The sequence below is a fragment of the Acinetobacter sp. GQ146 genome, from assembly GCF_059758585.1.
In genome coordinates, this window is sequence record NZ_JCAXDV010000012.1 from 1 (window position 1) to 45,276 (window position 45,276).

Annotated in this window: 45 protein-coding genes; 8 read left to right on the forward strand and 37 right to left on the reverse strand. The window is 42.9% G+C overall.

Annotation, left to right across the window (positions count from 1 at the left end; all coding sequences use genetic code 11):
* From AC6CHI_RS15445 to AC6CHI_RS15465, 5 genes are all read right to left on the reverse strand, one after another.
* Nucleotides 1-105, reverse strand: a 105-nt coding sequence (locus tag AC6CHI_RS15445; RefSeq protein ID WP_017396788.1) for a GTP-binding protein, incomplete at its 3' end; no start/stop codon positions are given.
* A gap of 94 nt (nt 106-199) precedes the next feature.
* Nucleotides 200-2,338 carry an elongation factor G gene (gene fusA, locus AC6CHI_RS15450; protein ID WP_498122349.1) on the reverse strand — a complete coding sequence of 713 codons (2,139 nt, stop codon included), beginning with the start codon at nt 2,336-2,338 and terminating at the stop codon, nt 200-202.
* Nucleotides 2,339-2,469: 131 nt separating this feature from the next.
* Entirely contained in the window at nt 2,470-2,940 is a 471-nt protein-coding gene (gene rpsG, locus AC6CHI_RS15455; RefSeq protein WP_004694929.1) for a 30S ribosomal protein S7, read from the reverse strand.
* A 166-nt stretch (nt 2,941-3,106) separates the two neighbouring features.
* Complete coding sequence (rpsL, locus tag AC6CHI_RS15460) at nt 3,107-3,481, reverse strand: 30S ribosomal protein S12 (RefSeq protein ID WP_002050319.1); 375 nt, start codon at nt 3,479-3,481, stop codon at nt 3,107-3,109.
* 154 nt (nt 3,482-3,635) lie between these two features.
* Nucleotides 3,636-5,075 carry an EcsC family protein gene (locus tag AC6CHI_RS15465; RefSeq protein WP_498122352.1) on the reverse strand — a complete coding sequence of 480 codons (1,440 nt, stop codon included), beginning with the start codon at nt 5,073-5,075 and terminating at the stop codon, nt 3,636-3,638.
* A 270-nt stretch (nt 5,076-5,345) separates the two neighbouring features.
* On the opposite strand from AC6CHI_RS15465, the gene AC6CHI_RS15470 reads away from it, so the two are divergent.
* Nucleotides 5,346-6,575: a beta-ketoacyl synthase N-terminal-like domain-containing protein gene (locus tag AC6CHI_RS15470; protein WP_100242959.1), complete on the forward strand. Its 1,230-nt coding sequence runs from the start codon at nt 5,346-5,348 to the stop codon at nt 6,573-6,575.
* 76 nt (nt 6,576-6,651) lie between these two features.
* The gene (locus tag AC6CHI_RS15475; RefSeq protein ID WP_498122353.1) at nt 6,652-7,104 is read left to right on the forward strand and encodes a CopD family protein; all 453 of its coding nucleotides are present in this window, start codon (nt 6,652-6,654) and stop codon (nt 7,102-7,104) included.
* A 312-nt stretch (nt 7,105-7,416) separates the two neighbouring features.
* Here the strand turns inward: AC6CHI_RS15475 and AC6CHI_RS15480 are convergent, their stop codons facing one another.
* The 4 genes from AC6CHI_RS15480 to AC6CHI_RS15495 form a co-directional block, all read right to left on the reverse strand.
* Nucleotides 7,417-8,859, reverse strand: a complete 1,443-nt coding sequence (locus tag AC6CHI_RS15480; protein ID WP_498122355.1) for an amino acid permease — start codon at nt 8,857-8,859, stop codon at nt 7,417-7,419.
* A gap of 176 nt (nt 8,860-9,035) precedes the next feature.
* Nucleotides 9,036-9,395, reverse strand: a complete 360-nt coding sequence (locus tag AC6CHI_RS15485) for a RidA family protein (protein WP_458893465.1) — start codon at nt 9,393-9,395, stop codon at nt 9,036-9,038.
* Between the two features lie 12 nt (nt 9,396-9,407).
* Nucleotides 9,408-10,511, reverse strand: a complete 1,104-nt coding sequence (gene alr / locus AC6CHI_RS15490; RefSeq protein ID WP_498122357.1) for an alanine racemase — start codon at nt 10,509-10,511, stop codon at nt 9,408-9,410.
* A 44-nt stretch (nt 10,512-10,555) separates the two neighbouring features.
* The gene (locus AC6CHI_RS15495) at nt 10,556-11,815 is read right to left on the reverse strand and encodes a D-amino acid dehydrogenase (protein WP_498122359.1); all 1,260 of its coding nucleotides are present in this window, start codon (nt 11,813-11,815) and stop codon (nt 10,556-10,558) included.
* 140 nt (nt 11,816-11,955) lie between these two features.
* On the opposite strand from AC6CHI_RS15495, the gene AC6CHI_RS15500 reads away from it, so the two are divergent.
* Nucleotides 11,956-12,420 (forward strand): Lrp/AsnC ligand binding domain-containing protein, encoded by a 465-nt coding sequence (locus tag AC6CHI_RS15500; RefSeq protein ID WP_100242952.1) that lies wholly within the window; start codon nt 11,956-11,958, stop codon nt 12,418-12,420.
* A gap of 85 nt (nt 12,421-12,505) precedes the next feature.
* The gene (locus AC6CHI_RS15505; protein ID WP_458893468.1) at nt 12,506-13,249 is read left to right on the forward strand and encodes a sporulation protein; all 744 of its coding nucleotides are present in this window, start codon (nt 12,506-12,508) and stop codon (nt 13,247-13,249) included.
* Nucleotides 13,250-13,308: 59 nt separating this feature from the next.
* Here the strand turns inward: AC6CHI_RS15505 and AC6CHI_RS15510 are convergent, their stop codons facing one another.
* Entirely contained in the window at nt 13,309-13,953 is a 645-nt protein-coding gene (locus AC6CHI_RS15510; RefSeq protein ID WP_498122361.1) for an HAD-IA family hydrolase, read from the reverse strand.
* An 89-nt stretch (nt 13,954-14,042) separates the two neighbouring features.
* Here AC6CHI_RS15510 and AC6CHI_RS15515 point away from each other — a divergent pair, with 89 nt between their 5' ends.
* Nucleotides 14,043-14,810 (forward strand): hydroxymethylpyrimidine/phosphomethylpyrimidine kinase, encoded by a 768-nt coding sequence (locus AC6CHI_RS15515; protein ID WP_458893470.1) that lies wholly within the window; start codon nt 14,043-14,045, stop codon nt 14,808-14,810.
* A gap of 45 nt (nt 14,811-14,855) precedes the next feature.
* Here AC6CHI_RS15515 and AC6CHI_RS15520 read toward each other — a convergent pair whose 3' ends face one another.
* The 7 genes from AC6CHI_RS15520 to rpe form a co-directional block, all read right to left on the reverse strand.
* Nucleotides 14,856-15,509: a nuclease-related domain-containing protein gene (locus tag AC6CHI_RS15520; RefSeq protein ID WP_498122362.1), complete on the reverse strand. Its 654-nt coding sequence runs from the start codon at nt 15,507-15,509 to the stop codon at nt 14,856-14,858.
* Between the two features lie 37 nt (nt 15,510-15,546).
* On the reverse strand, nt 15,547-16,029 hold the full coding sequence (locus AC6CHI_RS15525) for a methylated-DNA--[protein]-cysteine S-methyltransferase (protein WP_498122364.1): 483 nt from the start codon (nt 16,027-16,029) through the stop codon (nt 15,547-15,549).
* Nucleotides 16,030-16,068: 39 nt separating this feature from the next.
* On the reverse strand, nt 16,069-16,386 hold the full coding sequence (locus tag AC6CHI_RS15530; protein ID WP_458893473.1) for a DMT family transporter: 318 nt from the start codon (nt 16,384-16,386) through the stop codon (nt 16,069-16,071).
* Between the two features lie 261 nt (nt 16,387-16,647).
* A complete protein-coding gene (locus tag AC6CHI_RS15535) occupies nt 16,648-17,538 on the reverse strand; it encodes a copper resistance protein B (protein ID WP_498122366.1) in 891 nt (296 codons plus the stop codon).
* A complete protein-coding gene (locus AC6CHI_RS15540; RefSeq protein ID WP_498122368.1) occupies nt 17,525-19,438 on the reverse strand; it encodes a multicopper oxidase domain-containing protein in 1,914 nt (637 codons plus the stop codon). The genes AC6CHI_RS15535 and AC6CHI_RS15540 overlap by 14 nt, the downstream gene beginning before the upstream one ends.
* 49 nt (nt 19,439-19,487) lie before the next feature.
* Nucleotides 19,488-19,958 (reverse strand): hypothetical protein, encoded by a 471-nt coding sequence (locus AC6CHI_RS15545; protein ID WP_498122370.1) that lies wholly within the window; start codon nt 19,956-19,958, stop codon nt 19,488-19,490.
* Between the two features lie 381 nt (nt 19,959-20,339).
* A complete protein-coding gene (gene rpe / locus AC6CHI_RS15550; protein WP_458893477.1) occupies nt 20,340-21,026 on the reverse strand; it encodes a ribulose-phosphate 3-epimerase in 687 nt (228 codons plus the stop codon).
* Nucleotides 21,027-21,183: 157 nt separating this feature from the next.
* Between rpe and AC6CHI_RS15555 the strand changes: the two genes are divergently transcribed.
* Nucleotides 21,184-21,459 (forward strand): DUF2218 domain-containing protein, encoded by a 276-nt coding sequence (locus AC6CHI_RS15555; RefSeq protein WP_458893478.1) that lies wholly within the window; start codon nt 21,184-21,186, stop codon nt 21,457-21,459.
* Between the two features lie 21 nt (nt 21,460-21,480).
* On the opposite strand, the gene fghA is transcribed toward AC6CHI_RS15555, so the two are convergent.
* From fghA to AC6CHI_RS15590, 7 genes are all read right to left on the reverse strand, one after another.
* Entirely contained in the window at nt 21,481-22,317 is an 837-nt protein-coding gene (fghA, locus tag AC6CHI_RS15560) for an S-formylglutathione hydrolase (protein ID WP_498122373.1), read from the reverse strand.
* A gap of 14 nt (nt 22,318-22,331) precedes the next feature.
* Nucleotides 22,332-23,741 carry a C13 family peptidase gene (locus AC6CHI_RS15565; RefSeq protein WP_498122375.1) on the reverse strand — a complete coding sequence of 470 codons (1,410 nt, stop codon included), beginning with the start codon at nt 23,739-23,741 and terminating at the stop codon, nt 22,332-22,334.
* A 117-nt stretch (nt 23,742-23,858) separates the two neighbouring features.
* Nucleotides 23,859-24,683: a class I SAM-dependent methyltransferase gene (locus tag AC6CHI_RS15570; RefSeq protein ID WP_498122377.1), complete on the reverse strand. Its 825-nt coding sequence runs from the start codon at nt 24,681-24,683 to the stop codon at nt 23,859-23,861.
* Nucleotides 24,677-25,501, reverse strand: coding sequence for an undecaprenyl-diphosphate phosphatase (locus AC6CHI_RS15575; RefSeq protein ID WP_458893483.1), 825 nt, complete (start codon nt 25,499-25,501; stop codon nt 24,677-24,679). Before AC6CHI_RS15575 ends, AC6CHI_RS15570 begins: the two co-directional genes overlap by 7 nt.
* A gap of 12 nt (nt 25,502-25,513) precedes the next feature.
* The gene (tsaB, locus tag AC6CHI_RS15580; RefSeq protein ID WP_498122379.1) at nt 25,514-26,179 is read right to left on the reverse strand and encodes a tRNA (adenosine(37)-N6)-threonylcarbamoyltransferase complex dimerization subunit type 1 TsaB; all 666 of its coding nucleotides are present in this window, start codon (nt 26,177-26,179) and stop codon (nt 25,514-25,516) included.
* Between the two features lie 131 nt (nt 26,180-26,310).
* Complete coding sequence (locus AC6CHI_RS15585) at nt 26,311-26,841, reverse strand: gamma carbonic anhydrase family protein (protein ID WP_498122381.1); 531 nt, start codon at nt 26,839-26,841, stop codon at nt 26,311-26,313.
* On the reverse strand, nt 26,838-27,473 hold the full coding sequence (locus tag AC6CHI_RS15590) for an NUDIX hydrolase (RefSeq protein ID WP_498122382.1): 636 nt from the start codon (nt 27,471-27,473) through the stop codon (nt 26,838-26,840). Before AC6CHI_RS15590 ends, AC6CHI_RS15585 begins: the two co-directional genes overlap by 4 nt.
* 122 nt (nt 27,474-27,595) lie before the next feature.
* On the opposite strand from AC6CHI_RS15590, the gene AC6CHI_RS15595 reads away from it, so the two are divergent.
* The gene (locus AC6CHI_RS15595) at nt 27,596-28,144 is read left to right on the forward strand and encodes an NUDIX hydrolase (RefSeq protein ID WP_458893501.1); all 549 of its coding nucleotides are present in this window, start codon (nt 27,596-27,598) and stop codon (nt 28,142-28,144) included.
* A gap of 69 nt (nt 28,145-28,213) precedes the next feature.
* Here the strand turns inward: AC6CHI_RS15595 and filF are convergent, their stop codons facing one another.
* The 6 genes from filF to filA all read right to left on the reverse strand — a co-directional run bounded on the left by filF (nt 28,214) and on the right by filA (nt 36,387).
* Nucleotides 28,214-30,142 (reverse strand): putative pilus system protein FilF, encoded by a 1,929-nt coding sequence (gene filF, locus AC6CHI_RS15600; RefSeq protein ID WP_498122383.1) that lies wholly within the window; start codon nt 30,140-30,142, stop codon nt 28,214-28,216.
* Nucleotides 30,143-30,163: 21 nt separating this feature from the next.
* A complete protein-coding gene (gene filE, locus AC6CHI_RS15605; RefSeq protein ID WP_498122385.1) occupies nt 30,164-31,576 on the reverse strand; it encodes a putative pilus assembly protein FilE in 1,413 nt (470 codons plus the stop codon).
* A complete protein-coding gene (gene filD / locus AC6CHI_RS15610; protein ID WP_498122387.1) occupies nt 31,570-33,234 on the reverse strand; it encodes a putative pilus system OmpP1/FadL family transporter FilD in 1,665 nt (554 codons plus the stop codon). Before filD ends, filE begins: the two co-directional genes overlap by 7 nt.
* Before the next feature lie 12 nt (nt 33,235-33,246).
* Complete coding sequence (gene filC, locus AC6CHI_RS15615) at nt 33,247-34,329, reverse strand: putative pilus system protein FilC (RefSeq protein WP_498122389.1); 1,083 nt, start codon at nt 34,327-34,329, stop codon at nt 33,247-33,249.
* Between the two features lie 35 nt (nt 34,330-34,364).
* Nucleotides 34,365-35,198 (reverse strand): putative pilus system C39 family peptidase FilB, encoded by an 834-nt coding sequence (gene filB, locus AC6CHI_RS15620; RefSeq protein WP_498122391.1) that lies wholly within the window; start codon nt 35,196-35,198, stop codon nt 34,365-34,367.
* A 199-nt stretch (nt 35,199-35,397) separates the two neighbouring features.
* Nucleotides 35,398-36,387 (reverse strand): putative pilus system protein FilA, encoded by a 990-nt coding sequence (filA, locus tag AC6CHI_RS15625; protein ID WP_498122393.1) that lies wholly within the window; start codon nt 36,385-36,387, stop codon nt 35,398-35,400.
* Between the two features lie 258 nt (nt 36,388-36,645).
* Here filA and pabB point away from each other — a divergent pair, with 258 nt between their 5' ends.
* Nucleotides 36,646-37,983, forward strand: a complete 1,338-nt coding sequence (gene pabB / locus AC6CHI_RS15630) for an aminodeoxychorismate synthase component I (RefSeq protein WP_498122395.1) — start codon at nt 36,646-36,648, stop codon at nt 37,981-37,983.
* Here pabB and hisC read toward each other — a convergent pair.
* From hisC to AC6CHI_RS15665, 7 genes are all read right to left on the reverse strand, one after another.
* Entirely contained in the window at nt 37,980-39,071 is a 1,092-nt protein-coding gene (gene hisC / locus AC6CHI_RS15635; protein WP_498122397.1) for a histidinol-phosphate transaminase, read from the reverse strand. The genes pabB and hisC overlap by 4 nt on opposite strands.
* Nucleotides 39,072-39,297: 226 nt before the next feature.
* Nucleotides 39,298-40,602, reverse strand: coding sequence for a histidinol dehydrogenase (gene hisD, locus AC6CHI_RS15640; RefSeq protein WP_498122402.1), 1,305 nt, complete (start codon nt 40,600-40,602; stop codon nt 39,298-39,300).
* Between the two features lie 195 nt (nt 40,603-40,797).
* Nucleotides 40,798-41,493, reverse strand: a complete 696-nt coding sequence (gene hisG / locus AC6CHI_RS15645) for an ATP phosphoribosyltransferase (protein ID WP_458893497.1) — start codon at nt 41,491-41,493, stop codon at nt 40,798-40,800.
* Nucleotides 41,490-42,749, reverse strand: a complete 1,260-nt coding sequence (murA, locus tag AC6CHI_RS15650; RefSeq protein ID WP_458893498.1) for a UDP-N-acetylglucosamine 1-carboxyvinyltransferase — start codon at nt 42,747-42,749, stop codon at nt 41,490-41,492. The genes hisG and murA overlap by 4 nt, the downstream gene beginning before the upstream one ends.
* Nucleotides 42,750-42,755: 6 nt before the next feature.
* Entirely contained in the window at nt 42,756-43,007 is a 252-nt protein-coding gene (gene ibaG / locus AC6CHI_RS15655; protein WP_100242923.1) for a BolA family iron metabolism protein IbaG, read from the reverse strand.
* 139 nt (nt 43,008-43,146) lie between these two features.
* Complete coding sequence (gene hpf / locus AC6CHI_RS15660) at nt 43,147-43,479, reverse strand: ribosome hibernation-promoting factor, HPF/YfiA family (RefSeq protein ID WP_458893499.1); 333 nt, start codon at nt 43,477-43,479, stop codon at nt 43,147-43,149.
* A 170-nt stretch (nt 43,480-43,649) separates the two neighbouring features.
* Nucleotides 43,650-45,101, reverse strand: coding sequence for an RNA polymerase factor sigma-54 (locus AC6CHI_RS15665; RefSeq protein WP_498122400.1), 1,452 nt, complete (start codon nt 45,099-45,101; stop codon nt 43,650-43,652).
* Nucleotides 45,102-45,276: the final 175 nt, after the last annotated feature.

Below are 45,276 nucleotides of genomic sequence, written 5' to 3' on the forward strand. Positions count from 1 at the left end.
GATAGTTGCAATCGCAGCAGTTAAAGTAGTTTTACCATGGTCAACGTGACCGATTGTGCCCACGTTCACGTGTGGCTTATTACGTTCAAACTTAGCCTTAGCCATTTGATTTTCCTTTTTAAACTACTCATGCAGGATCACTGCATGAGCAACTGGTTATTAACTAAAAAATTAGTTTGGGCTTATAGTAATCGAAAGATTACTCGTCGTCACCTTTTTTACCGCCAGATTGGAATTTAGCGATAATGCCTTCAGCCACGTTACGTGGAGTTTCAGCGTATTTAGCAAATTCCATTGAGTAAGTCGCACGACCTTGAGACATAGAACGCATTTGAGTCGCGTAACCAAACATCTCAGCAAGTGGAACTTCAGCTTTAATTGCTTTAGTACCGCCAGGAAGATCGTCCATACCTTGAACCATACCACGACGACGGTTTAAGTCACCCATGATATCGCCCATGTAGTCTTCTGGAGTTTCTACTTCAACTTTCATGATAGGCTCAAGAAGAACAGGATCTGCTTTCATGAAACCGTCACGGAATGCGTAAGAACCCGCCATTTTGAACGATAATTCGTCAGAGTCGACATCGTGGTAAGAACCGTCAAATAATGTCGCTTTGATACCCACAACAGGGTAACCAGCCAAGACACCATTCTTCATACGTTCTTGAATACCTTTGTCAACCGCACCAAAGAATTCTTTAGGTACAGTACCACCTACAACTTCTTCAGCGAATTCGTATTCTTTACCAGCTTCATCAACATCCATAGGTTCTAAACGAACATATACATGACCGAATTTACCTTTACCACCAGTTTGACGAACGAATTTACCTTCTTGCTCAACAGTCTTTTTGATTGTTTCGCGGTAAGCAACCATTGGTTTACCAATGTTCGCTTCAACACCGAATTCACGCTTCATACGGTCAACGATGATGTCAAGGTGAAGCTCACCCATACCAGCAATAATCGTTTGACCAGATTCTTCATCTGTACGAACGCGGAATGATGGATCTTCCTTAGCCAAACGACCTAAAGCGATAGACATTTTTTCTTGGTCAGCTTTAGTTTTTGGTTCAACAGCCAATGAAATTACTGGCTCTGGGAATTCCATACGCTCAAGAGTAATGATGTTTTTCTCATCACAAAGTGTATCACCCGTAGTAACGTCTTTAAGACCTACACACGCTGCGATGTCACCTGCACGAATTTCTTCAAGATCTTGACGCTCGTTCGCGTGCATTTGCACGATACGACCGATACGCTCACGCTTAGACTTAACTGGGTTATAAACTGGGTCACCTTGTTTAAGAACACCAGAGTAAACACGTACGAAAGTCAAGTTACCTACGAATTTGTCGTTCATGATTTTGAACGCTAACGCAGAGAACGGAGCTTCGTCTGATGCTTCACGAGATGCTTTAGTTTCAGCTTTGTCGTCAAGAACACCTTCAATCGCTTTAACTTCTGTAGGAGAAGGTAAGAATTGAATTACTGCGTCCAACATACGTTGAACACCTTTGTTTTTGAACGCAGAACCGCAAAGCATTACTTGAATTTCAGATGCTAATGTACGAGCACGTAAACCAGCGATGATGTCTTCTTTAGAAAGATCACCTTCTTCTAGGTACTTGTCCATTAACTCTTCTGAAGCTTCAGCAGCAGCTTCAACCATGTTGGTACGCCATTCGTTAGAAGTATCAACGAGGTCAGCAGGGATTTCGCCATACTCGAATTTCATACCTTGAGACGCTTCGTCCCAGATAATCGCTTTCATTTCGATAAGGTCAACAACACCTGCGAAAGTATCTTCAGCACCGATTGGCACAACGATAGGTACAGGATTACCACCTAGACGAGTTTTAACTTGCTCAACTGCACGGAAGAAGTTTGCACCAGTACGGTCCATCTTGTTCACGAATGCTAAACGAGGCACTTTATATTTGTTCGCCTGACGCCATACAGTTTCAGACTGAGGTTGTACACCACCAACTGCACAGTAAACCATGCACGCACCGTCAAGAACACGCATAGAACGCTCAACTTCGATTGTGAAGTCAACGTGTCCCGGGGTGTCAATTACGTTAATACGGTGTTGTTCGAATTGGTTAGCCATACCAGACCAGAAACAAGTCGTAGCAGCAGAAGTAATGGTAATACCACGTTCTTGCTCTTGTTCCATCCAGTCCATTGTTGCTGCACCATCATGTACTTCACCAATTTTGTGAGATACACCTGTGTAGAACAAAATACGTTCAGTGGTAGTTGTTTTACCTGCGTCAATGTGCGCAGAGATACCAATGTTACGGTAACGAGAAATTGGGGTTTGACGAGCCATGATTTCTTGCATTCCTAAATTTTGTTGTTTAAAACAGGACGCTTTAAGCTGGCGAACAGCTTAAAGCGATTCGATGACAATTTAGCGTAAGCCAGCTTGTCACCCTCCTGAATAGGGGCTGTTTTAGTCGCTTAGAAGCGGTAGTGTGAGAATGCTTTGTTGGCTTCAGCCATACGATGCACGTCATCACGCTTTTTAACCGCTGCGCCTTTACCTTCAGCTGCATCAAGCAACTCACCAGCAAGACGTAAAGCCATAGTTTTTTCAGAACGCTTAGCAGCAGCATCTACTAACCAACGCATAGCCAAGGCAGTACGACGGGATGGGCGCACTTCCATAGGTACTTGATAAGTAGCACCACCAACACGGCGTGCTTTTACTTCGACCATAGGACGAACTTTTTCAAGAGTAGTCTCGAAAAATTCAACTGGGTCTACTTTGTTTTTTTCTTGAACGCGGTCTAAAGCACCGTAAACGATACTTTCAGCAATAGATTTTTTACCATCTTGCATTACGTGGTTCATGAATTTAGCGATTGTTTGGCTACTGAACTTCGGATCCGGAAGGATTTCACGAGCAGCAACTACGCGACGTCTTGGCATTTTAAACTACCTATATATATGACACTTCAGGTTAATCCAGCAGTAGTACAAAGTGTCATGTACTTTCGCTGGCCTTACTACACGTCGCTTGAATTTCACAATTTTAAATGCAGAAATCAGACAAGCGAGACGATAAAGGATTGCGGTTTCTTAGTGTCTTAAGAAATTATTTCTTAGGACGCTTAGTACCGTATTTAGAACGTGACTGGTTACGATCTTTAACGCCAGCACAGTCTAAAGAACCACGAACGGTATGGTAACGTACACCTGGTAAGTCTTTAACACGACCACCACGGATAAGAACAACACTGTGCTCTTGTAGGTTATGGCCTTCACCACCGATGTAGCTAGAAACTTCAAAACCAGAAGTTAAGCGAACACGGCAAACTTTACGCATTGCTGAGTTAGGTTTTTTAGGTGTAGTTGTGTAAACACGTGTACAAACACCACGACGTTGTGGACAAGCCTTCAACGCAGGAACTTTTGATTTTTCAACCAAAGTCGTACGACCCTTGCGGATCAACTGATTTGTTGTTGCCATATGGCAATTCTCCCGTTAATAAAAAGCCCCAAAAAATACTACTTTTTGAGGGCATGCAATTGTAAGTCAAGATGCAAAAATGGTCAACACAAGCAAGGCACCAATCCATCAGCCTTGCTGCTTTTCTTGCCATTTTTTGAGCACTTTTGAAGGTTTACTCTTCAGTTGGAGAGATTGGCTTTTTTGTAACCCTTTTTGTTGAGGGCTTACGAGGGCGTTTTGCTGCAACAACAGGCTTGGCCAATGGATTCTCAATTTGTTCTGTCACACCATCGACTAGGACTTCTTGCGTATTAACACTCAAAGCTGGTTGTTGTGCTTGTACCTCGCTGTGCGGTTCAACCAAATCATGCGCCAACTTTTCTAAACCTTGCTCAATGTGCTGCTGTTGCACTGTCTCATCGACTGGTGTTTTGCTGCTTTTTTTCTGCACTCGGACTTTGGCAATATTTTTATGATTTTCTGGTGTGACATCTGTGCCTTCATTGAGCGCGATCGCTTCGACTAAACTCGGTTGCACAGTTTCGGTCAATAATTTGGGCGCAGCCTGAGCCAATAAAGCCAATGAACGCTCATAGGCCGTGACCACTGAAAGCTCGACGTCTTTATGCTGCTGAATGTATTGACGCGCCTGAGCAAAAACCACTTGGGCTTTTTGATTGACATCTTCGATCAGTTTCCAATTATATACCGCACTTAAAGTGGCACCAGCTACAGGGGTGAGCTTACTCAAGAACGCATAATCGGGAACTTTATTCAGCCAGGCCCATTTAAAGTCACCTTGTTCGTTATGCAACCATTTTTTTAGCATTTCAATATCATTACTGGAACCCAGTAAATGTTGTAGCTGACCAAGATCATGCGTTTGCAACATTTGTGAAACGGCTTTCAGCGCCATTAATAGTGTCTGCTTTTCAGCAATCAGCCCCAAATCAATTTGTTTAAAAATAAACTGAACTATATCTTGCTCGGTTTCTTTGTTCAGCTCGAAACCGTAAGAACGCCCTACTTGATAAATCGTTCTTAAGGCCAGTATAAGCGACAGTGGAATATCAACACTGGCACCCAGAGTTCCAGTTGCTCCAGTCAGCATACCTTGCAAAGAGGCAATCCACTTATTCTGTTCCGCCAGCGCTTGGCTAATCCGCTTGGAACGGTCAACATCCTGAGTTAAGGTTTCTAGGTCTTTGACCCCAGCTTGATCGAGAACATAGTCAACAGAACTCAGATCTGAACTGAATGCATTCAATCGCTCAAAAAAGTAGTCGCTAATTTTATCGGTATATTGCGGTGCTAAAAAATTTGCCACATTATTCACTTTGGAATAGTGGCGACCTAAAAGTTGGCGAGAAACTTGCGGAAAGTGTTCACGTAAAATTTGTTGCGCATCTTGATATTTTTTGGTCTCGAAAGCCGATTTTGAATGTGCTTTTCCTTCAATAAAAGCTGTATTTCCCGCACCTTGCGGATAGGCAGCCACAGAGCCTGGTGCAACATGTTGCAAAACATCAATTCCTGTTTGGCTGAGCTTTTTAGCCACCCCAAAGGCGTTTGAGAGGAATCCGGTTGATTGTTTATTATTAGCTTCTGTCATTCTAGACCCTTCTTGTTCAATTCTTTCATTTCTCGCTAAATACTAGGTATAGTCTAAGTTTATCTCAACATCAAACTGTTTCTTTTAGTTAAGAACTTTGCACAAATTGAGTTTTTTCTACTGTTCCAAATACGCATCATATTTGCCATAAGAATTCAAAAATCTTTCTGCTATCATGATTGCAAATCAACATATGAAGACTTGTAGCATAAAGGCTCTCCCCTGACTGCATACGGTTAAACAAAATATCACCATATAAGGGATCTGTAGATGAAACGTGTTGTTATTACTGGTATGGGCATCAACTCATGTATCGGTAACACTTTAGAAGATGTCACTCATTCATTGCAAAACGGGATTTCTGGAACACGTTTTAACCCGACTTATGCTGAACTTAACTTCAAAAGTCACATCAGTGCCGCAGCAGAGCAAGATTTTGACCACATCGACCGTAAATTAAAACGCTTTATGGGTGTATGTGCGATGTATGCTTACAACGCTGCCGTGGCTGCTGTGGAAAATGCAGGTTTAACTGCAGAACAAATTGGCGGCAATCCACGTTACGGTATTGCGGGCGGTTCAGGTGGCGGTTCAACAGCGTCTGTCATTGAAATGAAAGAATTACTCGACACTAAAGGTGCGCGTAAAGTAGGTCCTTTCTTCGTACCACGTAACATGTCGAACACGATTACGGCTAACGTCGGTGTTGCCTTCAAAATGCAAGGTGTTGCACACACGATTACTAGCGCATGTGCGACTTCTGCTGATGCGATTGGTTATGCTTACAACCTCATCCAATTAGGTAAACAAGACTTGATGCTTGCGGGTGGTGGTGAAGAAGATCATTGGTCTCAAAGCTTATTGTTTGATGCGATGGGTGCACTTTGCTCGAAGTACAATGACACACCAGAAACAGCATCTCGCCCATATTCTGCAGACCGTGACGGTTTCGTGATCGCTGGCGGTGGCGGTTTCGTGGTACTTGAGTCACTTGAACACGCTCAAGCACGTGGTGCTAACATTTTGGCTGAAGTTGTTGCTTACGCTGCGAACAGTGACGGTGCTGACATGGTTGCGCCATCTGGTGAAGGTGCAACACGTTGTGTACTTATGGCACTTGAAGAAGCAAAACAACACGGTGTAGACAAGATTGACTATGTCAACACCCACGGTACGTCTACCCCTGCTGGTGACGTGACTGAATTGTTGGCAATGGAACGTGCGTTCGGTGAAGGTCAAGTTCCGCCACTCAGCTCAACTAAATCTATGACTGGTCATAGTTTGGGTGCTGCAGGCGTACAAGAAGCCATTTACTCTGTATTGATGATGCAAAATGACTTTATTGCACCAAACATCAACGTGACTGAACTGGATGAAGGCGCAAAACCTTTTGACATCGTACTTGAAAAACGCGATACAAAATTGAATACTGTGATGAGTAACAGTTTCGGTTTTGGCGGTGTAAATGCTTGTCTCATTTTCAAAAAATGGGAAGGCTAATTTAAGAAATCTTGATCATTCATTGCCACTGCAGTGAATGATCAACTTTCCACACTGCCCTTAAAAGGGTAAATTGATGGATGCTCCTTCAGATGCTTTCCTTTGGGTAAAAGCGTTACATATCATCGCAGTTGTATGTTGGTTCGCTGCACTCTTCTATCTTCCTCGTTTATATGTTTACCATGCCATGAGTGATGATGCCGTCAGTCATCAGCGCTTTGAAGTCATGGAACGTAAGTTGTACCGCGGCATTATGTGGCCATCCATGATCGCTACGCTGATCACGGCACATTTCTTGGTGGATTGGGGCGATGCAACCCGCCACTACCATGAAGCCTTATGGTTTTATCTCAAAGTCGGTTTAGTGGGATTATTGGTGATTTACCATTTGATTTGTGGTTACTACCGTAAAAAATTGATTGGCAATGCTCACTATAAATCGCATAAGTTCTGGCGCTTCTTTAATGAAATGCCAACTCTGATTCTGTTTGCCGTGGTAATTTTGGTGGTAGTGAAACCCCATTTTTAAGCCCGAACAAAAACCTCCGTCAGGAGGTTTTTTATTGTCGAGGCTTCATCAAGAAATCCTCAACTACATAGTTCCAGATCATTCCACTTTACACGCAATCCGCCATTTTTTTTAAGCGAGCATAGACAGCATGCATCAACATCAAATTGATGTGCTAGGTTACTCGGCGCAGTGCCAAGCATGTTTTCCTATTTGCTAACGAAAGCTTTTAGTCATCTGCTACATCTATATCCATCTGAAGCAATCATGAATTTTGAGCATAAAAAAACCCACCCGAAGGTGAGTTTTCATCAATCAATTAAACTGCTTAACTTAACCAATCACTTCATTATTGCTTTGCGCATTCAGTTTTTTCACGCGTGGTAAGTACAGTACGCGATAGGTAATGGCCAAGATGATTAACCAGAGTGGACTAATAATTAAGGCGCGCAAGGTATCAGGTTCTAAACTTAAGATGATTAAAGTAAAGAATAAGAACACCAAGACTACGTATGACATCCATACCCCACCTGGCATTTTAAACTTGGATTGGGCATGTAATTCAGGGCGTAGCTTACGGTAGCGTAAATAGCACACCATAATGAGCCCCCAAATACTGATAAACAGAATCACACACAATGAACTGGCCAAAGTGAAGGCTTCTACTGTGTTCGGTACGAAATACTGGAGTGCAGCACCCGCCATAATGAAGATACAGGAGAACAATAAACCTTTGGCTGGCACAGCACGGCTCGATAATTCAGCCAAAGCTTTCGGTGCCTGACCACCTTTCGATAAACCATACAACATACGACTGGTCGAAAACACGCCGCTGTTCATCGATGACATCACTGAAGAGAGCACCACCAAGTTCATAATGATGGCAGAAGTTGGAATACCAGCATGCAAGAATAAGCTCACAAATGGGCTTTGATCGGCAGGAATTTCATTCCATGGCGTAACCGACATTACAATAAACAAAGCCAACACATAGAACAAAATAATACGGGTTGGAATCGCATTGACAGCCTTCGGTAAGTTCTTTTCAGGGTCTTTGGCTTCAGCCGCCATCGTACCAATCAGTTCCACACCAACAAAGGCAAAGAGTGCAATCTGGAAGCCAGCCAAGAAGCCACTGGTTCCTTTCGGGAACATGCCATTGGCCCAAACATTACTAAAGCTGGCCACCGAACCTTGCGGTGCTTGGAAATGACTGAGGACCATATAGCCACCAATCACAATCAGCCCCAAAATAGCTAAAATTTTGATTAAGGCAAACCAGAACTCAATTTCACCAAACAGCTTAACCGTTAACAAGTTCAGTCCGAGTACAAACAGTACACAGCCCACACTGATTAAAGCCTGCCCTATCGGGGTAAATGCCATATCGGGCGGCAACCAGAAATTGAGATAATTAATAATGGCCGCAAGGTCAGCAATACCAACCAAGACCCAGCCGAGCCAATACGACCAGCCGATATAATAGCCAGCAGCAGGACCAATCAGGTCGTGCGCCATATCAATAAACGATTTGTAATGCAGATTTGAAAGTAGAATTTCGCCCAATGCACGCATTAGAAAGAAAAACATACCGCCAATAATCATGTAGATAATTAGAATTGAAGGTCCAGCGAGAGAGATCGTTTTCCCGGAACCCATAAATAAGCCTGTACCAATTGCTCCACCAATGGCTATCAATTGTAAATGACGATTGGAGAGCTTGCGTTGCAACTCATGGGTTGACTGTTCTGCTTGTGGCTGACGCGTCGTGGTCATAACTCAACATCCTTTTTTAATTCCTTTATATGGCTTAACTTTATCTCGCTCCTCACGAGCAATAATCGCTGAGATAAAGCCAAGCCTTCGTCCTTGTCAGTACACTCTAAACCGTCTTGGTTTATCTGATGACTGCACTGACCTTCGGTACGTTCCTCCGTCCGTAGATTAGGGTGTTACTTCTGTGCAGCAACAACTGCAATTTCAATCAACCATTTTGGATTGACCAAATCTGCTTGAATGGTGGCGCGGGCTGGTGTGGCATAGCCATCAAGCCAATCAATCCAGATTTCATTGACGACTGAAAAATCAGCTAAATCTTTTAAAAAGAGTTGGGCAGACAAAATACGGCTTTTATCGCTATTGGCTTGTGCCAACAATTCATCAATCGTATTTAAAACATCTTGAGTTTGCGCTGTGATATCCGAATCAGGATTTTTAGGAACTTGACCCGACAAATACACCACGTTGTTAAAAATGGTCACAGCACTCATTACTGGTGTCGTGTTAAAGCGCTGAATATCTTGTTGTGACATGGTTAAAATTCCTTATTCCTGAATTGAAAAATTGACACGTGCAGTAACGCCGCACATCAGTTCATATCCGACCGTTCCAGAAGTTGCAGCCACCTCATCAATTGGCAAGACAGCCCCCGAGCTAGACTGCCCCCAGAGCACCACTTCACCGCCAATTTGTGCCTCTGGAATCGGGTCAAGGTCAACTGCGAGCATGTCCATGCTGACTCGACCTAAGGTGCGAGTACGAATCGAGTTCACCAGTACTGGTGTGCCTGTCGGTGAAATCCGTTGATAGCCATCGGCATAGCCACAGGCCACAATACCTACGCGAATGGGGCGATCTGCGACAAAACTTGAGCCATAACCAATGCTGTCATCCGGATTTAACTGTTGGATGGCAATGATTTCGCTACGTAAACTCATGCTCGGTTGCAGATTCCAGTCTTGAATGCTATGGCTTGGAAAATCTGGCGAACTGCCATAGAGCATAATGCCGCTACGCGCATAGTCCGAGCGTAACTGGGTGGAATATCTTAAAATTGCAGCACTGTTGCTGATTGAGCACGGTGCTGGATATTGTTCTAGAATTTGTTGAAATACTTGATGCTGGTAATCAATCCCCGCCTGCCCCTGACGCTCGCCATCGGCATCGGAGAAATGCATCATATGCACCAGCTCATGGACTGAGCTCAAACTTTTCAGTTGTTGCCAAGCCTGCACATAACGTTCTGGGGTGAAGCCTAAACGATTCATCCCGTTATTCATTTTGAGGAACACTTTAAATTGTGCTGCGACTGGAAATTGCTGTAACCATTGAATTTGCAGTTCATTATGTACGGTAAAATTCAATTGATACTGTGCACAATCATACAAATCCTGAGGCGAAAAAATACCTTCCAGCAACAGGATTTCTCCTGTCCAGCCCAAAGCGCGAATGCGTTTTGCTTCTTCAAGATCCAACAAAGCGAAGCCGTCGGCCGATTTAAAGGCCTGATACACGCGTTCAATGCCATGCCCATAGGCATTGGCTTTGACCACGGCAAAGACTTGACTGTCTGGCATTGCGGCACGCGCAATAGCCAGATTATGTTTGAGTGCGGATTGATGAATCACCGCGGTAATTGGACGTGGCATAACCCTTCTTCCCTAAAATTCAAACAACTCCCTGAATTCAGGAATTATGCTGCGCTTAAATAACGCTCAATCGATAGACCATCAATGCTGATGTCTGGTTTATGGTTCATCACCAAGTCACTGATCAGCTTGCCTGAACCACATGCCATGGTCCAACCTAAGGTGCCATGTCCCGTATTCAAGAACAGATTTTTGAAGCGTGTCGCCCCAATAATTGGCGTACTGTCTGGTGTCATTGGGCGTAAGCCTGTCCAGAACGTTGCATTCGGTAAGTCGCCGCCCGGGAATAAATCTTTGGTGACCATTTCCAAAGTACCACGGCGGTCATCATTGAGTTTCAAGTTGAAACCACTTAACTCAGCCATACCACCCACACGGATGCGTTGGTCAAAACGGGTAATCGCAATTTTGTAGGTTTCATCCAGAACCGTAGATTGTGGTGCAAATGCTGGATCCACAATTGGCACTGTCAATGAATAACCTTTGACTGGATAAACTGGTAAATTCAACTCCAGTGGTTTTAAGAAATCACGTGAATAACTACCAAATGCCAATACATAACGGTCTGCGGTCAGCACCTTACCATTCACCACCACACCTTTAATTTCATCGCCTTCAACCACTAAACGCTCAACGTTTTGGTTGAACAGGAAGTTCACCCCATTGGCTTTAGCAATATCAGCCAGTGCATTGGTAAACTTGTAGCAATCGCCTGTTTCATCATTTGGCAAGTGTAAACCACCGACCAATTTATCTTTGGCAAAACCAAGTGCAGGTTCTACACGAGCCAAGTCATCTTTCAATAACAACTCATGCGGCACGCCACACTCTTTTAACACTTGAATATCACGTTGTACCGCTTCTAATTGCGCTTCATTACGGAATACCTGTAATGTGCCTTTAGAGCGATTTTCGTAGCTGATGCCCGTGTCTTTACGCAATTCGCGTAAACAATCACGGCTATATTCTGCTACGCGAGTCATACGTTCTTTATTGATAGAATAGCTTTGTGCATTACAGTTTTTCAGCATTTGTGCCATCCACTGTAACTGCCACATGCTGCCATCCATATTGATTGCCAAGGGTGCATGGTGCTGGAACATCCACTTCACGGCTTTAAACGGAATGCCGGGTGCAGCCCAAGGCGTCGAATAGCCTGGAGAGATTTGCCCTGCATTACCAAAACTTGTTTCTTCTGCTGGACCAGTTTGACGATCCAATACAGTGACATCTGCTCCCTGCTGCGCAAGATAATATGCACTTGCTACACCAATTACACCACTACCTAAAACGATTACGCGCATTTCCTTTCTCTCACTGCACCGCCAGTTTATTTAACTAGTATATTTCCACATCAATAGTGAATTTCACTGATTTAACAGGTATAGTTAAGATATATTCATGCCATTTTCACTAAATAAAGGCTAAAAACAGAGAAAAACTTATGCGCAAATTAGACCGTGTAGATCGCCTGATTTTGGATATTCTGCAAATGGAAGGCCGCATTGCAATTAGTGAATTGGCTTCACGGGTCAATTTATCCACCACGCCTTGCTCGGAACGGGTCAAGCGACTGGAGCGCGATGGCATCATTACCGGCTATCATGCACGGCTGAATCCTGCGCTGGTCGACCGAAATTTACTGGTATTTTTAGAGATTAAACTCTCTGCCAAATCTGGCGATGTCTTTGACCAAGTGGCGCGTGATTTGGTCGAAATTCCTGAGGTGTTAGAGTGCCATCTCATTTCTGGCGAATTCGATTATCTGGTCAAAGCTCGACTCAAAGAAATGAGTGCTTACCGCCGACTGTTGGGGGATTTATTGAAAAAACTGCCCTCATCCGCCTCTTCTCACAGCTACATTGTGATGGAAGAAATTAAAGAAACCTTATATTTAGATATGCGCTAAGACTTAAGTGTACTGCACAAGCTTTTTTAAATGCATATATTGAATCCTATTCATCTTCATTATCCGCAATTGGAATTTCTGCATCATGTTCAATAAACTCATGTCGAGCCTCGGCTTACAAGGTATTCAGGTCGATACCCGCTTACACAATCCCCAGCTACAAGCAGGTCAGGTTTTAAATGGCGAAGTGATTTTTAAAGGGGCTGCATCGAATAAAACCATCAATGGTATTTACTTAAAATTAATGACCACTGCCGAAGTCGAAGCGAATGATTCAGAATACAATACCAGTTTAAGTATTGCCGAATGGCATATTAGTGGTGCTTTTGAATTACAAGCCAACCAGTCCCACACCTTTCCTTTTTCAATTCAGCTACCTTTTGAAACCCCATTGACCGATTTGGCGTGCCAGCATAATAAAACCCGCGTCTGGCTACATACCCATTTGGATGTAGATTGGGGACTAGATGCCACCGATAAAGACTTTTTACAGATTGCCCCGACACCGACCATGCACGCCTTTATTCAAGCCATGCAAGACTGTGGTTTACACTTAGTTTCGGCAGATGTCGAAAAGGGGCAATTACGAGGTAACGGCTTTTACTCGACTCTTGGCTGCTACCAAGAATTAGAGTTTAAACCAGCACAATTTTTTAGTGGTATTAATGAAGTTGAAGTCTCTTTTGTGGCGGAACAACATCAGACTCACGTGCTGCTAGAAGTGGATCGTAAATTTAGAGGGGATGGTTTTAAAAGTCTGAGCATTCCGCATCAACATGCCAATCCCGCAGTTTTAGCCAATGAAATTCGCCGTTTGTTAGGTCTATAAACACATAGCCCCCATTTTGATTTCACAAAATGGGGGCTAATTCATCCATCACATGCCAATTAAATCAGTTGCAACAAATCAGCAAAACGCTGAATGCGTGCCTTGGGTTGCGCCTGATCCAGTTCTTCGGAAGAACCATAACCATATTCGACGGCAATCGTTTCTATGCCATTGCTGCGTGCGCCAAAAATATCATGTTCACGGTCGCCGACCATTAAACACTCTTCTGGTTTAAGCTGCTCTTTTTCTAAAATATAGGCAATCAACTCGCCTTTATTGGTGCGTTCACCGTTCAGTTCACTGCCATAAGGATAGTCAAAATATTGCAAAAGCTCAAAATGATCTAAAATTTGACGGGCATAAACTTCAGGTTTTGCTGTGGCTAAAAATAAGCGATAGCCTTTGCTTTTTAAGGTCTCTAAGGTCTGTGCCACATCATCAAATACATGGTTTTCAAACAAGCCTGTTACTGCAAAGCGTTCGCGATACCCCAATAAAGCTTGATCTGCCAAGACATCATTGCTTTCTACATTGAGCAACTTTGCTAACGATGCTTTTAACGGCGGCCCAATAATCCAGTCAATATTTTCCGACTCTGGAATAGGATGTCCGACTTTTGCCAAACCATAACGTGCAGAGGTGGTAATCCCCACTTTGGGATCTGTCAGCGTTCCATCTAAATCAATTAAAATATTCTTAATCACAACCCGACCCTAAACCCAATAAATTACGCTCGAGACTTCGCTCAAAGTTGCCTATACTATCGCAAATTTAATGTATTAAGGAAATGTACATGCGCCCTACTGTACTTTGCTTTTCGGGTTTAGACCCTTCTGGCGGTGCTGGTTTACAAGCGGATATTGAAGCGATTGGTCAAAGTGGTGCGCATGCCGCAATTGCATGTACTGCGCTAACCATTCAAAACTCACAACAAGTCTTTGGCTTTGAAGCAACCTCCAAAGAATTACTCTTGGCGCAAGCGCATGCCGTGGTTGGCGATTTACCAATTCAGTGCGTGAAGTCTGGCATGCTCGGCACCACGGACAATATTGCTGCACTGGCAGAATTTCTGCGTGAACATCCAGAATATCGCTATGTGCTTGACCCAGTTTTGGTGGCCAATAGCGGTGGCTCATTGGGCGATCAGGCCACGCTGGTCAAAGCCTTTGTTGAGTTAATTCCACTGGCCACCATTATTACCCCGAATACGGTTGAACTGCGTGCTTTAACTGGTGAGCAAGACTTAGATGCTGCCACGCAAAAACTGTTTGCCATGGGGGCAAAAGCGGTTTTGGTCAAAGGTGGACATGAAGACACGGCGGACTATATTCGCAATGCTTTATACATTGATGGTGAGTTTGTTACTGAAAGCCATTGCCCGCGTTTAGCTGGTGAATACCACGGTTCAGGTTGCTCACTTGCCAGCTTTATTGCAGGACGTCTCGCCATGGGTGATGAGCTGAAAATTGCGGTACAACATGCGGAAACATGGTTATTTGGCGTATTAAAGCAGGCTGAAACACCCGTACCGAATGGACAGAAAATCCCAAAACGTTTCTAAATCAGACAATCCCCCACTCTGGTGCAACGCCCAGTGGGGGCCTTTTTATTCACTGCGATAAGTCTTTAAATTTTCCACATGCTGTCGATTGGTTTTCCACGATTTTTCTAGCACTTCCTTTTCAATCCGCAATTGAATCCGCTTTAGTTTCATGGGTGGAATAACCGGTGCGGTAAAGCTCTTGATATAATCCGTCCATGCCGCGCCACGAAACACATTCTCAGGCATCTGCGTTTTAAATTCACAATCGGGCATAAAGACCACCACCGAATGAATCAGAGCAGGATCGACAATATCCGCTAAAACTTGTTCCAAAACTTTCTGATGCTTATAGTTTTGATGTAAGGGATTTTGAAATTTATAACTCTTTTTATAAATTTTTTGCGTCCAGATTTTTTGCCGCTCACTGCCAAAAATCCAGCCTTTATAGTTTTTGGTTTCAATCACAAAGACACCAAATGGGCTTAACAGAATATGGTCAATTTGCGTGGTCTGATTCTGCTCGTCTGGTAAGGTACAATCGTTCAGTAAAATATACTGCTCTTTGTCTAAATACAGTTTGACATGCGCACTGACAGCAAACTCACCCATTTTCCCTTTTAAAAATGGTTTAAATGCCTTAAATACAGCAACCACAATAAACAACAATAAAATCCACCCAAATGTGGACAGTAGCGGAGAGAAAATCTGTGAAATCATTTTTGAGTTAAAATTATAATGAATTAAGTTGAGTAGTTTATTGAAGTTGCTCGATTTTTAAAAGAATATCTTTATTGGCTAATCCACCTGCAAAACCGACTAATTTACCACTCGAACCAATTACGCGATGACATGGTGCAATAATGGAAATTGGATTCTTGCCATTGGCTGCGCCCACAGCACGAACTGCTTTAGGATTACCCAACTGTTCTGCAATCTGTTTATAACTGCGGGTTTCACCATAAGGAATCGCAAGCAAGGATTGCCAGACTTGCTTCTGAAAAGACGTTCCTTCAAAGTCTAAAGGCAAGTCAAACTGCTGCCGAGTTCCCGCAAAATATTCCGACAATTGCTGCTGGGCTGCAGATAAAATCGGATGATCCGGCTGTTCAACCAATTCGGCCAAGCGCACACGTTTCGGATTTTCATTCTGCCAAAGTACCGCCACCAGTGCAGTTTCATGGGCAACCAATTTAAGTTGCCCCACGGGAGTGTGCATATACACAAATGAAAGTTGCATGACACACACCTCGCTGGCTCAATCGATAAAATAAATAGATTAGTTGGATGCCACTTTCATCAGTACCAGTCCTGAAACAATCAGCACAGCGGCCAGCATACGCAGCGCAGAAGCCGGTTCACCGAGCATCAAAACACCGACCAGAAAAGAACCAACTGCCCCAATGCCTGTCCAAATGGTATAAGCCGTTCCGAGCGGTAAAGATCGCATCGCATAAGCCAACAAGACAAAACTCAGTACCATAAAAACCACGGTAATTGCGCTCGGGACTAAACGGGTAAATCCGTCGGACATTTTCATAGCATACGCCCAAACCACTTCAAAAATACCCGCCAACAGCAACATCATCCAGGCCATTTGCCTTCCTCCAATTGATTAGAGTCAGGTCGTCCTGACGAATTTTCTTGGTGCAAAACTTATTAATTTTGCCTCAAGGGAGGTCGTTCCTCCATAAACTGAACCTTATTATACGCAAATCTGCTTCAAAATAGCGCAATGACCAAGTTTTCAAAATACTCGGAGTTTCTGGCAATCAAAAATGGGCTGACCCTGAACCTGAATCAATCGGCACAGAATCAACCCAATCCAAACAATTCAAACTACATTTCTGAGCAAGGTTTAAAATTTAAACCGAATGCCCGCACCATAGAGCCACCCCTGTTCGGAATCAGTTCGCTGCTGCCAGTGTGTTTCCTGATTGCCTTTTTGATATTCATAAGACACATCAATAAACGGCATCATTTTCTTACTAATTTCGTAACGAGTTTCCAAACCGCTCGCAATACTGCTCAAACCCGTTTTCTTGGCATATTTAGAGTCATCACTCAATACCACATCCATATCCAGATAAGGTTTAACAATCAGTTTTTGGGTCAATAAAAGATCCCGCTCAGTTTCCAAGCTTAAACGCCATTGCTGATCTTGACCTACGTATAGATAGGCATCCGTTTCAAAGAAATAGGGCGCCATACCATGTAACCCGATAACGGCATCCACTTGATTTTCATCCACCTGACGGTTTGGATCATTACGGTATTGTATACCCGCCTGTGCATCCCAAAAATCAGAAATCATGCGGCTATACAAAACTTTGGCTTCGGTCTCCGCACGATGCGATTCTGCCTTATCGCTATGCAGCTTGATAAACAGTTTATTTTCATCAGTACCAATGCGGGTCTCTAGTTCGGATTTTAACGTTCCCTCACCCTCTTCATTACGCAACCAGCGACTTTCCAAGGTCGTCGATTGATAAATCTGCCCACCATGTTCTTTCAAATGTGCCGCGTGATCAGCAGCATCTGTGCCAGCCGAAGTAGCAACCATGGTCTGATGCTGCATCATAGAATGCTCATGCTCTGTCCCCATCGTGGTCATGGACATACTTTCACTTGGCATCGGCATATGCGCGTGGTGTGGTGTAGTAGCATCTTCCGTTGCAGCCCATGACATTGAACTGAGCAAGATTAACGATGAGCTGAACGCCATAAAAGAAAACTTAGTGATGTGCATGTTCAGCTCCTTGTGTTACAGGTTGCGCAGATGGCTGCTTGGTTTGCTGAGGATCAACGTTGGCCACGATCAATTTACTCATCATGCCTGAAGACATGTGATAGAGCAGATGACAGTGAATCGCCCATTCACCTAATTCATCCGCAGTCAGGAGTGCGGTGACTGTTTTGCCTGGTGGCACCACCAAAGTATGCTTATTCGGCATATTGGCAGCACTTTGTCCATTTTCCAGTTGCATAAACATGCCATGTAAATGCATAGGATGCGCCATCATGCTGTCATTAATAAATTTCAGACGAACACGTTCACCATATTTCACTTGCAAAGGCTGCATCTCAGTAAACTTTTTACCATTGATGGTCCAGATATAACGCTCCATGGTGCCACCCAAACGGATTTCTAGTTCACGTTCGGCTGGTCGAGTGTCTTTTTGTGGTTCCAAAGCCACCAAATCGGCATATTGCAAGGCTTTATGTCCCTGCGGTGTGGACGCATTCGCCCAACCCTGTACTGGTGTATGCGCTGCTGAACTTGCGGTTGTGGCCTGATGCTGAGCATGTGTTGAATGCTCCATATCCTGCTTCTCGACGTGATTCGTTTGAGCGTGATCCATGCCCTGCATCTCAGCATGATTCATTTGGGAATGATCCATGCCCTGCATCTCCGTATGGTTCATTTGGGAATGATCCATACCCTGCATCTCAGCATGGTTCATTTGGGAATGATTCATACCCTGCATCTCAGCATGATTCATTTGAGAGTGATCCATGCCTTGCATCTCAGCATGATTCATTTGGGAATGATCCATATTTGTATGCGCTGAACCATGTCCCATATCTTCCATGGTCAGTAATGCTCGTGGACGTGCAGTAGGCATACTGATAGGCGCTTTTACACTGCCTTCACGCTGTAAAGTCGCCAATGCAAAACCTGTACGGTCTATCGACTCGGCTTGAATCTGGTAGTGCGTTTGTTGCGGCTCAACCACGACATCATAGGTTTCAGCAGTGCCAATGCGGAATTCATCCACTGCAACAGGTTTCACTGGCTGTCCATCGGCACTGACCACGGTCATTTTTAAGTTGGGAATACGCACATCAAAGAATGACATGGCGGAAGCATTGATAAAACGCAAACGAACTTTTTCATTCGGCTGAAATACTCCCGTCCAATTCTGTTCTGGCGTTTTACCATTCACCAAAAAGGTATACCCTGTTACATCAGACAAATCCGTTTTTAACATGCGCATCTGGTTCCACATGGAACGGTCTTGCCATGTGCTTTTCACCCCAGCGCGCTGTGTTTGCTTGAAGACATCTGCCAGCGTTTCTCGCTGATTCTGATAATACTCTGCTGATTTTTTCAGATTCTTCATGATCTGCTCACTGCTCGATTCATGAAAGTCTGACAACATCACCACATAATCGCGTTGCGCTTGTTCGTGCTGGGCAACAGGTTGCTTGCCTTTAGGATAAATGACCAAGGCACCATATAAACCGTCTTGTTCCTGACCTTTGGAATGTGCATGATACCAATAGGTGCCGTTTTGACGAACTTTAAAGCGGTAGACAAAATCGGCATTCGGCTTAATGCCTTTAAAACCGTTAAATCCCGGTACCCCATCCATTAAACCTGGCAGCAATAAACCATGCCAGTGCAATGAAGAATCCTGATTTTTGAGCTGGTTATGCACATGAATCACTGCCTCATCACCCTCTTCAAACTCTAAAAGGGGGGCAGGAAATTGACCATTTACGGTAATACGTTTGACGGGCTTACCCGTTAAATTCAAGGTCGCTTCAGCAATGGTGAGGTGATATTCCTTAACCGCAGCAAATGCCCATGAAGAGGAGAATATGCATAGCCCAACGATGAGGCTTTGACGAAATAAAATAGACATGACTTAACCTTTATTCATGAAATTAATGAAAATTTTGTTCTGAATAAAGTTAAGCTTTGGGTGGACGGAGAATCTCTTGCCAATAACCAATCAAATGTTGTGCGTTATAACGGCTATGTAAATTGGATGCTCGATCCGATTGAAGCTGTTGCAAGTCCTCAGCTACCGCTGTGTCTAACCAAACCGTTAAGCTTTGGCAATGCAACTGCGCACAGTCTGCACATTGCTTTATCGAGGTGCTGTTTAGATCACGGTCACAGGGGCTACTTTGAACATCAGCAGCAGCCTTATGATGCTGCATGCTCGCTGCATGGCAATCCGACTGAGCGGTATGCATCTGCTTTTGGTGTTGCTGATGCTCAGTGCTAATTACTTCAGTCACTGGCTCAAGTGCAGACAATTGCTGCTGCAACATTTGGGCGTGCATCGGCATGCTAGACGCATAGACAAGACTACTCCACCCCATGACAAAAGCCATCAGGCAAACAAACCAAGACTGTTTGCGAAGTAAAGTGCTCATGCGAAAACCCATTAGCCAGAGGTAATGACACTCAATAATGAAATTACAGCATACCCAAGAATGCCGTTATACACAATTTTTTCTACATAATCGCTACTTATTTCAAATCCTGTAACGCTTCAAACATTGCTTGTTATTCATTATTTTTTAGTCTGTATTATTTTTAAGCCCAGCTGAATAAAACAGCAATTTTTTCAAGCATTAATTTGCATAAAAAAGAGCACATTCGTGCTCTTTTTATACATAATAAGTCTAATGTCTAAACGTTTGATGTGGAATCGTTTATTGTTTAAACAAGATATCCATAAGGTTATCTACATAGATATCGACAAGCTTATTCACAAAGTTATCCACAACTCGCCGCATATTTATCCATAGGACTTATACATTCACTGAACCGACTTTCGCCAGTTCTGCACGCATTTCATCAATCACGGCTTTGTAGTCTGGCTTACCAAAAATCGCTGAACCAGCGACGAACATATCTGCACCCGCTTCGGCAATTTCGCGAATATTGGCTGGACCTACACCGCCATCCACTTCCAAGCGAATGTCACGTCCTGAAGCATCAATAATCTTACGAGCCTGACGCAATTTTTCCAACGTCATCGGAATAAACTTTTGCCCACCAAAACCAGGGTTTACACTCATCAATAAAATTTGATCAACTTTATCCAGTACATAGTCCAAATAATGTAACGGGGTTGCTGGGTTAAACACCAGACCGGCTTTGGCACCGCCCGCTTTAATCAGTTGTAAAGAACGATCAATATGTTCCGTAGCTTCTGGGTGGAAAGTAATAATATCTGCACCAGCATCCAAGAAATCACCAATCATACGATCCACTGGCGAAACCATTAAATGCACATCAATTGGGGCTTTGATGCCATAGTTTTTTAATGCCTTGCAGACACCCGCACCAAAAGTCAGGTTCGGTACATAGTGGTTGTCCATCACATCAAAATGCACCACATCAGCACCTGCTTCTAATACTTTTTCAACATCTTCACCCAAACGAGCAAAGTCAGCAGATAAAATTGAAGGTGCGATTAAATAGGGCTTAGACATGGATCAACCTGAGAGTTCATGAATTTAATGCCAATATTATAGCAAACTGCGACCAAGGTCTGTGACATTTCATTTTTGCAACGGAGCGTTGCAAAGGACTACTGTTTAAGCACAGCAAATTTGTTAAGGTGAAATTCCTACATCATGGTCGAAGAAAATGAAAAGCAGCAGTCAAATTGCCACACTCGAATCTGCCCGTATCGCCAAGCGTTTATACAATCACTGGAAACACAAATTTGAAGTCAAAGAATCTGAGCAACAATTTGAAATTATCATGCCTGAAGCGCAAGTCAGCCTGATTCCACAGGCTGAATACTTAGCCGTTGAAATTACTGCAGCAGCAGAAAAGCTGGATCATTTGGAAAAAGTGGTGCTGGATCATTTAAGCCGTATGGCACAGCAAGAGTTTGCAGCAGAATGGCAGCGGAGTTAAACTCCGCCCCATCCATAGTGATTAAGATTCGAGTTGTACCGCATGAAACTGTAGGTGATCATCCATAAAACTTTGAATAAAGTAATAACCATGATCATAACCTTCATGTTCACGTAAAGTCAGTGCCTGCCCCGCTTGCGCACATGCCTGTTTAAAAGCTGCTGGATGTAATTGCGCATAAAACTGATCTTGCAAGCCTTGATCAATCAAAATTTCATTAAATAATGCACCTTTCTCTATCACCAAAGCCGTTGCATCATGCTGCTGCCACTGGCTTTGATCATGGCCTAAATAATTAGAAAAGGCTTTTTCTCCCCAAGGACACTGACTTGGTGCACAAATCGGGGCAAATGCTGATACAGATTTAAACTTCTCTGGGTATTTAAACGCCAAAGTTAATGCGCCATGCCCCCCCATCGAATGTCCAAAAATTCCAATTCGATGCTGTTGAACTGGAAACTGCTGCATTACAAGTGCATACAGCTCATGTGCGATCAAACGTTCCATTTGATAATGTTCAGCCCACGGCGCTTGTGTCGCATTAATATAGAATCCAGCCCCTTGTCCGATATCCCAATGATCACCTTGAGCCACTTGTTCACCACGTGGCGAAGTATCTGGACTAATTAAAATCAGCCCCAATTGAGCTGCCAGTCGTTGTGCATGTGCCTTAATCGCGAAGGTTTCTTCAGTACAGGTTAAACCCGCCAAATAAAACAAGGCTGGACAGGCCTCACCTTCAAGTGCTTGTGGTGGGAGAAATACCCCGAAACGGCTATCGCCTTGCAGCGATTCAGAATTAAAACGATAAATCCTTTGCTCACCATCAAAACAACGATTTTGTTGTAATAATTCCATCTTCACTTCCTTTTTTAAGGTGTATGCGCAACCGCTTGCGCTTGAGTTTGCTGTGTCATTGTAGTGGGCGGAAATAAGCGTTGCTCCAGTTGAGGCAACATCAGTTCCATATTTTTACCAATCGACCACTGCGGTTCCGAAGGCTCAAAGCCTTGCGCCGTTTCCCATTGCGCCACCGTATCTTTGGCTTGCGCAAAGGCATCTTTCATCGAATGCTGTTCTCGCATGGCCTGATCAAAAAAGGCACGTCCGAAATAGGTATAGTCTGCTTCACTCGAACAACCGAATGAGGCACGATCTGCGGCAGAAGCCGTAATAATTAAGGTATTGTCATTTTGCAGTGCCGAGACAAAACTGCCCGAATAGCAGGCTGAAATCACAATGACACGCCAGCGAATCCCTGAACGGTCTAAGGTATCCCGCAACCATTTAGGATCAACTTGCGCCAAATCGAGTGGCGCATTTTCCATCTCGAACTGGTTCTGTAAGCCATGTGATGTCATATATAAAAACAACACATCACTTTCACGATTCATTTGCTGACCAATTCGCTTTAACGCCAGCTCCATACTGGTGCGCGAAGCAATTGGAATCTCGGTCCGTGTCGCAGGGTTATTCACCAAAATCAACGAACGCCCGAAGGTGCCAAACCGAGTATCAAACTGTTCGCGAATACGCTTGACCTCAGACATAAATACGTCTTGATAACTCGCACCTGCCACCCCCAAAAAATACCAATGTGACTGAGCAAACTCGCCATATTGAACCGCTTGTAAGCTTTTATTTAATAATCGGCTTTGTGCATAAAAGGCATCTTCAGCAAAAGTCGGGGCAACCTCTTCCACTTTCCAGATGGGTTGGCTTTTCACAGACATCTGCCACACCACCAAGGTGAACAGTGTCGCCAGCATAATCAGTGCTCGCTCCCACCACGGCCATTTCAACTCACGGGCAAACACCCAGACCACGGCCAGACTTTGCCAAACAAATAGCACCATGAAAATGGTTGGCAAATAATCATAAAGCGCATAAGGCAAAATATCGATCATGCCCAAATACTGAATCAGACTTTGCAACAAGGCGATGTGCGTGTCCAAGACCAGCCACAATAAGGCCGGAACCAACATTAGACGTGGATTATTAACACGTTGTGATAAGAATATACCGACAATTAAAGCGATAAAGGGCCATAACGCATAACTCACCAAACCTTGCGAGTTAAACTCCCCGACTTCTCCCGCACTGAGCCAACTAAACAGGGTATTGGCGCAGCCGCCTAAAATCCCCCAAAAAATCAGTTGCAGGATGGAAGGATGCACAATCTGCAAGGCGCGACGCGAACCCAAAAAAAGCCACATCCCTGCCGTTTGGTTGCTTTTAAAATCGTGCCAAAAATTTATGGAGGGTTTGAAATCAATTTTCATAAGGTGTTCAGGTGGCTAATGCTGTTCGCTCAATCGCATTGTTAGTTTATGCTTGATCAGGGTTTTATCAATATTATTTTTAACTATATAACAAATCTTTGCCCAATAATGAAGCAATTATCCTAAGGTCGGATGATCAAGCTGGAAGTAAGCATCAAAGCGACAAGCATCCCCTTGCCATTGGGTATCCGGTTGCTGGTCATTCAGAAATACCGCCAGTCGTGGACGCTTCACCACCACCCGTTTTGCAATTTGCTGCGCTAAAGGTAAAAGCTGATCGCCTAAATCCATTTCCCCATCTTCAGGTAAAAGCATATGCAACAATTGCATCTGTTTTTTCACTTGTGCCTGCTTTTTCACTGCCTGTTGATTTTGATCACGTTGCGGGAACATCGGGTCTAAATACACCACATCACTGAGCTGCTGCTGTTCGGCACATTGCTTTAAGTAATCTGCTGAATCAGCAAAAACCAAATTAATCCGGGCTGCAATCGGAGCCAAGTAGGGATCTTGCAGTGCTTGCTGTTGTGTATCTTCCAGTAAGCTAAACAACACGGGATGACGCTCAACCAAGGTCACTGTAGCCCCAAGTGCCGCAAGCAATAGACTGTCATGCCCAAGCCCTGCTGTCGCATCGATTAACCGCGGTTTTTCAGCCAACTGACAGGCACGTGCAATCATTTCAGATTTCAATGATGCCCGCTTTAAACGTGGAATTTCAGCCTGCCAATCGGGCTGCATTTTCATCCCGTTGGCACATAACCATAAGCCCTGTTCATCTACACACAGGGCCAAATCTGGATTTAACCGCAAAAAGCGCGCATTGAGTTTTTCAATCTGCTCAATACTGACGGCAACACCACGTGAAACAAGCACAGCCGCATAGTACTGCGCTTGTTGTTGAAACTCGGCTTCTGTATATAAGCGCAATTCGCTTACCATAATTTCCAACCTGTGAAGGCAAACATCAAAATTATGATGCCTGAAAGAATGCGGTACCAAGCAAAAACCATAAAATCACGTTTTGCCACATAGGCCACCAAAGCACGAATTAAAATCAGGGCTGAAATAAATGAAACAATGATACCAACCGCTAAGACTGTCCAATCTTCGGTGGTTTGATACACGTCATAGCTTTGATATAAATCGAGTAGACCTGCGCCAATAATGACGGGAATACCAAGAAAGAATGAAAACTCAGTCGCAGCTTTACGAGATACCCCAAGGAACATGGCACCAATAATCGTAGCACCTGAACGTGATGTGCCAGGAACTAAAGACAGAACCTGAATTAAACCAATCCAGATTGCCTCTTTGTAGCTAATGTTTTCAACCTCTTGAGCATTGACTGTTGGTGGATTTCTTTCAATCCACATAATAATCAAACCGCCAATAATCAAGCCTAGACCCACTGTAATGTCATTAAACAACAGTTCTTTAACCGTCTGTCCAAAAGTCAGACCGACCAAAATAATCGGAATCGAGGCAATAATCAGGTTAAATCCTAAATGACGTCCTTTAGGTTCACCTGTAAACATCCCCGTGGCTGCCCCCCAAAGGCGAGACCAATATTCATAAATAACCGCTGCAATTGCCCCCATTTGAATCGCAATTACAAAGACATCGCTTTTTTCTTTGGTCCAGAACTGCATTAACTCTGATGCCAGAATAAGATGCCCTGTACTCGAAATTGGTAAAAACTCAGTGATACCTTCAACGATACCCATAATCGCTGCTTTCAGCAGCAGTAAAAGATCCATAGAAAATCCTAATTATGATTTGCCTTGTTCTGGAATTTTTTTCCACGCATTATCACGTAAATATACTGGAAGTGCTTGTTCTGCGCTAAACCACTGCGCTTTGCCTGCGGCTGCTCGGGCAATCTGAGCAATATCTTGTGCAGTCGCTACCAACTGTTTGAATTCTAAAGCGTCAGGCTGAATTAAAGCTGAACCCGATCCAACTAAAGTAAATTTTGTTACTTCTGCCGCTTGCGCATAGTCTAATAATTTTTCTTCATCAATGGCTTGCATAATGCCTTGATCATCCAGACTAAAGCTGGCGATATAGACTTCATTCATACGGGCATCAAGAACTGCGGTCACTTGGGTCAAACCCTGCAGTCGATAAGCCGCTTGTGCCAGAGCTTGTAAGGTCGAAACAGGAATCACGGGGACATCATGCGACCATGCCAACGCTTGCGTGACTGCGGCATTAATTCGAACCCCACTGAATGAACCCGGTCCTCGGCTAAAGGCGATCGCGGTTAAATCGGCTGTGCTCAGACCTAGTTGCGTATAGCCCTGTTCAATCATCGGTAAAATGGTTTGCGTTTGAGCTTTTGCACGCGTATCTAATTGGAAAAACAGTTCTTGATTTTCATCTACGATAGAAACAGAACACTGTTCATTGGCTGTTTCTAATGCCAGCAATTTCATGCTCAACCTTGCTTCAATTTAATCTTAAAAAACGAGGGCTATCATACTCCACTCATATCTTGGACGCGAGAATTTCCAACGGTAGATACAAAAAAACCAAGCATCTGCTTGGCTTTTGAAAATGAGATTCGTCAGAACTCAAAAACTTCTAATTGGGTGAACTTTTTATAATGCTCGGCATAATGTAGGGCGCTCAGTTTAAGTTTAGCTGCAACATCGGCATCTAAGCTTTTCACCACTTTGCCAGGTGAACCCATGACCAATGAATTATCGGGAATGACTTTACCTTCTGGAATTAAAGCATTCGCGCCAATAATACAGTTTTTACCAATCACAGCATGATTCAGAATCACAGCATTAATTCCGATCAGTGAATTATCCCCAACGGTACAACCATGCAGCATCGCTTGATGGCCAATGGTCACATAATTTCCAATCTGCATCGGAATGCCCGCATCGGTATGTAACACGGCATTTTCCTGCACATTGGTAAAATCCCCGAGTTGGATGCTGCTGTTATCTGCACGGATCACCGCACCAAACCAGACACTGACCTGCTGCCCCAATTCCACTTGCCCAATCACCGTGGCATTGTCTGCGACCCAGCCATCAAAGGGAGCATGCGTAGCTTTCGGTGCATGCCCTGCAAATTTGTACATCATGTTGAGTTACGTCCTTTTGTTTTGAGTAATGCCTGCTGGGCATAAAATAATGGCGAATTCAATAAAAATGGCCATTCCTTTTGATAATTCAATCCATATTGAAACAATGAAATCAGCATGCGTGCGGTGAGTCCCCATACAATTTCATTTTCGACCCGCATACTGGGAAAATATAAGGATTGTTGGGCATAACGCACTTCATAGGGTGTCGGTGGAGCATCCATTAAATGTTTTAAAGATACAAAAAAAATACGATCAATTTCTGAGGGTTGTGCAATTAAATCCACCTGAGGTGGAATGAGCCCGACAATCGGTTTGACCAACATTCCATTGCGGGCCTTTTGCATCGGTAAATCACCGAGCAGACGAACATCAAACGGATTTAAGGCGGTTTCTTCTTGGGCTTCTCTGAGGGCCACCACAATATTGCTGGTATCTTGGGGATCACGCTTTCCCCCTGGAAAAGATACCTCACCGGCATGATTCGACAAATACACGGAACGGCGGGTTAACAATACTTTAGGATCGACTTCATCGGTAATCGCAATTAACACAGCAGCTTCGGCTTCACGCTTTCGGGTCGAAAATCTTAAATGCTGTTGTAACACATGTGTTAATGAACGATCATCCATATCACTCACCTCTATTCTTCTTCTTTTCATCATAGCTGAATTTTGAGTGGATTGGAGAGAATTGATGTCAAAGTTCTTTTTTTCAGTTATGCTGAGTGGCAACTTTATCATTGATGATGAATATGAACTTCTGCGGAAATTGTGGACATAAAACGACTGAAAAAATCCCACTTGGCGATCATCAATTACGTCGCGTTTGTACAGAATGTGGTCATATTCATTATGTAAATCCCAAAGTCATTTGTGGTGCTTTGGCAATCTGGGAAGACAAAGTCTTACTCTGCCGTCGTGCGATTGAACCGCGATATGGCTTATGGACGCTTCCAGCGGGTTACATGGAACTTTTTGAAACCATGGAACAAGGTGCAGCACGAGAAACACGTGAAGAAGCCGAAGCCGAAGTCGCCATTGAACAGCTCTATTGTATGTACAATATTCCCCGTATCGGGCAAATCTATGTGTTGTTTAAAGCCCAATTGATTGATGGTTCTTTTGGCGCAGGTGAAGAAAGCATTGAATGTCGCCTCTTTGAAGAACATGAAATTCCGTGGACAGAGTTGGCGTTTCCAAGTGTCGAGCAAACCCTGAAACACTATTTTGCCGACCGTAAAAACAATCAGTTTGTGACCCATTTAGAAACGCTAGGCACTCGTCTGGATCATACTGGTTAAAAAAATCACAGATTCCCAAAGACTCAAAAGCCGATTCAATTGAATCGGCTTTTTTTGCATAGCAAAAATTTAGATCTTCGCTTTCACCATATAACACGTGGCTAAATTCATTTCCAAAGTCCCCCCGCTTAATTTTGCCAAAGCGGTGTCTTCTGCGGTTTCATCGGTGTTATTAGCGTTATAGACTTTTTGGAAACTGGCATAACTATTGGCCCATTTCACACTCTCGCCTGCCGAATCGGTAAAGCTAATACGTCCGGTGCTACCTGCGGATGCATTCAATAGATTTTGCACATGCAGCAATGCTCCACCGACCACAATACTTTCACCTGCGGCAGACGTTTGGATGCTTGAGTTCACTCCCACCAAGGCGCCATTGATGGTTTTTAATGCTTCATCACCCAAAATTAGACGTAAAGAAATGGTCCGATCATCAATAAAGGCACGTGACGTCGTCCCCAAACGGTATTGCTGAACGCCATTACTGTCTTTTAAATTACTGCCTATGCTTAGACTACAGCTCCCTGTACTCATATCCGTATCAGCTGCAGCCGCTTTCATATTGGTACGAATGTCGCCATTTTCATCAATCACAATGCCCAGTTTGACATTCGGTACGGTGCTATCGCTAAATTTAAAGGTCAAATCAGCATAAAGCGGGAAAATATATTTTTCACCAGCGGCGACATTTCCACTCGATTTAAAGACCTGTTTATCTAAATACGTGATGGGGAAAACTTTAAAAATATCTAAAGAGCCTTTATAAGTATCCGTTGCTCCATAACGCTGTTGCCATTGACCTAAATCTTTCAGGTCCTCAGCGGTCACCGTCGTTTTTTGCGTCAGTAACTGATAGAACTTTTCTTTGCCGGCAATCATATAATCATTATACAACTTGCCCTGATATATACTCAGATCCTCGGATTCTGGATCATCTACCCCAATATAATAGTGCTGATCAATGCGTTTATTCAGTGGATTAATCCAGTGATTTTGCGGATAAGCCGTCATTCGGGTTGGCTTATAGCTTCGAATCAGTTCAGCATTCACTCCCGCAATTGAAGTTAAACCTGATTTAGCCAGCCCTCGCCACTGCAAGCCGCTGCCAAAGGTATAGCCCTGACGATCGGTCAATAACATAAAATGTCCAAACAAATGCTTGGTGCTGGTGTCATTGGCTTCACAGATCTCTTTATTACAACCTGTTAAACCATCCGAACCTGTAAGGCTACTAATCACGCTTCCGGAAGTGGAAAACAGTGAAAATTCTGGCTGATACACCGCAGCATTACTAATATTTAAAAGCTTAGTGACGACTTCAAATGCTTCTGCATCAGAAATCACCGATACATCCAACCATGGCTTGATAATGGCAGCATACTCTCCATTGATGACCTGTTGCGCGGTTATGGAACTGCTCATCTTATCGAGGGCTTCACGAATACTGTCATTGATATAAAGCGCTTGAATATCGGTTTTATTGTTAATACTGCCCTGTTGTAACGCCAATGCCTGAATCATCTTGACCAAATTCATCGCGGTTTTAACAGTCACATCACTCGGATCAAGTGTCACGGCGTTCCGGTTGGTCATACCTGCCGCTATATCTAGTACCGTTAAACGTGGAATTTGGTTGGTACTCACCATAGCAATATTACTGATCGGGAAAGATCCCAAAGCAATCTGTTTATCCGCTTTCCCCAACAAAAATACATTCACCGTATCGCTATACTTACAGGTTCCTGTGGCGACCCCATTCTCTAAATCCATCAAGGTCACAAAGGTATTTTGTGTATCACTACTACAAGAAAAATTTAAACCATCTAAAGGATAGTCGAGTGCGAATTGAATACAATTGGCAGCACCTGCCGTACAACTCCCATTGACGGTACTGTTATTATTTTTTTCGGGAATAATGTTGGCACTTTCACCTCCACACCCCGTCAGTCCAGCCATCAATCCAGAAAATGCTAACGGTAAAATATATTTATTTTTCATTCCTATTACTCTTAAATTCTACTAACGAATTGCGGTTAGCTTGATTTGTCCCTGATTACTGAGTTTTTGATCTTCAACATCGACAGCCGAAAGTAACGGCGTCATAAAAATGTATCGGGTTTGAGCAGGCAGTTGTAACATACCGTCCATCACTGCATAGCGATAAGTATTCCCCAGCCGATCTTGATTTTTAAAACCCGTTACCCCTTCTATGACACAACCGGATTGATCCAAAAACACCACAAAAGGCCAATAAAAACTCGGCTGATGTTGACTTGCAGCATAGGAACTTAACTGCACATTTTGAATTCCCGCCTGTACCGCCACCACTTCATAATCAAACTGATCTTTTAAAGGTTGCCGTGCCCAAACATTGACGTCCTGCTGTGCTTTCAGCACTTTGGCTTTCTGTATTTTTTTATCGCGATAACACGCTTGTCCAAGACTCTGAACCACTTGCTCTTTAGCAATTGGGTAATATTGAGTTGATAAGGTAATGACTGAACTTTCATCCTTTTGTTGCGTGTTAAACAGACGATTCAATACCCCTTTATTAACCCCTTTTTCCCGTTCAATCACTTGTAGTCGTGGTGCACCCAACTCCTTATCTACCACACCTTCTGGCATGACATAAAAGCGCTTTTTATTTTCTAAGTTAAACTCTTGCCCTTCTAAATATTCATTTTTGACATAGCGTTCGCCATTCACTTCTAAAAAACCATTCGATGCAGATGTATGTGAACTTGTATTGGGTGGGGTCGCTAATCGGCTCGCTTTTTCAAATGCCATATTGGTTTCAATTTGGTGCAAAGCCCGCTCAACCGATGTCGCTGACATAGAATCTGTAGCGATGGTTGTAGGTTGATGCAGCGGTTCAACAACGTTTTCAAGCGCTGGTTTCGCCTCGCTTTGCTGAACCGTGATTGCACTAGCTTTGTGCACATCTTGTTCCGGATCCGATAGCCTATTCACTGGCGCTGATTTCTGAATTTCTACCTTTGAAGTGGGCGGTTGCTGAAGTGCAGTCACTGCTATGCTTGTTAATGCCCTATTTTGAGTGGTTATGACTGGAACTGGCTTCTGCGCTAAAGGTTTGGCATGGCTCACGGCTGTTTGATTAACTGGAACCGATGTGTGCTGCGGTTGTTCCATTTTGGAAAGTTCAGACAATGGCTCTGCCTGAGCAGCTTGAACACCGTGAGGATTATTTTTTAAGGTTTGCGTCAACGCTGGCTTACTCTCCGAAACCTGCTTGTGTACGTCAGTTTTCTTGATCTCGGAAGTGACGCGCGGCACCACCATTGGACGACCATCAGGACCAATAATGGTATAAAACTCTGCTGCATGTACCGCGCATGCCATAGCCCCACACATGAACAGCAGGGTTGATGGCACGCTTGTCACTCGCCAATTTATCTTCTTTGTTCTTACCATTTTGTACGATAGCTCAACCCTAAAATTGTGAGATTGGTTTCTGTTTTCACATTCAGCCCCGCATAAGGGTTTAATAAAATATTATTCACCCCAGTTTGATTCGATAAAGTACTGGTATTGGCTGGGATACTGTCCTTACTGCGTAAATAACCAATAGATAAGTCAAGATCGGTATCCGCATCAAATCGATACCCCACTCCTAGACCAAACAATTGCGCATTATTGATCGGGACCATGGTATTACGTTTATCATCAGGAATTGCACTGGTTCGCGGTTCATAGCCTGCACGCAATTTCAGACGATCCGTTGCGGAATACTCTATGCCTATGCCATAGTTCCATGGCGAATCAAAACGTAGCGGTAAGGCCAGACTATTGTCAGTAATATCTGGAGATAACAACTTCGCAATTTTCAAGGCTGAAATTGAGCGGTCAAATTCAAACTTAAATTTGTCCCAAGCGCGATAATCGGTCCAGCCCACATCAAAATTCACCTGTAAATCCGGTAAAATTTTATATTTAATCCCAGCTTGAATATGCTGCGGATATTCAAAATCCATAGATACCAAACCCGACTCCGAAGCAGGAATACTTTGCGGAAAGCCTAGAATCGCGGCAAGGATTTGCCCAGTCGGTGATGACATCAAGCCATTAATTAACTCTCGCGGTGCTTTGGAGTTATCAATCGTATATTTACCTTTTAGGCGCATTTTCGCTGCACTTTGATAAACCATACCAAAGCTGAAATCATCCGTAGGCTCCCACATCACCCCAAGGTTAAAACTGGGACTCAAAGATTGCTCCATAGCCACTTCCATTCGACCAAACAGACCAAACGGGTTCATTCCCTCCTCGGCATTACATATCCCGAGTAACAAAATATCGGTAATGACGTCTGAATTGTCTTTAAATGGCGTACACACCACTTCATCAATCATGCGCAACATCCCAATCATCTCATTGGGAAAACGCAAATCCGTTTTTAGCGCAAAAGCCTGATAGGACATGCCCACAGAGGCACCGATTGAAAGTTCATCATTGACTTCAAAAGCGATTGAGGGGGACAAATAAGTAAACCGCTCCAAAGCAACCTGCTGTCCCATAAAGTTACTCGGATTCCCATTTTCTGCCCCAAATCCTGCGACAAGCGGTGCATAAAATGCTGTAGCAAAGGTCATTTTCGAACCTGGCGGCTTATAGGCAGCGCCTGCTGTCGGGGCAAGCATTGGCATGCCTTCGCCTAAATCCACAACTTTCTTCAGAAAAGGTACATACAAACTAATATATTCAACATCGCCATTAACGCTGCCCTTATAGTCGGTGCACAAATCTGAAGCGACTTCTGGTCCATCATTACAAATTAAAGGATCATCTGAATAACCAAAAACGTTATAACCTTCAGGGGCAGAATATTGCCGCTGAATATTAAAATTGGCCAAGATTCCTTGTACATCTGTTTGTAAACCTTCAATTTTGGTTAATGCTGCGGGGTTATAATGCACAGCACTGACCCCAGGTGGGTCCGCCGTAACAGCATTCCCCATTGCCAGTGAACGAATATCTACAGATAGATTTTGCCCGAGTTGAGCAAAAGCCATACTTGAACAGCCCGATAAAATTATCGCTGAAACTAACGGGCTAAGTCGTACCTTGTACATGCGACCGCCCTCTTAGCTAATTTTTTTACCAAAGCCAGCAATATCTAGTGGCAAAGACAACCCTAGGGAGACATCAGGTGCATCTTCGGTCAAACCAATGCCTAAGGTGCCATTCACAATGGTTTCTGGTGAAACGCGGACACCCAATGAAATTGCAAAGGTTGAACTGGTTTGATCGGCTGGAGAGTAACTTTCGCCAGAGGTATATAGGAACTCCGCCCCAGTATTAAAACTTTGTTGATAGGACATCGTCATCGAGACATCATAGTTAAATGAATAGGCAAATCCGAATGAAAAGCCACCACTCATGCCTGGATCAAATTCTTCAATCACGCGCGGACCGCGACGCTGGTCTAGTCCTGTTTCTTTGAAACCATAATTGGCTGAAACAGATGCAAAAAGTACCACTGGGTCAATATATTTACGTGTACTTGCTCCAACACCCACAGAATAATAGCCCTTACCAGTCGCTAAATCGGTGATTGGGTTAATCTCATAAGGACTATCTCCTGTTTTGGTTGATACATTACCAAATAAAATCAGCGGTATACGTCCTGTTTTTAGTGGGAAGGGTTCCCAGCGCGTGCCAAAGGAAATATCGCCTAAACCCGCCGTTGAGGTATCTTTTAAATTATCGGTTTTTGCCACCAAAGGTAAGGATGCAGTCAAAGTTAAATTATCTAAAACACCATACTGAACGGTGAAGGTATTGGTTAAAGTATGGCTGGCATTTTCCTGTACACGTAATTGATACAGACTCCCTTGTGCCATCTCTAAATCTAATTGAGTATCTCGATAATAGGTATAATCCACATCATAAAATGCAGAGATATCACCTTGTTTAATGAGAGAGTATTGACGCTCATTTGAGGTAAAGACCTCTTCAAGATTGGTTTGCTTGGTGGCATCGCCTTCTTGTTGCTGTAATGCAGTTGAAGCTTCTTGAGGATTGGCGACACTCTCATTTTCCACATTTGCTGAAGCTGACGTTCCTTGCGCTTCTGTTACGGTATCCGCTGCATAAGCAGCCCCCATTAAGACTTGGATACTCAGTAGCAATAATGTTTTATTCATCCATTGATTTTTCATTTCCATCCACTCTATTCTTTTTTTATTTGCTTTAAACTGTGCTATTTGCTTTTGTAATATAGGCGTAAATGTCGATCAACATATTGGCCGTTCATCTCTGATTCAGGGTTATTATTGACAATTCTTGAGGTCGTTGCTCCCCGATCCGCCAGTTTTTCCATATAAAACTGCGGATATTGGATATCAACTAATGCGTAACGGTTGACGGTTGCATCCTCAACATGGCGCATATCACTTTCCTGTAATGCCAATAAATTTTTGCGCTGCTCTGGTGGCACGCTAATTAAAAATAAGGTGTTATTTTCCCAAACTTGCTTAAAGCGCTCTTCATCAAAACTAATATTGCCCAACGCAGGATCGGCTACATAGACACGGCCATCCTTATACGCCTTGTACACGACAAAATGTTTAAAGCCCGCGTAGGAAATCGGAACTATAGCGGGTTGGCCTTGGGCAACTAAATCGGAAAACTCTCCTTTGTAACCCCCACTTTCCAAGCCCAAAGCCGCGACAAATCGTTTCATGTCCAATAACGAAAAGCTTCGACGCTCAATAATGCGTTCAGATTCACCAAATTTCAGTAAACCCGTCATGGTTTGCTGTTCAGTGAGTTGCGTCCCAACATAACCATTTAATAAGGTGGTTAATGCAGCCGACCCACAGCTGTAATCATAGGCTTGTCGAACGATGCCACGGAACTGATCAATGATTGCGGGCTGAATTTGTACAGTCTCACGATGCATCCGGGTAAAGGAGTCTTGCCGTGAATCTAGGGTTTCTGTGTAATAAACAGTCTCAGGTGGTTTTTCTTTGATTTCAAAGGCTTGTGTGGCAAAAAAATACATCAATGCCGAGCCCAATGCGATCTCTAACATATTTCCTAACTTTCTAGTTTTCGGCATGATGTGCCTGAAGTTTATTATTTTTCTAGAGTAAAAACTCTATACTTCCATGTGTTTTGAAAGATACCTTTTTTTTCAAAAAAGAAACAGCTTTTTCTTACTTTTTTCGATGAATTGAATATTTTTTGTAAAAAAAAGCGCGTGAACTCACGCGCTTTTTATATGGAAGCGATTAGTGACCAGAAATCGTGATTACAGCGCCAGGAGTATAAGCTCCCATAGATGGGCTGTAATAAGTTTGTAAACCTTGAACCTCTACATCACCAATTGATGCTGCACCTTGGCTACCCAAATGAACTCCTTTCACATAGTTATCTACTGGGCCGCTTGAGCTAATAATACGTAAATAGCCGTTGTTTGCACCTTCAGCACCAATGACGCTAATCGATTGATTCAAGGTTAAATCTTTTGCATTGGCATCAGCAACTTTAATGCTCTCCACAAAGATTTGACCTGCTGCACGGTTACCTGCGGTACCATCACCATTACCCTGCTTAGTTGAATTATCTAAAATACCTAAATTGGTAATTTCTAGACCACCAATCATTTGTGCATTCAATTTCACCATCGCACCTTGAGGCGCTGCACCCAATTGAATATTGGCAGACATCGGTCCTGTTTTTAAAGATAAGCCAGATAAAATTGCATTGTAGTTCGTATCATCCCCACCACGACGAATACTTGTAGAAGCTGCAGTTGGGAGCGCACCCGAGCCTGTTACTCCGATTTCACCAATTTTAATATCTAAACCAGAAACTTGCGCACCAATATTTAAGAAAGCACCACCCGTACCCGTAGTCCCTGCGTCGCTATCAATGGTTAAATCTGCAAGGTTACGTGAAGCTAATAAATATGCGCCAGCATTGTCATAGTTGGCACCAATCACAATACCCTTGGTTTCATTCGCATCACCCGTTTTGCCATTACCCTTAATCACGATTGCACCAGCAGTAGACGTTCCACCTAAAGCTGAATTCGTATAACCATCATTGTCATGTATGAATAGCTTTTCAATTTCAACCTTAGAAATGCCAATTCCGATATTTAAACCATCTTGACCCGTTGCCGCGCTTAATGCAGCATCATCCATTGCTTGCATAGCCATCGCATTCGCGCTAATAGCCATCGAAGAAACTAAAACAAGTTTAGTCAAATTTTTCATGTTCCACTCTCCCAAGAGTATTATTTTTCTTTAGTGTCAACCACTCGATGTAACCGCTGTTTTATTTGTTTTTCGACAGCGCCACATTTTTCCTTGAGCGATCCGTTGGCCCTGACAACGTTATATGTCTGTTATTTTTTGTTCAACTGCTGTTGGTCGCAATATGAATCTTACCGACAAACGGTATTTACTGTATTGTTTCCTTCACATTCGAGTAAACTATAAAATATCGTTTTGACGAAAGCTTGCTCCGAGTGTATGACCACCCCTTCTTTCTCCCATAAAATTCTTTTTGATCAATCTCTTAGTATTCAAGATATTCTTTCTCGTCTAGATGATTTATCACATTTCATTTACCTTAAGAATAACCACGCCCCTGTCATTGCATTTTTACCAGTCGAATTTGAATGGGTAAAAAATGGAAAGCGTGAAACCTATCAGCGAACCCCAAACTACCAATATCAACAAGTTGAAACAGCCTTAGACTTTAAGCCATCGGCCTATCAAGACAGCTCGAACAAAGGCTTCAATGGTGGACTGATGGGCTTTATTGGTTATGACTTTGCCAGTGGTCAGCACGTGAATGTTCACTCAAAAGATCAACCTGCTTATTGGCTTGGTCTTTTTCACAGTTATCTGAAATACACCGAAGATGGTTGGTATTTTTACAGTGATGAAGCCGAAGCTGAACAACTGTATTCATTCATTCAAACCCAATTAAATCGAGTTAGTAACATTGATGCCTTGCAACTGACTCAGGCTTGCCAAGCACGTTGGAGCAAACCACAATATCAACATGCTTTTGCTCAGGTTCAAGACTACATTCGGGCTGGTGACTGTTATCAAATTAACCTCACCCAAGAGTTTATGGGGCAAGCCGAAGGTCGCTTATTATCGGTTGCTCAAGACTTTTGGCAGCTCACTGACGCCCCTTACTCAGGTTATCTAAAAACTGAAGGATTTGAATTATTAAGTTGCTCTCCCGAACTGTTTATCGAATTTTTAGCAGATCGAGAACTGGTGACCAAACCGATTAAGGGAACCATGCCACGCTATGCCGATCCTCAACGCGATGAACAATCTAAATTAAAATTAAAACAATCCCCGAAAGATCAGGCTGAAAATGTCATGATCGTTGATTTGCTTCGCAATGACTTAAGTGTTTATGCTGAAACAGGTTCTGTGAAAACTCCAAAACTTTTTGAAATTGAATCCTTTAATCAGGTTCATCATATGGTCAGTGAAGTGAGGGCTACGCTCAAACCTGAGGTAAATCCCCTAGAGGTTTTAATGGCAGCATTACCAGGAGGATCGATTACTGGTGCACCTAAAATCCGCGCGATGCAAATCATTGAAGAACTTGAAGGTGCTCCGCGAGGTGCCTATTGTGGTTCGCTTGGGTATTTTAATTTTGATGGCACGGGTTGCTGGAATATCTTGATTCGATCCATTCAAAAATCGCAACAAGACCTTTCACTCTGGGCCGGTGGCGGAATCACTATTGCATCAGATTGTGATGCGGAATATCAGGAATGTTTTGATAAAGTTTCTGCCATGCTGAACTTACTCAATACATGGCAGAAAACTCATCCTTAAGCGAGAATATCTTGCTTTAAGGTTTCGATTAAACGTTGATTTTGCTCATCTGTTCCGATGGTAATCCTTAGGAACTGATTGATTCGTGGCTTATTGAAGTAACGCACAATAATGCCACAAGCACGCAATTCTGCTGCCAGCTCTCCTGCATCTTTACCCGGTAAGGATGCAAAAATAAAGTTGGCTTTTGAAGGTAGCACATGAAAACCCATCGCTTGCAGTTCAGTGACTAATTGCTCTCGACTGCGAATGACTTTTTCACATTGCTGTTCAAAATAGGCCTGATCTTCAAATGAGGCGACGGCTGCTGCAATTGCAAAACGGTCAATCGGATAAGAGTTAAAACTATTTTTCACAGCTTCAAGTGCAGCGATTAAATGCGGCTGACCAATTGCAAAACCAACTCGTAAGCCCGCTAAAGAACGTGATTTGGACGTGGTTTGACACACCACTAGATTTCCATACTTTTCCACTAATTTAACCGCAGATTCTGCACCAAAATCGACGTAAGCTTCATCGATTACCACCACAGAATTTGGATTTGCTTGCAGTATTTCTTCAATCGCAGACAAGCCTAAAGCGATACTGGTTGGAGCATTTGGATTGGTGATAATGATACCGCCATTTTCCTGCTTGTAATCGTCAACCTCGATCTCGAATTTCTCGTTCAGCGGTAAAATTTGTGTATTTACCCCAAAAAACTGACTATATACAGGATAAAAGCTATAAGTAATATCTGGATATAGAATCGGCTTTTCTTGTACAAAAAAGGCTTTAAAAATGTGTGCTAAAACCTCATCTGAGCCATTGCCCACAAATACATGGTTCACATCCACCTGTTGTTGTTGTGCAATCGCCTGCTTTAAAGCCATCGCATCAGGATCTGGATATAAGCGTAAAATATCTGCAGAGTTCACTAACAGTGCTTGCACCGCTGCAACCACTTTAGGTGAAGGCGGATAAGGGTTTTCGTTGGTATTTAATTTTAATAAATTTTGAATTTTGGGCTGCTCGCCAGGGACATAAGGTTCTAACTCACGTACTTCTGGACTCCAAAAACGCATTTGTTCAGTAGTGATGGTCGACATCTTCATTTCTCTTATCTTTTTGTACCCAAAAACTGTTCAGCCAAGCTGAGGAAAAATTATTTTTAATGCGGCTAGCTTAATTGAAGCTGACATACATCTCTAACATTTCCGGTTTCAGCTCTGCCTAAACCTCGTTTAGGCTACACAGAACACTTTGGACTACATCATATATACACTCAAGCTCAGAAAGCCCCTTCTCCACATTTTGAAGAAGGGAACATCAGACTTAGTCCTGATAACGGTAACGCGCAGATCGCGCATGCGCATCTAAATTTTCTTGCTGTGCCAAAATATCCGCAGTCTGAGCCAAAGGTTTAACCCCTTGTTGCGAACACATGATTAAGCTAGAACGTTTTTGGAAATCGTAAACGCCTAATGGAGATGAAAATCTCGCTGTACCTGAAGTCGGTAAGACGTGATTCGGGCCTGCACAATAATCCCCAATTGCTTCTGGCGTGAAACGTCCCATAAAGATGGCGCCAGCATGGCGAATTTGTTCCGCCATCGCTTGAGCATCATCGAGACACAACTGCAAATGCTCTGGTGCCACCTGATTAATTAAATCAATGGCTTCCTGACGATCTTTCACCAAAACCAAAGCCCCGCGATTGGCAATCGAAGTACGTGCAATTTCAGCTTTAGGCAGGACAGCTAAATGCTCTTCAATCGCTTGTGCAACCTCATTTAACAGTTGCTCATCCGGTGTGATAAAAATAGCTTGTGCAACCGTATCATGTTCAGCTTGGGACAAAGCATCCATCGCCAGCCATTGCGCATTATTTTCACCTTCGGCATACACTAAAATTTCAGAGGGCCCTGCAATCATATCAATGCCCACTTGACCAAAAACTGCACGTTTCGCCGCAGCTACAAAGCGGTTGCCAGGTCCCGTGATTTTATCTACACAAGGAATCGTTTCGGTACCATACGCCAACGCAGCGACTGCTTGAGCACCACCAATGGTAAATACTCGCGTCACACCAGCCAAATATGCAGCTGCAAGCACCAATGGATTCAAGTCACCATTTGGTGCGGGTACAACCATAATAATTTCAGGAACTCCAGCAACATGTGCGGGTACAGCATTCATTAATACCGAAGATGGATAGGACGCCAGACCACCAGGCACATAAATACCCACACGATCTAAAGGTGTCACTTTTTGCCCTAAGGTATTCCCCAAAGCATCAACATAAGTCCAACCTTCTTGCTTTTGTGCTTGGTGAAACTCACGAATGCGCTCGGCTGCAAATTCAAGCGCAGTCCGCACCTCCGCGCCTAATCCGTCAAAAGCCGCTTTTAATTGAGTTTGAGTCAGTTCTAGATCAGAAAATTGATGCGCTGGATGTCGATCGAACTGCTGAGTAAGTTTTAGAACATGAGCATCGCCATGCTGACGAACATCAGCGATGATTTGGTCTACGGTTTTTAAAAGTTCAGGATCACTTACAGTTTCAAAAGCCAACAAGTCTGCAAAAGCCTGCTTGAAGTTTTGATCTTGAGTCGATAAACGTCGCATCAATTTACCCACAAGGTTGAGAAGAAAGACCAAGTTTACCTTGTTTCACTGCCTTTGTGGGGAAGATATCAGCTTACAGCATCTGAGTTTTATGGGAAAAATCCTTTACAGTTATTAATGTATGACTGAAAAGATCATCATCAATTTCAATTCTCCCAAAAAGAAAAAGACTGCACTGGCAGTCTTTTAATTTCGAACAATCGTAAATCAGTTCTTCGCTTGACGCTCTTCTACCGCTTTTTCTAACTGTGCAAGAATGGGATTTAACAAGGCTTGTTTACGTTTAAAACTCGCTTTATTTACGATTAAACGTGAAGACACTTTGCAAATTTCTTCCAAGGGTTCTAAACCATTGGCGCGTAAAGTATTGCCTGTATCCACCACATCCACAATGTAATCACCTAAACCAACGAGCGGTGCTAGCTCCATTGAACCATAGAGCTTAATCACATCCACTTGTTCACCCAAGCTGGCATAGTACTGACGGGTTAAATTGACATACTTGGTGGCAATCTTCAAACGACCCTTAGGACGCTCCATCCCCACCTTACCTGCCGTCATTAACTTGCAGTTGGCAATTTTAAGATCTAATGGTTCATAGACATTTTGTGCCCCATGCTCCATCAATACATCTTTACCCGCCACCCCCAAATCGGCTGCACCATTTTCCACGTAGGTCGGTACATCAGAAGCACGTAGAATTAAAATACGCACTTGTTTATGGGTGGTTGGAAAAATCAATTTACGTGATTTATCAGGGTCTTCAAGTAAATTAATCCCTGCTGTTTCAAGTAAAGGTAAAGTTTCCTTAAGAATACGCCCCTTACTTAATGCCAATGTTAAACCATGATCAAAATTACCCATTACATTGAAATTAGGATCATCGTTTCTCATGTCACTCATGCACTTACTCGCTTAATTTGAGCACCTAAACCTTGTAATTTTGCTTCTACATCTTCATAACCGCGATCAATATGATAAATACGGTCAATCAATGTTTCACCTTCAGCCGCTAAAGCAGCAAGCACCAATGAAAAAGAAGCACGTAAATCAGTTGCCATGACTGGTGCTGCAGATAGTTTTTCTACGCCCGTCACAATTGCATCGTTACCTTCAACTTCAATATTTGCACCCATACGAGACAATTCAGGCACATGCATAAAACGGTTTTCAAAAATCGTTTCTGAAATCGTAGCAAATCCACGACCAATGACATTTACAGCCATTAATTGCGCTTGCATATCGGTTGGAAATTCAGGATGTGGCAGTGTACGGAAGCTAACAGCTTTTGGTCGTTTGCCCATCATATCTAGCTCAATCCAGTCATCACCACGGGTCACTTCTGCGCCCATTTCTTCAAACTTATCTAGCACAGATTCCAACAATGTCGGGTCGGTATGGGTCGTTTTAATGCGGCCACCGGTAATCGCAGCTGCTGCTAAATATGAACCAGTCTCGATACGATCGGCAACTACTGCATATTCACAGCCATGTAAACTTTCTACACCAGTCACCACTAAGGTATCGGTATCCAAACCTTCAATTTTAGCCCCCATCTTGATCAACATTTTAGCAAGATCGGTAATTTCAGGTTCGCGTGCAGCGTTACGAATCGTCGTAACACCATCGGCAAGCACTGCTGCCATTAAAATATTTTCAGTACCACCTACGGTCACCATATCAAAGACAACTTCACCGCCTTTTAAACGGCCATCGACTTTGGCATGTACATAACCATTTTCGACTTCAATCTCAGCCCCTAAAGCCTCTAAAGCTTTTAAATGCTGATCGACTGGACGAGAACCAATCGCACAGCCACCAGGCAAAGAGACTTTAGCACTACCATAACGAGCAACAAGTGGACCAAGCACTAAGATAGAGGCACGCATAGTTTTAACCAATTCATAAGGCGCGAATTGGTTATCTAAAGTCGAGGTGTCGGCAGTAACCGTATCACCTTCATAAGTCATGGTGATGCCCAAACCAGCAATCAATTTCACCAAAGTATTCACATCTTTTAAATGCGGAACATTCGTCAATGTAATTGGTGAATCGGCTAAAATCATTGCAGCAAGTAAAGGCAAGGCTGCATTTTTTGCACCTGAAATTCGTACTTCGCCTTCGAGCTTAATACCACCTTGAATTAAAAACTTATCCATTAATTTTTAAGCTCCGAACAGGCTTGCTTTGCGCCATTCTTCTTTTGTCATCGCGCGAATTGTTACCGCATGTACTTCACCACTTGCAATATAAGAGTTCAAGGGAGCATAAACAGTCTGTTGACGCGCAACAGGACGCTTACCTTCAAACTGATCATCAACAATTCGAAGATCAAACTTGCCAGCTTGCCCACTAACTGCAACTTCAGCTTCAGGAAAAGCAGCTTTTAAAATTTCAGTGAGCTGTTCACTATTCATGACAAAGACCTCTATATAGGACCAATGGTGTAAAACCCGCCATTTTACTATAAATCAAGAAAAATAATGCATTCGAGGCACAATTTTTATATATAAAAAAAGGAGGTTTAACATCAACCTCCTTATAATCAGCGTTCAACTAAGCCAATACAGGTGCATAGTCCAACTGTAATTCACGATGTTTATTTAGCTGTCGTTTTAATTTTTCTGTTAATAACTTGATTGAAGTATACATATCATCAGCCGTTGCCTGAGCAAACAATTCTATTCCAGGTAAGCGAATGATAGCTTCCGCAATATGATTCGAACTACCTTTTTTAGAATGTTTGTCGATTTGATGATCTTTAGACAGCTTCACCTGCATACTATTAACTTGATCTAAATGCTTCGTCATTTGGGCAAATTTATCACGAATATTTTCTTCGATTGCAGGGGTGATAGTTAAATGATGACCACGAATTGTTATTTGCATAATTCTATCCCTCACCTTCTTTTAGGATTAGCAAAGGTACAGCCGAAATGTTTCACAGCCAGAAAACGAATCTGTACAATCCGATCAAAGCATTTCAACTATCCTTTAAAATAAAAAAGAGATTCATTATTTCGTCATAATGAATCTCTAGAATAGCCATACTTTAAATTTTAGATCAAGACTTTTCGTTCAGAAGACGATGGAATATGTAACGATTCACGATACTTCGCCACTGTACGTCTTGCCACATCAATCCCCTCTTCCTTCAACATATTTGCAATTGCGTTATCAGACAAAGGCTTACGTATATTTTCTTCTGCAATCATTTTTTTAATTTTAGCGCGAATTGCGGTAGACGAAGCTTCACCACCCGATGTAGTTCCGACATGACTGGAAAAGAAATATTTCAATTCAAATAAGCCACGCGGGGTCAGCATATACTTATTAGTGGTGACTCGAGAAACTGTGGATTCATGTAACTCGACTTCTTCAGCAATATCTCTCAGCACTAAAGGTTTCATGCCTTCAGCACCAATTTCTAAGAATGCTTTTTGATGTTCGACAATACAAGAAGCTACTTTTAATAAGGTTTTATGCCGCTCATCGACACTTTTAATAAAATTTTTGGCTTCTAGCATTTGGTTGCGCAAATATTGATTTTCATCACTTTGATCTGCGCGACGAATCATATTGGCATAGAAAGAATTGATTCTTAATTTAGGCATCACATCAGGATTGAGCTGAACTTGCCAATGATCATGACGCTTCATGACTACCACATCAGGAATTTGATAATCCGAATCTTTATCTTCAAACTCAAGACCAGGATGAGCCTTTAATGTTTTTAACAAATTAACGGCTGATTTTAACTGTTCAGTACTTAATCCTGTTTGTTTAAGTAACTTTGCAAGTTCATTCGAAATCAGCAACTCATAATGCTTCAGTAAGATTATGGCTTCATTTCGATGTGTGGTCTGTATTGGTAAACTTTCCAGTTGCACCATTAAGCATTCAGCCAAATTTCTAGAACCAATCCCAATAGGATCAAGACGTTGAATATGCTTTAACACCACTATAACTTCATCATCTTCAACGCTTTCAGCATAATCCATCGAGTCTAAAAGATGCTGAACCGATGAGGTGATTTCAGAAATATCAACTTCTAAAAAACCCTTAGCATCCAAGGAATCAATAATACAATAGGCAATTAAACGATCAATTTGAGAAAAGTGCAGTAAATTAATTTGTTCCAGCATATGCTCTTTTAGACCTAAATGACCTTGGCGATTATCTTCACGCTCTTCAAATTCAGGGCTCGCTAAACTGGTCGATTGATGCGTATAGACATCATCCCAATCCGTATCAACGGGTAAATCATCAGGTAAATGATCTGCATTTAATTCGTTGGTTAAATCACTATTCTCTTGTTCTTTTTCTACACTAGCTAAACTTTCAACACTATTTTGCTCTTCAACTTTTTCTAATAATGGGTTACTGTCGAGTTGAATTTGAATTTCTTGCTCCAACTCTAAACTAGATAATTGAAGCAAGCGAATGGCTTGTTGCAACTGAGGTGTCAACGACAATGAGTTCGCAACTTTAAGTCCAACCGATAACTTCATACAATCCTACTCATTATTAATCATTAAATATAAGCAATTTTTATGCCTATTTATATTTTTATAGCACAATTTTAGTAAAAGTCATACAATTTTTAAGCGCTACACTAAGATTAATTGATACTTTTACAGCCATTGGATTGCTTATCTTATTTTAATTCTTCTTAATTTCCTTATA

Excerpts from the sequence above, each read along its gene's own strand:
- filA (WP_498122393.1), bottom strand. The coding sequence starts at position 36,387 with ATGAAAAATTTGACTAAACTTGTTTTAGTTTCTTCGATGGCTATTAGC.
- AC6CHI_RS15485 (WP_458893465.1), bottom strand. The coding sequence starts at position 9,395 with ATGTCACAACAAGATATTCAGCGCTTTAACACGACACCAGTAATGAGT.
- ibaG (WP_100242923.1), bottom strand. The coding sequence starts at position 43,007 with ATGAATAGTGAACAGCTCACTGAAATTTTAAAAGCTGCTTTTCCTGAA.
- AC6CHI_RS15540 (WP_498122368.1), bottom strand. The coding sequence starts at position 19,438 with ATGTCTATTTTATTTCGTCAAAGCCTCATCGTTGGGCTATGCATATTC.
- rpsL (WP_002050319.1), bottom strand. The coding sequence starts at position 3,481 with ATGGCAACAACAAATCAGTTGATCCGCAAGGGTCGTACGACTTTGGTT.
- filE (WP_498122385.1), bottom strand. The coding sequence starts at position 31,576 with ATGGTAAGAACAAAGAAGATAAATTGGCGAGTGACAAGCGTGCCATCA.
- tsaB (WP_498122379.1), bottom strand. The coding sequence starts at position 26,179 with ATGAAATTGCTGGCATTAGAAACAGCCAATGAACAGTGTTCTGTTTCT.
- AC6CHI_RS15555 (WP_458893478.1), top strand. The coding sequence starts at position 21,184 with ATGAAAAGCAGCAGTCAAATTGCCACACTCGAATCTGCCCGTATCGCC.
- filD (WP_498122387.1), bottom strand. The coding sequence starts at position 33,234 with ATGTACAAGGTACGACTTAGCCCGTTAGTTTCAGCGATAATTTTATCG.
- AC6CHI_RS15595 (WP_458893501.1), top strand. The coding sequence starts at position 27,596 with ATGAACTTCTGCGGAAATTGTGGACATAAAACGACTGAAAAAATCCCA.
- filB (WP_498122391.1), bottom strand. The coding sequence starts at position 35,198 with ATGTTAGAGATCGCATTGGGCTCGGCATTGATGTATTTTTTTGCCACA.
- AC6CHI_RS15475 (WP_498122353.1), top strand. The coding sequence starts at position 6,652 with ATGGATGCTCCTTCAGATGCTTTCCTTTGGGTAAAAGCGTTACATATC.
- AC6CHI_RS15570 (WP_498122377.1), bottom strand. The coding sequence starts at position 24,683 with ATGGTAAGCGAATTGCGCTTATATACAGAAGCCGAGTTTCAACAACAA.
- hpf (WP_458893499.1), bottom strand. The coding sequence starts at position 43,479 with ATGCAAATAACAATTCGTGGTCATCATTTAACTATCACCCCTGCAATC.
- AC6CHI_RS15500 (WP_100242952.1), top strand. The coding sequence starts at position 11,956 with ATGCGCAAATTAGACCGTGTAGATCGCCTGATTTTGGATATTCTGCAA.
- AC6CHI_RS15505 (WP_458893468.1), top strand. The coding sequence starts at position 12,506 with ATGTTCAATAAACTCATGTCGAGCCTCGGCTTACAAGGTATTCAGGTC.
- fusA (WP_498122349.1), bottom strand. The coding sequence starts at position 2,338 with ATGGCTCGTCAAACCCCAATTTCTCGTTACCGTAACATTGGTATCTCT.
- AC6CHI_RS15575 (WP_458893483.1), bottom strand. The coding sequence starts at position 25,501 with ATGGATCTTTTACTGCTGCTGAAAGCAGCGATTATGGGTATCGTTGAA.
- AC6CHI_RS15470 (WP_100242959.1), top strand. The coding sequence starts at position 5,346 with ATGAAACGTGTTGTTATTACTGGTATGGGCATCAACTCATGTATCGGT.
- rpe (WP_458893477.1), bottom strand. The coding sequence starts at position 21,026 with ATGTCTAAGCCCTATTTAATCGCACCTTCAATTTTATCTGCTGACTTT.
- filF (WP_498122383.1), bottom strand. The coding sequence starts at position 30,142 with ATGAAAAATAAATATATTTTACCGTTAGCATTTTCTGGATTGATGGCT.
- hisG (WP_458893497.1), bottom strand. The coding sequence starts at position 41,493 with ATGAGTGACATGAGAAACGATGATCCTAATTTCAATGTAATGGGTAAT.
- alr (WP_498122357.1), bottom strand. The coding sequence starts at position 10,511 with ATGCCACGTCCAATTACCGCGGTGATTCATCAATCCGCACTCAAACAT.
- AC6CHI_RS15465 (WP_498122352.1), bottom strand. The coding sequence starts at position 5,075 with ATGACAGAAGCTAATAATAAACAATCAACCGGATTCCTCTCAAACGCC.
- pabB (WP_498122395.1), top strand. The coding sequence starts at position 36,646 with ATGACCACCCCTTCTTTCTCCCATAAAATTCTTTTTGATCAATCTCTT.
- AC6CHI_RS15515 (WP_458893470.1), top strand. The coding sequence starts at position 14,043 with ATGCGCCCTACTGTACTTTGCTTTTCGGGTTTAGACCCTTCTGGCGGT.
- rpsG (WP_004694929.1), bottom strand. The coding sequence starts at position 2,940 with ATGCCAAGACGTCGCGTAGTTGCTGCTCGTGAAATCCTTCCGGATCCG.
- hisC (WP_498122397.1), bottom strand. The coding sequence starts at position 39,071 with ATGTCGACCATCACTACTGAACAAATGCGTTTTTGGAGTCCAGAAGTA.
- AC6CHI_RS15590 (WP_498122382.1), bottom strand. The coding sequence starts at position 27,473 with ATGGATGATCGTTCATTAACACATGTGTTACAACAGCATTTAAGATTT.
- AC6CHI_RS15565 (WP_498122375.1), bottom strand. The coding sequence starts at position 23,741 with ATGAAAATTGATTTCAAACCCTCCATAAATTTTTGGCACGATTTTAAA.
- AC6CHI_RS15530 (WP_458893473.1), bottom strand. The coding sequence starts at position 16,386 with ATGGCCTGGATGATGTTGCTGTTGGCGGGTATTTTTGAAGTGGTTTGG.
- AC6CHI_RS15535 (WP_498122366.1), bottom strand. The coding sequence starts at position 17,538 with ATGCACATCACTAAGTTTTCTTTTATGGCGTTCAGCTCATCGTTAATC.
- AC6CHI_RS15525 (WP_498122364.1), bottom strand. The coding sequence starts at position 16,029 with ATGCAACTTTCATTTGTGTATATGCACACTCCCGTGGGGCAACTTAAA.
- AC6CHI_RS15495 (WP_498122359.1), bottom strand. The coding sequence starts at position 11,815 with ATGCGCGTAATCGTTTTAGGTAGTGGTGTAATTGGTGTAGCAAGTGCA.
- AC6CHI_RS15520 (WP_498122362.1), bottom strand. The coding sequence starts at position 15,509 with ATGATTTCACAGATTTTCTCTCCGCTACTGTCCACATTTGGGTGGATT.
- AC6CHI_RS15665 (WP_498122400.1), bottom strand. The coding sequence starts at position 45,101 with ATGAAGTTATCGGTTGGACTTAAAGTTGCGAACTCATTGTCGTTGACA.
- AC6CHI_RS15545 (WP_498122370.1), bottom strand. The coding sequence starts at position 19,958 with ATGAGCACTTTACTTCGCAAACAGTCTTGGTTTGTTTGCCTGATGGCT.
- filC (WP_498122389.1), bottom strand. The coding sequence starts at position 34,329 with ATGGAAATGAAAAATCAATGGATGAATAAAACATTATTGCTACTGAGT.
- murA (WP_458893498.1), bottom strand. The coding sequence starts at position 42,749 with ATGGATAAGTTTTTAATTCAAGGTGGTATTAAGCTCGAAGGCGAAGTA.
- AC6CHI_RS15480 (WP_498122355.1), bottom strand. The coding sequence starts at position 8,859 with ATGACCACGACGCGTCAGCCACAAGCAGAACAGTCAACCCATGAGTTG.
- fghA (WP_498122373.1), bottom strand. The coding sequence starts at position 22,317 with ATGGAATTATTACAACAAAATCGTTGTTTTGATGGTGAGCAAAGGATT.
- AC6CHI_RS15585 (WP_498122381.1), bottom strand. The coding sequence starts at position 26,841 with ATGATGTACAAATTTGCAGGGCATGCACCGAAAGCTACGCATGCTCCC.